Here is a 57671-nt window from a genome sequence, read left to right as displayed (position 1 = left end):
TATGTTTCACGTTCCGTATTTGTTCTGATTGTCGGCATTGTTCTTGGAACTCTTCTGGCGAACACGCTCGGAGAAATGCTTGCGGGTGCGGTTATCTCTTCGTTTGGAGCGTCGGCGTTTCATTTTGCGGTCAATCCGCTTTCGGCGTATCTGTATAGCCCGCTTATGATGATAGCTTCCGTACTTATCGCAACCATGATCGGCACATCGGGGGCAGGACAAATAAAAATATCCGAAAATATAAAGGAGTAGGCAGATGAAAAAGTTGATTATCGGAGATGATATCGTAAAATCTTTCGGCGAAGGCGGCGAACAGCGTAATGTTCTGGATGGGGTGTCCACCTATATACACGAGGGTGAGTTCGTGGCTGTTATGGGACCATCAGGCTCGGGAAAATCAACACTAATGTTTGCACTGAGCGGGACGGATGGCGTGAATGGCGGAAAAGTCGTTTTTGAGGATAAGGATTTATCGACGCTTGGGGAGAATGAGCTTGCAGATATGCGCAGAACCAAAATGGGCTTTGTGTTCCAACAGCCGACGATGCTGAAGAACCTGAATATCCTCGACAATATCATTCTCCCATCTATGCGGGATAACCGTAAAAACGCCGCGAACATTACGTCGAAGGCGAGGGAACTTATGAAAAGGGTTGGCATCGCAGAGCTCGAAAAACGCAACATCACCCAGGTTTCGGGTGGTCAGCTTCAGCGTGCGGGAATATGCCGGGCGCTGATGAACAACCCGAGCATTATCTTCGGCGACGAGCCTACGGGAGCACTCAACTCCATATCCGCTCAGGAAATGATGGACATATTCTCTGAAATTAATGCAGACGGTACCGCGGTCATGCTTGTCACTCACGATGCACAAGTTGCGGCACGGACGGAGCGCATTATGTTTATGCGCGATGGGAAAATGGTAGGCGAACTCAAGCTTCCAAAGTTTGCAGGAACGGATATGGATGGCAGGGTCAAGAAAGTTATGGTGAAAATGCAGGAGATCGGAATATAAATTAATAATGGATCTCTGTTTAACAAAAATATAAATACATTTCGTGATGTCATAAGACCAAAGATTAATGGTACGGTAGTATTGGACGCTCTGACGAGAGGAGAGACGCTTGATTGCTTTATCCTGTTTTCTTCGATGACGAATAAAATTCTAGAAAGGCAATGATAGATCGTTTTATTGTGAATTAATCTTCATTTATCTTAATTGGAAAAGAGGTTTTGAATCAATGAATAGCAATATTATTTGGGGGATAGTATTATTAGCGCTGAGTTTGTTTCTTAAGCCATTATTGGCGATTGTGGGGCTGAATGAAAGGTTGTTCGAATTGCATTGGCAAGGTGAAACTGTGTTTTCAATGAGTCCATTCTTAGTTCGGATTATTCTAGCAGTAATTGGGATTCTCATGCTTATCATCGGCGGTATGCAAGTTGCAAAGCAGAAGAATAAATAGTTGAAAGGATAGAGAGCCATTATGAGAAGATTCGTTCCAAACAAGAACTATCTCTCGGAAGTTTACTTAAGTGCAAAGGAACTATATCATACATAATTAAGGTTTTATGCAGATGTTCTCTGCCTCTTTTCAAATCAATCGTTGAAGCTTTGGAGGGTGAATGATATGCGGATCGAAGACATCTTTTCGGATCTCCCCACGCTAGAAACAGCCAGAACGATATTAAGAAAACTGAGGAGCGAAGACGAACAGGATATATTTCATTACGGATCCGATGATGACGTATCGAGATATACGGCCTGGCCGACGCATCAAACGATGGAAGATACCCGTATTTATCTAAACAAAGTGCTGCAAAAATACGCCCATCATGCTGTTGCCCCTTGGGGAATCGTGGACAAAGAAACCGGAAAAATCATTGGAACCTCAGGATTTATGGCTTGGGATGTCCGACATGCTAAAGCCGAATTGGGTTATGCCCTGTCCAAGGATTATTGGAATCGTGGTTACATGACCGAAGTGATCAGGACTATCATCTCTTTTGGATTTGAAAGAATGAAGCTGGTTAGAATCGAGGCAAGCTGTCTGCCGTCAAACCTAGGATCAGCCAGAGTGATGGAAAAGGCCGGCATGTCCTATGAAGGTTTATTAAGACAGACGATATTCGTAAAAGGGAACCATGAAGATCTGAAATTTTACTCTATTGTTGTGGATGACTACCGGAATCAGAGCAACTCCCGTTAACGGGCTGGTTGAATAACGGCCATCGTAAGAACCCCTCGTTCATGAACGAAGGGGTTTTACTTGGAATGATCGGTAGGTAAACCGATCACTTAGCTGATAGCCCGGCATACATGTTCCGGTACACGGCCGGGGTGAGGTGCTCGAACTTTTTGAACGTTTTAATGAAATAGCCCGTATCGCAGAACCCTAAATCATCGCTCACTTGATGGATCGGCGAATCGGTGGACTCCAGCAGCTGCTTGGCCCATTCAATCTTAAGCCTGGCGATGAAGACGGAGAAATTCTCTCCTGTTTCCTTCGTAAAGATGCGGCTGAAATAGCTGGGACTAATATGGCAAAGCTTGGCCATCTCCTTCAGGCTGAAATTCTCATGCTTATGCGCAAAAATATAGTCAAATGCGGGCTGAAGCACGGCATTCGATGAGACGAACCGCCCAGCGCCATTCTTCAATTTGGTATCGATCAGTGCTCCTGACAGCTCCTGCTGCATGGATTGGATGTTGCGGACCGCACGATCCGACTCGTTATAAGCTTCCATGGAAGCTGGCGCATCCATGTTGGAAGTGAGCACTTTTTTGTATAAATCGATCGTGGTATGCTTCTGAATCGCTTCCTCCACGATATAGGTGCTTAATTGCAGCAGCAGATCCACGCACTTGATCACCTCATCATAGGATAAGATGGGCAGTGCATCATAATCCCCTTCGAGTTCCTTAAACTTTCGGTTTGACTCCACATTGGGCGGCCGAGATACGATCTGCTCCAGCATCGGAGCATCAGATTCTCGGAGCTTGAGCTGTCCCGCCATGATCGCACCAAGATATTGGTTATCAATAATGATCGGGATGGCGATATCGATAATGTTGAAATGGCATAAATAGATGTATGGCTTGTTTTGGCGAACCGCTTCAATGCCAGCACGCGCGTCGCATTTTTGACAGTATGGAGAGAGATGGGAATCCTGGCGCACGCCTTGGCAGAAAGGCTGACAGTAGCTGTGCTTGGTGACGGGAACGCCCTTGTAATCGACCGTAAGGATCGCCATTTGGGTCACGAGCGATAAGGAATCCTGCAGCTTCTCCCATTTCTCCAAATCAATGATTTCTTCTAAATCATATCGGGATTTGGACATGACAACATTCTCCTATGAAAAGTTATAGAAACTCTACTGAATATTATAGCGAATGCTTCTACTGAAGAACAAGATAATACAATTTTCCATAAAGATGACAAAAAAACACGATAAGAAAACGCTTTATTCCGATCTCATTGTTTCATGCTTCCCGATTAAGTACAACCTATAATAATAAGTATAGTTTACTTAGGAGGAATGAACATGAGAAGAGCGTTTATCAGTCCCACAAAATATGTGCAAGGTGAGAACGAACTGTTGAATTTGGGTTATTTTGTAAAGACATTCGGAGAATCCGCTCTGCTGATTGCCCATCCCGATGATGTTGCACGGGTAAAAGACAAGCTGGAGTCAACGAAACTGAAATTTAATATAACGCTAGTTGAAAGCGGCTTCCGTGGGGAATGCTCCCGGCAGGAGGTTGCCAGATTGCAAGCTTTGGCGAAGGAGCATCAATGTTCTTGCACGATTGGCCTCGGCGGAGGCAAAGCGATTGATACGGCAAAATGCGTAGCCGAAGGTGAGGCCCTGATTGTTGTCCCTACAATTGCGGCGACCGATGCACCGACAAGCCATTCGGCGGTACTCTATACTCCGGAAGGCGAATTCGATGATTATGCTTATTTCAAACAAAGTCCTAGTGTCGTCATGATTGATACGACGGTTATTGCTAAAGCACCGACTAGATTCCTAGTTGCTGGAATGGGGGATGCGCTCTCTACCTATTTCGAAGCAAGAGCGACGGCTCAATCTTACTCCAATGTCAATGCCGGTCTGCCGTGCGGTGTTCGCGAAGGCGTATGCGGTGACGCCAAAGGGACGATTACAGCGCTGGGACTTGCCAAGCTATGTTATGAAACACTGCTCGAGAACGGGTACAGAGCGAAACTGGCCTGTGATCAAAATATTGTGACGCCAGCCTTGGAGAATATCATCGAGACGAATATTCTGTTATCGGGACTAGGCTTCGAGAGCGGCGGTTTGGCAGCGATTCACGCGATTCACAATGGCTTGACGGCTCTTGAAGGAACGCATCATTATTATCACGGCGAGAAGGTAGCCTTTAGTACGATTGCTCAATTGGTGCTTGAGAATGCCGACCGGGACGAAATGAAGGAAGTGCTGGACTTCTGTCTGTCGATCGGTCTTCCTGTATGCCTGGAGGATATCGGCGTAGAGCGTGTGACCTACGAGGAGCTGCTTGAAGTGGCCAAGAAGGCATGTATTGCCGAGGAATCCATCCATTCGATGCCATTCCCGATTTCGGAGGAGGCGGTAGCATCCGCGATTATGGCCGCTGACCAGTTGGGTCGTCAATACAAATTAAGTAAGGAGATATAAGATGAAGAAAATCATGAATAAGCCGGAAACCTTGGTTCGGGAAATGTGCAATGGGCTTGTGCTGGCGCATCCTGAGTTATCGTTCAACCCTAAATTCAAAGTGATTTCCAAAAAAGAGATCAACCAAGATAAAGTTACGCTGATCAGCGGCGGCGGAAGCGGCCACGAACCGGCTCATGCCGGATTCGTTGGAAGCGGCATGCTGGATGCGGCCGTGTGCGGCGATGTGTTTGCTTCCCCATCCCAAATCCAGGTGTATCAAGCGATCCGCAGCTCCGCGAGCAATCAGGGAACGCTGCTTATTATCAAAAATTACAGCGGCGACATCATGAACTTCAAAAATGCGGCCCACCTTGCAAGCGAGGACGGTATCCAAGTGGATTATGTGAAGGTCGACGATGACATCGCCGTTGAAGACAGTCTCTATACGGTAGGGAGAAGAGGGGTTGCCGGAACGGTGCTCGTTCATAAGGTAGCCGGAGCAGCCGCAGAAGCGGGACTGTCCCTGCCGGAAGTAAAAGAAGCGGCGCAGCATGCGATTAACCATGTTCGCAGCATCGGCTTCGCGTTTACCTCCTGCACCGTGCCCGCCAAGGGAACTCCGACGTTTCATATCGAAGATAACGAGATGGAATACGGCGTCGGCATTCACGGCGAACCGGGAATCCGCAGGGAGAAAGTTGTTCCTGCAGATGAGCTGGCCCAGCGGATGGTCACGTCTTTGCTGGACAACTTGCAGATGAATGATTCTGCGGAGCATGAAGTTGCCGTATTAATCAATGGGTTTGGCGGCACGCCGCTGCAGGAGCTGTACTTGCTGAACAATTCCGTGATGCGTGAATTGGCGTCCCGAAACAAGCGGGTATTCAAAGTATTCGTAGGCAACTATATGACTAGCATCGACATGGCAGGTGCATCGGTGACGATCATGAAGCTGGACGAGACGCTCAAGAAGTGGCTGTCTGCGCCATGCGATACGCCGGCACTGTCGGTTAAGGGATCTTTTGAGCCCGTGAACTATACCGAGGTTATTCAAGAAGAGAAGTCAGAGAGGGCAGTTTCGTATAAAAACAATACGGAAGCTGATGCTGCAGTGATTAAGAACAACCGCTTATCCTTGCAAAATATCGTATATCTGATCGATCAAATGAGCGAGGTCATCATCGAGAACGAGGTGCCGTTCTGCGAGCTCGACGCCCATGCCGGAGACGGCGATTTCGGCATGAGTGTCGCCAAGGGCTTCAAGCAGCTCAAGGCGGAGTGGGACGATATTCTGACCCACCATCTTAGCGATATCGGCAATTTCCTCGACGCCTGCTCGATGATCATCATGGAGTATTGCGGCGGGGCTTCCGGACCGATCTGGGGATCCGCATTCCGAGCGGCCAGTAAATCTGCCGGTCAGAAGCAGGAATTGTCCGTTCAAGAGGTCGCAGATATGATGCAGGCCGTTGTGAAAGGAATCCAGGATACGGGCGAAAGATCGTTCGGAAGAGGAGCTGTCGTCGGCGACAAGACATTGATCGATGCACTCGTCCCGTTCGCGGATTCCTGGACGCAGAGTGCTGCGCAGGGCGTGGACATAAAGCCGGCGGCGATCAAGGCGGCCGAGGCGGCGGTTCTCGGAGCGGAGAAGACGGCAGATATCGTTGCCCGAATGGGAAGAGCGGGCACGGTAGGCGAACGCAGTATCGGATACCCGGATGCGGGTGCTTACGCGCTCGGGGTTATTTTCACGGAGCTTGCTAAAGTGATGAGGTAATTGTGTGGTGTCATAATTAATGAGGAAATTTTTGGAATTAATGAGAGAAATTTTGCATAATTTAGCAGTTATTCAACCAACCAGCTCGAATACTGAACCCGACGAACTACCGATTATGAACTTCAAGGATGTAATGGGATCGTCTGTTCAAATCGAAAAACGTCTGTCCTCCATACTAACACTTTTGGAAATGGAGGGGGAGGAAGCTAGGTTTCGGCTCAATATTCAGGCATATAAAGCATAAAGGGCAGTGGAGAAATCTCCCTGCCTTTTTCATTGACAAATACCCCCAAACGAAAGAGGTTCTCGAAGCAAGGAATCGTATGCTAGGTGTGCAATGGAGTGAAGCTACTTTTAAAGACTTGGAGCATGATAATGAACTCCTAACCACTGTAAGCTCCTTATTTGAACGCTTCTTGGAGACCGCTCCGGATAATATGAAACAGATTAGCACGTATATTAGATCCAATCCACAAGACTTTGTAAAAATGGAAAGCTAAAATCAGCCTGCAGCCACCCTGCAGAAATTGAACAAGATGTGCCGGATGCCTGCTCCTTGCATGTGAATGTCGGAAATGCAGTACGGCTGAAGCAGGATTTTGCTTATTACATGGCAGTAGCTTCAACAGAACTCTGTCCAGAAAACCTCTCGCCATTCATTGTGCCAGCTATGACATGGATAGTATTTGAAGTGAAGGTTCCCTGGGAGAAGGAAAAATGGCATCGCATTTATGGAGAATGGTTTCCTTCCTCTGGATACGAGCAAGTTGAGGGCCCTGTGATACAAGTTGGTCCTAAAATCGAAGCAGGTCTAGAAAAACAGTTGCTTACTGAAGAAAAAGAGAAAGGGCCATCCCACAAAGATCGGCCCTTTAACCTGCCGTTACGACCGCAACCGGCGAGAACGAATGAGAGATGACTAACGGGATATACGTTCTTGTCGGTGGCCAGATGTTAAGGATGGTCCTATTTTTCAGCAACGATCGCAAACATAGGTCTGTGACGGTTCAGGATTTTTTCTCCTGGACTATAAGATTTAGTATCGAATCCTTTATGGATTGTAATTTTAGTAAAACCAATAAATCTAAGCATTTCGCTATCCCATCCCGGTCTTCTTACGTAGGTCAATGGCAAGGTAAGCGCCAGTTGATCACCTTCTTCAATGTCTTTCACTTCGCGGTAGGGCAAGTAACCTTGCTCAATTGCTTCCTCCTGAGCTTTACGATAAAGCTCTGCCTCCTGTGGATTACTCAAAAACAAATTCCAATTTGCATCGAAAATAATAACTTGACCGCCGTCATTAAGCATCCCATACCAATTTTGATAGGCAGTGACAGGATTATATAGGAACCAAGTAACATTTCTGGAAATGATGATATCAAATGTTTCTTCCGGCTTGTATTCTATAATATCTGTCTCAATAATTTTGATGCTGCAGTTATATTTTTGCGCATTTTTACTAGCTTTAGCCACCATTTCAGGTGAAGAATCTATGGCTGTAACCTGATGACCCATACGACTAAGCAAAATCCCGAAAAATCCAGGACCAGTTCCAACATCTAAAACTTTTAAATCCTTTTTTCCGGATAAAAGATTACTCAGGATCGCTTGCCATTGATCATATGTATCGGTTGCAAATTCCGTATCTACGATTTCATCATAGACGTCTGCTCCTTTGTCCCAATAATCACGATATTGCTGTACGAGTTTATGCTCAGTCATTAATCGGTTCTCCTTTATAAAAAAAATCTTGCAAATCGTAACAATTACGATTAATAATATACAAAGATTACTCAGTATGCAAGTGATCATGATATTGACAGCTGTTTAATCAAAAACATCATAGAAGAGAAATAGGAGGAGCAGGGATGTTTGGGAGATTTAGATTCGGGGTTGTAGTACTTGTCGCATTGTTGGTACTTATGGGGTGCTCGCAAGAAAAACGGCCGATTTCTGGCAAAGGAGAGGACAAGCACATCGTTGTTGCAGTAACACAGGATGCTGAAGGAGATAAGCTTGATGCCTCGACTTACAATGGATCACGGCATACACATGCCGCTGTATATGACGCGCTTGTGGAATATGAAGGAGAAGGTAAACTTGCTCCTAGTTTGGCTGAATCCTGGGAAGTCTCCGATGACGGAAAGACCTACAGTTTTCATCTGAAAAATCAGGTGAAATTTTCTGACGGCAGTCCATTGAATTCAGCTGCGGTTAAGTTTTCGTTGGAGAGAGCGATTAGTAGAGAAGAGAATGCGACGCTTGAAATTTCCCGTTTACTAAAAAAAATAGAATCTCCTGATGATCATACCGTCGTACTTACTTTTGAAGAAACGGCAACTCAAGTGCTGTATGAGCTTAGTCAAGCAAGGCCATTTCGGATTATGAGTCCAAATGCGGTAACTCCTGCTGGAGATGTGAAGGGTACCTTCCAAAAAGCCATCGGAACGGGCCCCTGGAAAATAGGCAGTTATCAACAAGGGGTTGAGACGGTTCTGGTAGCAAATGAGCATTATTGGTTAGAGGAACCATCAGAGTATTCACTTGTTTTTAGAGTGATTACAGATCCTCAGGCAAGGGTATTGGCTCTACAGTCTGGAGAGGTAGATCTTGCAGGTGGGGAACTTGGCAATGTTCCGGTGGAAAGTCTAAGTGTTTTTCAAAATAACGATAAGTACGTTGTGGAAACTGGAACCAGCACCATGTCCTATTTTTTGGTCATCAACCAAAACAAAACATCTCTATCAGACAAGAATATTCGCCAAGCCATGAATTACGGAAATGATACGAGTAAATATGCAGATGGAACCGGTGATACAGTCAGAGGGTTGTTTCAAGAAAAAGTTGCGTTTGTAACCGTCGATAATCAGCCTTTCTATCCTTATAATCCCGAGAAGGCAAAACAATTGATTGAAGCCTCGGGTTACGAATGGAATGAGAAAACGCATCTTTATGAGAAAGATGGACAAGTCTTACAACTGCGATTGGTTATTCAAACGGAAGAATATCCAGAGTGGAAAGAGATGGCTGAAATTTTTCAAGACAACATGAAGCAGATAGGTATTCAAATTAACATTGTAAATCAGGAACGGGCAGCTTACTACGATACGCTATGGGGCAGCAAGGATTATGACCTGCTTATGTATCGAACGTATACAGATGCTCAATTGCCATATCGATTCCTGTCCTCATTATTCTACAATTCGTCATCTACACCGGGAGTTGCTTACCAAGACCCTCAATTGTCAGACTTGTTAGATCAGATTGCAGCTACGGTCTCAGTCGAGAAGCAGCAGGAGCTGTTCGACCAAGTGTTTCTTCGAATGCATGAGGAGGCTATGTCTGTGCCGATATATTATACCAAGCAAACCTTTGTTCATACACGTGATGTTGTTGACTTTTCTTTCAATGCCATTGAAGATGATCCGTTGAAATGGCATCACTTGAAGAAAGAAGCACAGTGATGCTGCGTTCCATAATGAATCGATTATTGATGTTAATGATTACCCTAGTCCTATTTTCATTGTTCGTTTTCACATTAATGCGTTTGGCGCCGGGCGATCCGGCGTCCATGATGTTGTTAGAAATCGGAGCCGTGCCGGAGCAATCGTTGGTAGCTGACTTACAGAAGCAATGGGGACTTGATCAATCGTTCATTCAGCAATACATTGCCTGGGTACTTCAGATATTTCAAGGTGAACTAGGAAATTCCTTTATGTCCGGAGAACCGGTGTTACATGAAATCACAAGCCGTTTAGAGCCGACGTCCAGACTCATTACAGGCTCCTTTTTAATAACGTTGTTCATTTCAATACCGGTTGGGATTTGGTTAGGATTGAATGAAGGCTCGTTTTCTGATCGAGTTGTTTATTCGGTAACCATTTTGGGGTTGTCAGTACCCTTATATTGGCTCGCTATTCTACTAATGTATGCTTTTGGAGTTATATGGACTATTCTTCCAGTTGTAGGCAGCTCTTCCGTATTACATTATGTACTTCCGATAACAGCTATTTCGCTGGTACAAAGTGTTTACTTCGTTCGGATGGTACGATCCTATACCATTCAGTACAGTAAATTCTCCTATATTGAGGCGGCAAGAGCTAGAGGTTTGCGCCCCTCGATCTTTTATCCATCTTATTTATTTCGCTCCATGTTCATCCCAATACTGACGCTAGTTACGACTAGTTTGCCTGGCTTTTTTGGAGCTTCCATCATAACGGAAACTATTTTTAGTTTTCCAGGGTTCAGTAAATATATGCTAGAGGCTATTTATCGCCGTGATTTTCCAGTCATTCAAGGGAGCGCGATCTTAGTGGCTGTATTTATATTTGTGTTTAATTTTGCTGCTGATATTCTATATTTCTTTGCCGATCCACGTATTCATCTAGACAAACAGAGGTGGGAATTATGATGAATCTCATCCGAGCGAATAAGCTTCCAACAACAGCGTTGTTGTTTATTGTGATTCTCATGATTACAGGACTCACCGCATCATGGATTTCACCTTATGACCCATTCCTTACCAATCACGATCAAAAGCTTCTTCCCCCAAGCCTCTCACATCCGTTTGGAACGGATTATTTAGGAAGAGATTTATTAAGCCGCGTGATACACGGTATCAGGGACTCCGTGTTTCCTGTTTTTGCAGTTCTCAGCGTGGTCATGCTGATCGGACTCTTCGTTGGCACCCTGAGTGCTTATTGGGGAAATAAACTTGACATGTTGATGATGAGTATAACGGATATATTTACGGCATTGCCGAGTATCCTGCTTACCATTGTGGTTGTTGGTTTTCTTGGTTTTGGCATGGAGAATGTTTATTTCGCGGTTATTCTTTCTTGGTGGGCCAAGTACGTGAGATTAATCCGAGGTTTGATCCATGATGTTAAAAAGGAACCGTATATTATCGCTAGCCGGGTAAGCGGATCATTTGGAATGAGAACCGTGATAAGACATATGATACCGAATATCTCCCCACAGATTGGTACCATGTTGATCCTGGATGTAAGTAAGGCGATTTTGACTTTGTCCGGTTTATCCTTTTTAGGAATTGGTGCACAGCCTCCCTCACCTGAATGGGGGGTTATGTTATTGGATGGGAAAAATTATTTACAGGTTGCACCATGGATGGGATTTTTCCCGGGCTTTATGATTTTTCTAACAGCCTGTTCGTTTCAGATTGTAGGCGAGCGACTCAGGAGGGAGAAATAAATGGAGGCAGTCGTAGAAATAAAAAATCTGAATATTAGAAGTGCAAATGGTCAGACGCTTGTACATAACAGCAGCTTTACTCTGGAATCAGGGAAAACTTACTGTTTATTAGGAGAGAGCGGAAGCGGTAAAACGTTAACAAGTAAAGCTATTTTAGGAATGCTTCCCGCTGATTTGCAAATGTCAGGTGATATCATGTTCCGGGGCAAAAAACTGAATCTTTTATCCAAAGGGAGCTGGCGTAAAATCAGAGGGAAACACATTAGTGCCATTTTTCAGCATCCTGAACAAGCACTGCATCCATCGATTCCTATTGGCAGGCAATTCAGTGATCTTATGCGAAGTCACTTGCCTGTTTCAAGATATGAGGCAGAGAAACAAGCGGAGAAGATGCTATCTCATGTGCTCTTAAAAGATACGGCGCATGTAATGAAAAGTTATTCTCATGAGCTAAGTGGTGGAATGAATCAACGTGTCATGATCGCCATGGCGCTTCTGCTAAAGCCTGATGTCGTCATCGCGGATGAGCCAACGAGTGCACTTGATATCACAACACAAGCTGAAATCATATCCCTTCTGCATCATCTGATTTTGGATCTAAACATGAGTATGTTGTTTATTACTCATGACTTACTCCTTTCAAGTTATCTTGCGGATACGATTGGTGTTATGCGTTATGGAGAAATCATAGAGCAGGGAAGCACTGAGAGAATTCTAGGGCAACCTGTGCATGAATATACCAAACAATTATGCACGTATCGATCTCAGAGGTTTCTTAGCAAAGGAGGTGTATGACCCAGTGCTTCAAGTTCAACAGGTGTTCAAAGAAATCAATGGAAGGCAAATTCTGAAGGACATCAATTTTAGTATAGAAGATGGTGGATCTCTAGCCATCGTAGGTGAGAGTGGCAGCGGCAAATCAACGCTTGCCCAGCTGATTATGGCCTTAAAACAACCCACATCCGGTCAAATTATATTTAACGGACGGAACTTACCCAGCAAAGGAATAAAATCGTATAAAGCATGGTATCGCGATATTCAGATTATTTTTCAAAATACAGCCTCAACATTGAATCCTTCAATGAGCTTGTTTCAGTGCCTGGAAGAACCATTAATTAACTTTACAAACCTGAATAGAACGGAACGTAAAAACAGAATTTTAGAGTATTTAGGCAAGGTGGGGCTTCGCGAGGACCTTCTTAGAAATCGGCCAGGTAAATTAAGCGGGGGCCAGTATCAAAGAGCTTGCCTGGCTAAAGCGCTGATGATGAATCCCAAACTGTTGATTTGTGATGAAGTGGTTTCCAATCTTGATATCGTATTACAGCAGCAGATGATAGAACTGCTAATGTCAATCCAGAAGGAACAAGGGTTGTCTCTTCTGTTCATTACCCATGACCTCTCACTTGTACCCGGACTGTGCACAGATATTTTAGTTATGAAAGACGGGAAAAAGGTCGAGCAATTTAATACTACTGACCTCCATCATGAAAGAGAGCGAGATGCCTATACCATTACATTGCTTAAATCAACCGAAATGCTTGAAACTGCATGGAAGAAATATTTATAAAGTATCAAAACGGATATCTACCAGTTGCTAAATGTCTTTCTCAATAATTATGGAACTTAACCTTGAAAATATTAGCTTTTTTCTGTTGTTTTCTCAAAAATTACGACAACACACATTCAAAAAAAGAGGCGCGGCAGCCGGCAACGATCGGCTGCCGTTTGGTTTGTATAAATTCTGTAGTGAAATCTAATGGATAAGGGTGATATAACAGGGGGGAGAGGTAATAATGCTAGAAGTGATGTTATGTAAAGATTGCTGGGTTTGTTGCAATCGATGAATGGCCAAGATATGATTTTTGAGATTCATTTTGAACGATTTTACAAATTCTTTACAACTTGATCTAACTTCCAATACATCCAAGTAATATTCTAACAATGGTCGAATGCATGTCAATATGATCGGTTTTATTTAAAGGAACATTTAAGGAGATTGAAGGATGAAAATATCGCGTTATGTATGTAAGGAGAAATCTTGATTGCGGTCTGTATTCCATTTTGTCAAAGTATACTGTATTCCTTCCGATGCCGAGTACCTCCAAAAATTGACACCGGGACCTCCTTCGACAATAAGTCCTGATTTTGTTAAGCTATTTCATAGGAAGTAATATCTAACCTAAAATGTTTGACACTTGGACAGAGAACTGGATTTAATATCGAAAATCAATATGCCATGTTTGCTAAGTGAAATTTTAGAAGCAGTCCCTATAAAAAACTGGGGTGCTTCTTTTTCTCGCTGGATTATGCGGATATCCCGTGTAACTGCGTTGAATTGCGGAGAATTCTTTTCAGTCTAGAAGTGTATCGTGCATACTCAGTAACAGAGTATAGAATTTTAAGTCAGGAGATTTATGAAAGATGGGAAAGAGAATATTGATCGTCGAAGATGATCTTCACATATCCAATATCGTTAAAATGAATCTAAACCTCGTAAACTATGTAACGACTGAGGTATATGACGGAATGGCGGCGTTGGAAGCGATAGAGCGAGAGAAGTTTGATCTTATCCTGCTGGACATCATGATTCCGAAGCTGGACGGCTTTGCGCTGATGGAAAAAATACAGCCCTACCGCATACCAGTTATATTCCTAACTGCGAAAAACTCCGTGTACGATAAGGTGACCGGACTTAAACTGGGGGCGGATGATTACATGGTCAAGCCCTTTGAAGCAATCGAGCTCTTGGCACGGATTGAAACGGTGTTACGTAGATACGGCAAAGAACAGACCGTGATGGAGTTTCATAACGTTCAAGTCACCCTAGACAAACGAGAGGTGACCATCTTTGGCGAGCCGGTTGAACTGACACCGAAAGAATACGATTTGCTGGTTGTATTACTGAAAAACAAGAACATCGCTCTATCGCGGGAGCAGATTATCGATAAAGTATGGGGCATTGACTATTACGGTGAAACAAGAACGGTCGATATGCATATCAAATCGCTGCGCAAAAAGCTTCAGCTTCAGCTTCAGGACCATATAAAAACGATCTATAAAATCGGTTACCGGCTGGAGGATTGATTGATGAAGTTTTGGCAGAAAATCTATTTGTTTTCAATTCTGTCCTTTGTTCTTATTTTTAATGCGGCTTCCATAATAGTCATTGAGCAAAATCATAGCAAGATGCTGCGGCAGGAAATCAACGGCACATTGAGCGAGAACATGAACATTCATTCTAGCGTCGATGCGATCGTTCCGATTTTCCGCATCTATGATTCCATTGATTACGAGAAAGCCGTGTTAACGAACATCGCCAAAGAATTTGTCGAGAAGAATGGTGACCAACGCACATATTTGCAAATTTTGAACGTAAGCAATATGGAGATTTTCAACAATACCGACTTCAAAATACCGGTGCATCGTGAGGAATTGGACAAGTTGGCTGCTGATGAAATCAAATATATTATAAGGGATATCGACAGGCGTACGATATTATTTACAATCAATATAACGGATATTAATCGTAAAAGTTACGTGTTCACCTATATGAAAGACATTACTTCCTTGTACCGGGAGCGCGCGGAGCAGTACCGTTTTTTCGTTAAAGTGGATATCGCCATATGTTTTATTTATATGCTTGTTATGTTTTTCGTAAGTAGAGGGCTGACGAAGCCAATCAATCACCTCAATCGCACGGCTCAAGTTATTGCAAAGGGAGGTTATTCGGAACGTGTTCATCTGAAATCGAAGGATGAAATAGGCGTTCTTGCACGTAGTTTCAACAATATGGCTTCGGTTGTTGAGAGAAAAATCAATGACCTGGAGCGGCATAATCAAGAGAAACAAAGGTTCATCAACAATTTTACCCATGAATTAAAAACGCCGCTAACGTCGATTATCGGATATGCGAATTTCCTGAGGACGACCAAATACAACGAAGAGCAGTTTCTAGACGGGTTGGATGTTATTTACTCCGAGGGGAAGCGACTGGAGTCGCTTTCATTGAAGCTGATGGACTTGATTTTGCTTCAGGAGGAACATTATCAGATGGAGGAATATGATCTGGGGGCTATCATCACAGAGATCCAACCCGCGCTAGAGATGAAAGCCAAGGAGAAACAAGTTGCGATTGTCACTGATTACGAAAAGGGCAGATTGCTGCTGGAGAAAGATTTGATAAAAATCATGATCTTCAATTTAGTAAACAATGCCCTCAAGGCATCTGACGCAGGGCAAAGCATTACGATCCGAACTCAATGGCACGGCAGCCGTTACGTTCTCGAAGTAATCGACCAAGGCATCGGTATTGCCAAAGAGCATCAAGACAAAATTTTCGAACCGTTCTACATGGTAGATAAAGCTAGAACGAGAGCCAACAATGGAGCTGGCTTAGGCCTTTCGATTTGTCAGGGCGTGGCGAGCATACACCATGCCGTCATTGAAGTGAGTAGTGAAGAGAATCAGGGCACGACGATCGGAGTCATCTTCGATCAGAGCGGTCGAAAGGCAGGGTGAAGCAATGAAAAAGCTCAGCGTCCTTATCGTATCTGTGGTGTTCATGATCTTGACGACGGGGTGTGGGGCATTCTATAAAACCATCGAAAAAGATACCGTTATGGTTAAAAAAATAAACAATGAGGACAAAAGGAGTGAAGTGCAGTACGAAGGTGCACTCTCTCAAGATACTGCGAAGACGCTAAGCGTCAAAGCGGTCAACAAATATTTTAATGAGAATTTCACGGTAGACGAATTCAAGTTTGAGTTGATGGTGGTAGATCAGAATAAGCTGAAAGACTCAGTTGAAAACAGTGTCAGTTCACAGCAGAATCAGAAAGATAAGAAGGATTTCGAAACGGAGCTCAACAAAGTTCCTAATGGCCTATTTTATTTGACACTAACCGGTTCTTCCAGTCGCGATGGAGTATATGATGTCGTCTTGAATGCAAGAAACGGCGATGTGCTTAAAATCTTTAAATACCCGACTGATGACGGTAGTAAGAGTATAGATGGAAGTATGTTTATTGAACAAATAAAAAAAACTGCCGATCGGTTTATTCAAGGAGAGGGAAGTTATGCCTTCTCTGATCTAACTATGGATTTTCGAACGATTCGCTCATATTGGGCGGAAGTGTATTATAGGAGCAACAATGGCAAATCATTGAAATATCATGTCATTGTTCAATTAAAAGATATGAAAGTGTTAGGATTCAACAAGGATTTAATGGCGATGCTCAATTATTCTACAGGGATAACATACTATCAATACTACAGGTACTACTAACATTAACCAGACAGGAACTAGTTGCTAAAGCAACTAGTTTTTTTACGCTGTTCCGACTAAAAACGTTAACATTAAAAGTTCACTTCTATCATGCTAATTGACTGGTGAAAAAAGGTATTGGGCAATTTACAACTTCATTACAACTCCATCTTACTTATCATATATTGGATTATTATGCTGAATGTATACCTAAATACACAAAAATTTTCGGGAATGGAACCCCGATTCACAGAGTATTGTGGGCTATTTTCAGAGGAAAGATTAGGAGGAGTAACATGGTTGGGATTGGAAGAGAAAATCAAAATAAACGAGCAAAAAAAAAGAAAGCATGGATATACGCTTCTATCAGCATTGGCGTTTTATTATTGGGCATCTTCAGCCTCTTTAGCTATCAGGCCATTGGGGCCATTAATACTCTGGATAGTTTGGATAAACCGAAAGACACGATACCGATCGGACAGTATAAGGAAGATGAATCAATGAAACCCGTCAAATGGGAAGGTACTGAACGAGTCAACATCCTGCTGATGGGTGGTGACAATCGAGGGTTAAAGGAGAACGATAAGGCTCGTTCGGACTCTATCTTACTTGCAACTTTTGATCCTGTCACAAAAAAAGCTCATCTGCTGTCCATTCTGCGTGATACCTACGTCAGGATTGAAGGTCATGGCGAGGAACGAGTCAACACGGCGCTTGCTCTAGGCGGACCGAACCTTGCAATGAAAACGATTGGCGATTTGCTAGGCCTTGACATTCAATATTACGTCTATACGGATTTCGAAGGATTTAAATCACTTATTGATGCGCTTGGCGGCATCGATTTCTATGTTGAGAAAGACATGACCTATACCGATAAAGCCGACGGCAACCGGTACGATATTCACCTGAAAAAGGGGCAGCAAAAGTTGGATGGTGATAAAGCGTTGCAATACGTGCGATTTCGTCACGATGCAATGAGCGACTTTACCCGTACCGAACGACAGCGCAACCTGCTGTCGGCCGTAGCCGATAAGTTGAAGTCTGGTTGGAATCTTATGAGGATGAAGCAAATATTGGAAAGCGTGGCGCCTTACATCCAGACGAACCTGGACATCTCCGACATGTTGAAACTGGCTACGCTCGGTGTGGAGAGCCACATTGCCGGTTCCGCGCAAGTTCCGCCGATGGACCTGATCGAAGGCAAGTCAGTGAGGGGCGCCTCTGTGCTAAGTGTGAAAAACAACGAGAAGCTTCGTGCTTATGTGCAGGAAGTACTGTTGAAAGACGCCGAGGGATATATGGACTAGATTTCGAGCGCGCATACTCACTAGTTCCATTTGTCTTTTTTACGAAGTACCAGTTGGGTTCAATAATTTACAACTTCGTTACAAGTCCATCTCACTTATCATATTTTCGCGTACTATACTATTTCATACCCTACGATATTTGACAATATATCTTTGGAATTTACATCCCATCGGCCACGTTAAAACTACTTTATAAAGGGGAGGGTAAGTAGATTGAATAAGATTCATCCAAACAAGACTCTTGATGTAATGAAATACAAACGACGCTATATGCCGGGACTGGATGGACTCAGGGCTCTAGCCGTTCTCGCTGTCATTGCTTATCATTTTAACTGGGGCGTGGCCTCGGGGGGATTATTAGGAGTAGGCGTCTTCTTTGTACTCTCTGGCTACCTCATAACGGATTTGCTGGTGGAAGAGCGTAAAAAGAAGGGTCGAATCAACATGAAACAGTTCTGGTTGAGGCGTATACGCAGACTGTTGCCGGCCATGCTGCTTATGCTGTGCATTCTAACCGTTTATCTTACGATTGTTGATCCAGGAAGGCTGTCTTCAATTCGCGGGGATATTTGGTCTTCGTTAACATATACGAACAATTGGTATTTAATTTACCATAATGTATCCTACTTCGAAAGCTTTGGTCCCCCTTCACCTATCGGACATCTTTGGTCGCTCGCTGTGGAGGAACAATTTTACTTGATATGGCCGATTCTTCTCATGATATTGATTTCTACTTTTGCCCCAACGCGCGGCAAACTTTTTTTGCTAATACTTGCTGGAGCAGGAGTTTCGTTTGCATTGATGGTATTTTTGTATGTGCCAGGCACAGACCCGAGCCGAGTTTATTACGGAACGGATACGAGGGCTTTTGGACTGTTGATTGGAGCAGCACTTGCAATCGTATGTCCAAGCCACAAAATTGCTGAGCCATTTTCGCGAAAGGGAACCGCTAGGGTTAACTTTTGGGGAGTTGTCGGTCTTTGTATCGTGATGTATATGTTGACAAATACTGGGAAATACGACGAATCATTATACCGTGGCGGTATGGTCATCCTCTCTGTAGCATCTGCATTGGTCATTGCGGCTGCGGCGAGTCCGTTCAGTGCAGTAGGCAAACTGCTTGCCTGGAAGCCCCTTCGCTGGCTCGGAAAACGATCTTATGGCATATATTTGTTTCATTATCCGCTTATTGTCTTAACCGGTCCAGCAGATCCGAACGCAAGCCCGAATCTGATTCTCCAGCTAGCCCAACTGACGACAACTGTTATACTAGCCGACTTGTCTTATAGATTTGTGGAGGAGCCCATTCGGGACGGCAAGACAAACCATTTTAGGAAAGAGGTTAGATTTATGGAGAATTCAAAACCGATCAAACGTTTATTTATGCTGTTTCCCGTCGTTATAACTATCTTCATTTGTGTAGCTTGTGCACGAGCAGGAAATGAAAATAATAGATCATCTGAACCGAGAGAATCTGAATTAAGCAAGACTTCCATCGAAAATACGTCGAGCAATAATGTATCGCAAGGCCCAAAGTCAACACCCGAGGATGAGAAATCCTCTAAGTCATCCGTAGAAATTACAGCAATTGGTGACTCCGTGTTAGTCGGAGTAGCGTCTTATGTGAAAGAACTAGTACCCGAGATCAACATAGATGGTAAAGTAAGTCGGCAAATGTCTGAAGCGAATGATGTCGCTGCACAACTCGATTCGGAAGAAAAGCTGGGGAATATTGTCATCGTTGAGCTTGGCACGAATGGGCCATTTTCTTCCGAAAAACTCGAAGAACTATTCAATACCTTCGGCAAGAATCGGCAAATCTATCTGATTAACACCCGTGTGCCACGAGACTGGCAAGACTCAGTAAACAGAACATTGGCTGATGCTGTCAAGGGGCGTTCCAACGTCACATTGATCGATTGGTACTCGTTTAGTGCCGACAAACCTGAATGGTTCACAAAGGACGGTGTTCACCTGCAACCGGAAGGAGCTAAGGCGTACGCTTCACTCATTGCTAAGTCAATACAGACTAGATAGCATTAAATTGTTTTGCGAAATCTGCCAGCTATAGTGGAATAAGGGAAACAACCGTTACTTGCAAGGAAATGAATAACACGAAAAGAAATAACTGTTTTGAGGAGGAATGCTAATTGTCAGTAAATGTCAAGTTGCCGGGCGAGTCCCGCAGTGAAAATAAAACAGGAGCAACCATCCATGATGTAGCGGATTCCAAAAACAATGGACTGAAAAACAATGCGGTTTTAGGCGAATCAAACGGTGAGCAAGTTGGCATCGCCAACCGGAAGTCTGCCGAAGTAAGGAACGCACGAGCTAATCCGCGGGGGTCGGGGCGTCTCGTGGCGCTTGATGCAGCGCGGGGATTAGCGGTCCTAGGGATGTATTTGCAGCACTTCGGATCGAATGAAACGATTTCTGCGATCGTTTCCGGGAACACGACGTTGCTGTTCGTACTCTGTGGCGGCATTTCTTACTCGATCATGGCGCAACGCATGAAGGATCGAGAAACGGAGACGACCACGTTCCGGGCACGGATGCTCGCGCGCGCGGTGTTCATTGATGTGATTGGGTATCTGCTCATCCTGCTGAATACCCCGTACGGGGTAATCTTGCCCGCCTATGCGGCAATGTTCGTGCTGGCATTGGTGCTGGTTCGTCGTTCGACGCGCGTGCTCGTTACGACAGCAGCCGTTTTGACCGTGCTTGCCCCGCCGCTGATGATTCTTGGTATGAGCGTCCTATCGGGAGCGTACCTCCTTGACGATATTGCGGGCGGTCCGATGTCCGCGTTCGCACTCGCCCCCGCTTTCGTCTCCGGTATGGCGATCGGTCGCATTGACCTCACCAACATACGTACCGCACTCTCGCTCGCAATCGGTGGTGGTATCATGCTCGCCGTCGGTAAGATGCTGGGCATTTTCGTTATTCCCGGGCTGAGCCGTTCCTTCGACGCGTGGCTCATTGGCCTTCAAGGCACCGGCAGTACCATGCCGACCCTGCCGGATCCAAATGCAATCTGGCCGCTCAACAGTGAACCTCCGCTGTGGAACATGCTTCTCTGGACATCTCCGCACAGTGCGTCGACGTTCCAGACGCTGATTGGGCTGGGGATCGCAATACTCGTGCTGGGACTGGTCTGTCTCGTTCCGAAGAATACCACTGTAGTGTTAATGCCTTTCGCGGCTGTCGGACGCGTGGCATTGACAATGTATGCGGCTCAATTCGTCGTGATATGGTCTCTCAAACTGGCGGGGATAGAATTTAGTGTTGGAGGGATTCCATTCGGTGACCTTCTCGTCGCGGCCTCAACGCTGTTGACAGGGTGGTTGATCTCGCGGCTTCCTATCGGTCCTCTCGAGTCATTGATGAGATACTTCGATCGCGCGTTCAGCGACTCCCGAACAGCACCAGCAGTATCTAGAATTTGAAATTTGAAATCTGTTGTTAACCTGATCTGAGATGAATACTGCGTTGAACCGAAGAAGCGTAGACCCTGTCAGAACAGCTCACCCTTGAGAGAGCACTGCAAAAGCCTGCTTAATATCTGTAAAACAAACCCAGTGCCGCATAGGTACTGGGTTTGCTGCATAATTGAAGAAAACGAAAAAGTTGGATCCCTTGCTCGGTCCGCTAAACAATTGACCGCTTCTTTCCATGCTGAATTATATTAAGCTCATGCCCGAATACCATCATCTACGTAAAATTCATGAAGTCATCATCTTCTCGTTCATCCTTGAACTGGTTCGTTCTTCTTACTTTGAATATTATGGGAGACCGACTAGATTGGATCCGAATTTTGGCGCTTTTTCCGCTCGTCTTCCAATCTTTATCGGGACTTGCATTTCTGATACAATACGTAGCTTTGTTGATTTCTAGATTTTACAAGAGAATCGACTTAAGTACTTGTACGGTATGCTGACACAGACAAGCTCATACAAGAATAGTCTAAGCACGGAAAGCCAGCGGGCACATAACGCTGCGCCAGGCTGGCTTCCGATTTACGAAGGAACATATTTTATTTTGAGCAAAATCGAAGCCAGGGCAAGGATCGCAAACACGATTCCGCTCCAGATTAACTGATGGATACCCGCAACGGCTATCAACCAGCCCCCTACCGTGGTGCCCAGTGTAATGCCCAGGTTGGAAAACGATACAAACAAGCTGTTGCCAAACTCCGGTGCATCTTCAGTCACCGTTGTCAGCCATGTTTGGCTGACGATTAATCCTCCGGAATGGACCATCCCCCATAAAACCACAACGATCATGGCCGGAATCCAGTATGGCGCCAGGCTATACAGCAGTACATAAACCGCAATATACAGGATAGGGAACAGCATCACGGTCACCCGTATGTTTTTTTGCAGCATGGCCCCAAAAACGAAATTGCCGAAAATCATGATGATTCCAAAACCCATTAACATCACACTGATCGCCGATCCGTTCATAGGTGTAACCTGGCCGAGGTATTCCGCAAAATAACTGTACACCGAAAACATCGCCGCAAAAATAAAAATGACCGACATTATATTTAACCACAATGCGGGTTTCCGCAATATCCCGAGCTGTTTGCCGAATGACATTTTGTTCTTAACCGGCATGGACGGGAGCCAGGCCAATATACCTGCAAAGGCAATCGCACTAACAGCCGCGCCAAACAAAAATGCGGTTTCCAGTGAAACCTTTTCCCCGAGGTAAGATGTCAAAGGCACACCAAATGCAAATCCGACCGTAATCCCGGCAAATACCTTCGTGACCGCTTTACTGCTCTTCTCGGGTGGAACCAGCTGGGCCGCAGTGACCAAAGCCACGGAAAAAAAGACCGGATGAAAGCAGGCCGGAATGATCCGGAACGCCAGCATCACTTCGAATTTCGATGTCATGGCGTACACGATATTGGACACCGCAAACATGAATACTGCGATAAGAAGAATCACTTTCCGATTGATACCGGATGCCAATAATGTCAGAAAGGGGCCCGAGATGGCGACCACAAGGGCAAACACACTGACGAGCGTACCCGCCTGCGATGCCGTGATATTAAATTTCCGGGCCACTTGGGGCAGAACGCCAACGATACCCATTTCCGTCGTAATAATGCCAAAAACACCTAAAGCCAACATGATAATAAGTAAAGGGTTCACTTGTTTCTGTCTCAAAGAAATGATGCTCCTATTCTGTCACTTGTATTTTCATATCTGTATATGTAGATATGTTATTCCGCAGTTTCACCGTCTATATTCAATTATATATCTATATATCTAGATGGATATAAACAAAAAAACACCTCCTTATAGTTTGTTTTGAATATACTCGGAAAATTCCTTGATGGTCTGTTCATTCCGGCGATAATAGGTCCACTTTCCGATACGCTCGGACTCAAGCAGTCCCGCTCTTTGAAGTGTCAGCAGATAATTGGAAATGACGGATTGCGCCAGCCCGCTCTTCTTTTGAATATCGGCTACACAAATTCCGGTCCGGAAGCTGATGCCGTATTCCATATATTTTTTCTCCTCAAAATGATGCTCCGGGTTTTTCAGCCAATCCATGATTTGACAACGGGTCTCATTGGATAACGCTTTGTAAATTAAAATAGGTTCCATACAGATCATTATATCTATTTATATAGATTTGTAAATGTTTTTTTGAATGCTGGTCGCTGGATTTTCTTCGAGTGCGCCGATTTTTGACAGCTCCGGCAAGTATCAAGGCATGATTGGAGGCACGATCTATTTGGAAGAAAACAATATATTGGTCGGAAAGACTTTCTAGATAAAGGATTGCCAAGTTCCCAGACCTCCCATAATGGATTGCAGCGGGAAGATACACTTTTTTTTGTTACCATATTTGCACGCAGGGCTTACACGCCTCGGCTATCAGATGTATAATCATGGAAGTAGCAGACAGATCATGCCCCAGCCTAAGATAACAGCTATCTAGGGTTGGGGCATTTTGTATTGACTATTTTAGAAATGAAGATCGTCAACAATCCGGAAAAGCAATGGCATCTTAAAAAACCAATGGAAAGGAGTGTTTACCCTGGAACTTCAAGAAATCAATCAGAGATTAAAAGAAACAAGGGATGTATTGCTTACAATCCTCCATGGATTGAATGGAGATCAGCTGAACAGGCGGCACGACTCAAACAGTTGGAGTATCAGCCAGGTATGTCAACACCTATATAAGACAGAAGAATTGTATGTGGTTGCTATTAAAAGAGGATTGCAGGGCAAGGAAGATTCAATTATTGAGAATAAACCTTTGGAATTTCTGCTGGACAGAAGTAGAAAGTTAGAAGCTCCTGACATTGCTAAACCAACGGATGAAATTATAGAATATCAAGAAATTGTCGAGAAACTGCATCATTCAAGAGAGAAGCTAATGAAACTGCTCCATTCATTAGAAGACCCGTCCGTGCTAAGCAGAAGACATTTGACCCACCCCGTATTTAAAGAGATGTTATTAATTGAATGGGTTAAATCACTATACTTGCATGAACAAAGACATATTAAACAAATAAATGAAATTATTGAAGGATTTAAATAAATCTTTTTGCTTATTTGGATATGATAGGAGCAAGAAAAAAATGGGGACGCCTCCATCGACAGCCTGCTCGCCTTTATGGACCGTGTGCTTCGATTCAAACAGGAAGCGGAGTGCATGAGAACCCGACCGGACGCCGCAGGCTCAGTGCGAGTGGAAGAGCATTTTCGAGCAAATGAAACGGGAACTGAAAGACATGGATCTTACTGCAATCCGTTCCTCTACATGGTGGGGAATTGTGCTGGAGGAAATGAAGGATCGCTTGCGGTAGCCCAATGGCGCATCTAGGCTGCACTGTATGATCAGTTATTGACCATGCCCTTGGGGATTGGTTTACAATACTAGCCAAGAGGTGATAGGGATGCTGATCAATGAAGCGGCCAAGAGATGCGGCATAACGAAGAAGGCGATTGGATACTATGAGCAGCAGGGACTCCTTGACGTGAAATATAACGGCAGCAGGTACCGGTATTACACGGAGCAAGATTTGATTCGATTGAAAGAAATTACGATTCTGAGAAAGCTCGGTATGAATGTTGCGGAGATTCGCCAGGTCTTAGAGAGCGAGGATAAACACCGGGCTTTAACCGAATACAGCTTGAGGAAACATCTGCATATCATGCAATTGCAGGCGCAGGACCGTTATTTGGCATATCTGCTCGAACATCGTCCCGCGATCGAGCAAGCCTTTGAAGAGCTGAACCATCTCCTGGATACCGGCATGACTATCAAGGAGAAGCTGCTGCTGGCATTTCCGGGTAGCTATGGCATGTACTTGGCGATGCATTTCGGAAAATACTTGAATGAGCCTCTCGACAGCACGGAGAAAATCGAAGCCTACCATGCCATCGTCGATTTTTTGGATCATTTGACCGAACTTGATTTCCCGGAGGACGTGGAAACATGGATAGCCGGAGCTTTTGAATTCTGGACTGAAAGCGACATTGAGAAGATGGAGCAAGCCATTGATACAGCACTGAATGACATGGAGCATTTCATGGAGTCTAAACAGAAAGAGCTGGCGAAGTATGCTGCCTATCAGCAATCGGAATCGTATAAATCCAGTCCTGCCTACCAGCTGAAGTCTTTGCTGGTTGAGTTTCAGCAGAACAGCGGCTACTATGACATTTTCATTCCGAATTTGATGCGTTTGAGCACCTCATACCGCAAGTACCAGGAAAAGCTGAAGGCAGCGAATGAGGTATGGTTGGCCAGTAACCCGCAAGTGCGCAGCTGTCCTGACGATAAAATTACATGAGATGCGGAGCGCTCGAACCCCTTGTCGTCAAGAGATGGGGTGAGCCACCGAGCGGCCTGAGATGTTACTGAAACCAGCTCATCGCAGGAAAGACTGAATGAAGTTGCCGATGAAATATCGATGGAGGAGCATCTTTGAAGATATGTCTCTAACGAGTTTATGAATCCATGAAACGATATCAAAAAAGCTAACCGCGCTACGGTTAGCTTTTTTTGCTTCAATTTAGTTTGTATATTCTCCGATTAGTTTGTATATTTTTCGATTCCATGCCTCACGAAGGCAAACAAGACGCGCAACGCCTACTCCTTCAAAGAGCCAATCAACAGCCCTTTAATAAAATATCGCTGCAGGAACGGATAGAACAGCACCACCGGGCCGATCGTGAGAATGGCGGTGGCCATCTTCACCGATTCCTGAGGAAGCGTCTGGGTGCCGAGAATGGCTCCGCTGCTCTGCATTTGTTGGATCATGCTGATCTCGGAGTTCAGCTTAAACAGCAGATACTGAAGGGGATACAGCTTCTCGTTGTCCACCAGCATGATGGCGTTAAACCAGTTGTTCCAGTAGGCAATGCCGTAGAACAGCGTGATCGTGGCAAGGACGGGCATGCACAGCGGGAAGTAGATCCGGAACGCGATATAGAAATCGCTCGCGCCGTCGATCTTGGCCGCCTCCGTAAGAGATGGCGGAATTTGGGACATATAGTTGCGTACGAGAAACAGGTTAAACGGGTTGAATACCAAGGACGGAATGATCAGGGCCCAGATCGTGTTGTTCATGCCGAGATTGAGGTTGATCAGGTACCAGGGCACCAAACCCGTGTTAAATACCATCGTAATGAAAAAGAATAGTCCCAGCCCGTTGCGGTAACGGATATGCTTGGCGGCCAGCGTATATCCTGCCATGGACGTAATGGTGACCGCAAGGATCGTGCCGACCACCGTCACGAGGATCGAGATCATGTAACTTCGGTACAGTGGCGTGCTGCCGAACAGGAGCAGCTTGTAGGCATCCAGCGATAGCTCGCTCGGAAACAGCTGGTAGCCGAATTGTTTAATGCTGGCTTCGTCGGTAAAGGACACCATAAGCACAAGCAGCATGGGCAGGATGCAGAGGATGGAGATGATGCCAATCAGGGCGGTGTTTACGGTGTCGAAAAATTTGGGTCTGGACGTCATCTAAGTTAGGCTCCTTTCCGAGTGGTTCCGGCACGCTTTAGAACAATGCATGGTCCGGATTCACCTTTTTCACGATTTTGTTGCTGCCCCATACGAGAATAAAGCCGACCACGGATTGATACAGTCCGACGGCCATCGCCTGAGCCGGATTCCCGATGGTGCGAAGGGAACGGAACACATACGTGTCAATAACGTCGACGGTCGGATACAGCAGTCCGTTGTCCTTCACGATGGCGTAGATCATGTCGAAGCTACCGTACATGATTTTGCCCAAGGCTAGCAGGGTCAGGATGGATATGGTCGGCAGCATGAGTGGAATCGTAATGTGACGAATGAGCTGCCAGCGGGTTGCACCGTCGATCCGGCCGGCTTCGTAATAACTGTCATCGATTCCCGTAATGGCAGCCAGGTAGATGACGAGGTTCATCCCGAGGTCCTTCCAGACCGCCGCGGTCGTAAGAATCCACGTCCAGTACTGTGGCGAGGCGTACCAGTTGACGGGATCAATATGGAAGAACGCCAGGATCCGGTTCAGGATGCCGTAATCGGTCGACAGCAAGCTATAGATGATGTAGCTGACGATGACCCAGGACAAGAAATGCGGGAAAAGAATGGTGGATTGCGTCACCCTCGAGAACCAGCGGCTGCGCAGTTCATTGAACAGAATGGCCAGCGCCATGGCTCCGAGCGTGCCGACGATGATGAATAGAAAATTGAGCTTCAAGGTGTTGAAGGTGACCTCCCACGCCCTGGGCGACGAGAAGAAGAACTTGAAATTGTCGAAGCCGACCCAGGCAGAATTGAAAAGTCCCGTCTTGAAGTTGAATTTTTGGAACGCAATAAGCATGTAGGGAAGCGTGAAATAACCGAAGACCAGCGTATAGATGGCAGCCGGTACGACGAGCAGGTAGGCGGATCCGTTCGAGCGGATTTCGCGCAGGAAGCCGAAGCGGCTTTTTTTCATAAGTAGGCACGTCCTTTCGTAAGTGATGGGTGCTGCAAGCGTAGCAGTTCTGATTCGAGTGTAAAGAGAGTTGCCGCGTGCAGTAAACTATGAAAATGGAGTTTGAGCGGATTGAAGGGGGGAACGCCTGCTTTAAAAAACGGCAAAAACTTCGAATTTGAGTATTTCGCACAGTGTCGCCAGGATTGAATAATGACTGGAAAGGCTTTGTTTTATAAGGGGTTTAGCCGATGAAGTCTATGAAGGGAAGTTTGGGGAGGGAAATAAAGAATGCGTTTTCATATTGATGTATGCCATGAGCAAATGTAAGATGAGAGTAAAATATCTATCCGTTCCAAGTGATCAGATTGCTAGGCAACTCCAATAAATTAACATGTATATTACATATAATGTTAGTAATATTCATGAACGATGAAGATCTCAGTTTACTATACAGACCGAATGATAAGGAGGGAGAATATGATCCGGCAGCGATTATTCCGTTATGCAGTGTACCGAAATATGTTTCTCAGCTTTGTTTTGCTCACGGCAGCCATGATTGCCCTCGTAACCGTCGTCCTGTACATGATGTTCTCCTGGAGCACCGCGAAGGAGGTAGGGAAAATATCCGAGTCGATGCTGAAGCAGAACAGCGCCGTATCCAGCGTCATCCGCGACCAAGTGTATAACGTGGGCAACCTCTTGCTCAGCGACAAGGAGATCGTGAACGCCCTATTGGACAAAGAGGCCGATCCGGTGAAACAGTATGGAGTGTTCGGCACCCTTAACCGAGTCCAGTCCACCTATCCGTTCATCCATTCGATCGGGATCTATAACGGCTCGAATAACACGTATTTGAATACGAAGGGGATTACCAAGGAGCAGGAGAAGGCGCTGCTGGAGGAGATCAACAGCAAGAATACATCTTATTTTCACCTGTTCCCACGCAAGATTTCTTCCGCCACTTCGGCGAACCGGAGCGAAGACGTCCTTACGTTCGTTCTCCTTCCGAGCTATTATTCGCCGTTAAGCTCCAAGGGCGCGATCGTGATCAATATGAGCACCGACACCATCCAGGATCTGATCGGAGGCTACCGCAACGAAGCTGTGGATTCGCTGCACGTCATTGACGACAAGGGAACCATTATCACCCATTCGGATCGGTCCCGGTTCATGGAGGATGTATCGCAGGAATCCTATGTCCAGTCCATCCTGGGAACGGACGCGGAAAGCGGTTACTTCACCCGCTCCATCGACGGCCGCAAGAGCCTCGTTACCTACGTCAAATCCAAGGATATGAACTGGACGTTTATCAGCGTAAGCCAATATCAAAATCTGTTGTTCAACATGCAGGCCCTCCGAACGTCGGCGCTGGTTCTCGCTTTGGCCTGCTTCGTCGTCAGCATGTTCTTGTCGATCTGGCTGACGCATCATGCGTACAACCCGATCCGCCACCTGCTGGAGAAAATGAGCGCCATACCGAAAATGAAGGAAAGCCGGCGGCAAATCAACGAATTTGCCATATTGGATACAACCTATGCCGAAATGACGGAGAAAATGAAGTCGATGGAGTCCGAGGCTTCCGTCGCCAGGCAGGCGCACGTGCTGCAGCTGCTGAAAGGCGGCGACGAGACGGCATTCCGCCGTTTGGCCCGGGAAGGCAAGGGGCCCTATTTCTTGGCGGCTGTCCTTCTGCTCGACAGCTTAGACGGCTCGCCCGGGGGCGAGGACGAGGAGCTGCAGTCCTATACCTGCGCAGCCGTCGCCCAGGCGGCCCAGCAGATGCTGGAACCGGAGGGAGTGAGCGTGGCAACGGTGGGGGATGGGACCATTGCGATCATTCTCCCCATGAAGCAGAGCCGGCTTCCGCTCCATGTATTGGGCATGCTGGAGGAGCTGCAGGGCGAGATGCTCCGCACGCTCCGCGTGTCCGTCACCGTCGGCATCGGAACGGCCGCCCAGACGTACGAGGAGCTGCGCGAATCGTTCGATTGCGCCCAGTCCTGCTTCCAGCAACGCTTCTTCGCAGGCAAGGGCAGGATGTTCCATGGCGATCCGGTCATCGCCGCGGAGTCGGAGCATACCGAGGCACAGTATCCGGACAAGCGGGAGAAGCGCATCATCGAGGCCATCAAGCTGCAGCAGCGGGATAAATTGGAGAAGGAAATCGATCAGTGGATCAAGGAAATTCGCGATTACAACTATCATGAAGTCATGTTTTTCATCAACCAGTTCATCGGCGGCCTGTACAAGCAGCTCAATGTCCATACGGTGAAAAATCGGGAAAGCGCGGATCTCTTCCTCGACTTTACGCGGCGGATTACCCGCTTTCAGACGCTGCAGGAAACCGCGGATGCCCTGAAGGATCTTGCCCTTAGGCTCTGCAGCCTGTCCGAGGAATCGGGAGCGGTCCGGCATGCGGAGGTGGTTGATTTTATCCAGATGTACGTACGCAAGCATTATGCAAGGCCGGATATGTCGCTCGAGCAGGTCGCGGGCGAGGTGAAGCTGTCACGCAGCTATGTCGGCAAGCTCTTTAAGGCGCATTGCGAGCTGTCGTTCAACGATTACCTGAATGCCGTTCGACTGGAAAAGGCCCGGGAGCTCCTCGCAAGCACCGAGGAGTCGGTTCAATCGATCAGCGAGCAGGTGGGCATATTGAATACAACTTATTTCTATACGCTGTTTAAAAAGCACTACCAGATCTCGCCGGCACAGTTCCGCAGCCAGCATGCGATCGAGACGAAAAAGGCGCAGTGACGGGCATTTTCAGTGTTTTAAAATGGCGAAAACCATCATTTTGAAGTATACGTCATCCCTAATGTCTCCTTAAGATAGGATTCGTACCGCATGACCAAACCAAATGAAGACAGGGGGAGACACACATGAAAAAAAGGAAAGCGCTAGCACTATGGTTAGCCGCGATATTTATGGTATCCGTGATCGCAGGCTGCTCCGGCGGGGGCGATGCCGGCGGCGAGAACGGATCAGCGAGCGGCGAGAACGGCGGAGGGGACAAGCTGCCGGTCCGGTATCTGCTTCCGGGCTCCGCGCCGCAGGATTTGGAAACGGCGGTTAAAGCGATCAACGAAAAGCTGGAGGCCGACGGTTTGAACCTCACGTATGAACCGACTTACATCGCGTGGGACGTATGGGATCAGAAGACCAACCTCATGATGTCGACGGGCGAGGAGTTCGAGCTGATTGCCATCATGCACGATACAAAAGGACCGACGGTGCTTGCCGGCAGCGGCGGAATCATTCCGATCGACGATCTGCTGGATCAGTATGGCAGCGAGCTGAAAGCTTCTATGCCGGACTGGATCTGGGAGTCGTCGAAAATCAACGGCAAGATCACGTACGTGCCGAATTTCTGGGCGGATACCGCTTATAACGATGGCATGTTCACGATCCGCACCGATCTGCTCGAGAAAAACGGTCTGAAGCCACCGACATCGCCGGAAGAGCTGCTCGATGCGGCCGAGACGCTGCAGAAGAACTGGCCGCAGGACAACAAGAACGTGTATATCAAGATGCTGGAGGAGCCTGCCTACTTCCTGCATACGACCTACGACACCTATCCGTTTACCGTGGCCGATAACATGATTTACATCGACCAGAAGGGGAACGTGAAGTCCTGGTTCGAAACCGAGGAGTTCAAAAAAGACGTGTTGTTCATGAACGAGGCTTACAAGCGCGGGCTGATCATGAGCGATCTGCTTACGACGCCGACGGAGGTCATTAACCAGGAGGAGCTGGCCGGTCGCTATCTGTACCGCCCGGGCGACGTCGGCTTGAGCGACGCCATTCTTCAGACGTTCCCGGATGCGAAGCTGGATATTTATTATTTGGCGGACCAGCCGAAATTCAGGTCCTACGCGATCCGCAATTCCAACGGGATCTCGGCCACGTCTCCGCACCCGGAGGCCGGCATTCAATTTTTGAACTGGGTCTACAGCAGCCAGGAGAACATGGATCTCGTTCAAAGCGGCGTGAAGGACGTGCATTGGAAGGATACTGGTAAGAATACCAAGGACTATTTGGCCAAGAACGAGAACGGTTCTCCGGCTTATGAGCTTCCGTACTGGCTGCTCGGCCACGTCGAGATGAACCGTTATCCGACGAATACGGACCCGGCGCGTCTGGAGCGCCGCACGACGGTATCGGACGATGCCGTGAACAGCATCACGATCGGCTTCACCTTCGATCCGACCAACGTCGCTTCTCAATACGCTAATTGCATCGCCGAGCTGAAGACCAGCGTTTATCCGGTCATGCACGGGGTCGTGAAATACGAGGACGCCTACGATAAAATGCTGGCCGCGATGAAGTCCGCTGGTCTCGATGAGGTCGTGACGGAATATAAACGGCAATTCGATGAGTGGAGAGCCGCTCAATCATAAGTGCATCACGATCGGCGGCAATGAACATGATTTTTAAACAGGGCAATTCCTCCCGGCTAGTGCCGGGGAGGGATTGCTTTTTTTCGTGCATGAACCATGAAGCAGGCCGTAAGGAATTTTGAGCTGAGCCTAAGGGGATTCGGGAGTGATCTGGGCGCCGCCTTACGGTTTCAATTCTCCGATATTGGCTAAATTCAAAGTTTTCTCTCAAAAGTAAAGTGTTCAAGACAGGGATTCCCGGGCTAGAGTAAAGGTCATACGAAGCCTTAGGTTTCTCATAGAGCTAGAAACGACAATTACGATTAAGACTGACCGCACAACAAGAGCGGAGCAGCATAAGGAGGACGTTGTTCAATGAACAAGCAAGCACAAGCCATCCGAGAAGGCTGGCAATGGTTTACGGAAAGCCGGTACGGCATGTTTATTCATTTCGGGCCTTATGCCCAATACGGGCGCGGTGAGCAGGTTCTGTTCCGGGAGCATTTGGACCAGGCCGAATACGCGCGGAAAGCCTGCGAGTGGAATCCGACGTTCTTTGACGCCGAGCTTTGGGCGTACACGGCGCGCAAAGCGGGGATGAGATATGCCTGTTTAACGACGCGGCATCATGACGGATATTGCTTGTGGGATACGGCCACGACGGATTATTCCAGCGCAAAGCAGGCGCCCGGCAGGGATCTGGTGCGCGAATTTACCGATGCGTTCCGGGCCCAGGGGCTTCGGGTCGGCTTATATTATTCCTGGATCGATTGGCGGATCCCGGCTTACTTCGACGGACCGGAGAAGGATCCCGAGGGCTGGGAGACGATGAAGCAGTATTTGCATGCCCAGGTGGAAGAGCTGGTCACGAAATACGGGCGCATCGATCACTTCTTTTTTGACGGGGTCTGGCCGCGGACTGCGGAGGACCTGGACAGCATTAAGCTTGTGGAACGGATGAAGTCGATTCAGTCGGATATTCTGGTCAACAACCGCCTTGGGCTGTCCGAGGAGGAGAAGCTGCATGTGGATGGCGGCGGCGGCTCGGGCGATTCCGAGGTGCTGGGCGATTTCGGCTCGCCGGAGCATGTCATCGTCCCGGACCAGAAGCGGCTCTGGGAATCCAGCCAGGTCACCACGTGGAGGCTGTGGGGGTACACGAACGGCGAACGATGGCGTCCGGCCGACGTCCTGCTCGACATGCTGTGCGAGTGCGCGGAGAAAGGGGGCACTGTGGGCGGCAATCTGCTGCTTAACGTCGGACCGCAGCCCGACGGGCAGCTTCCGCCGGCTTTCGTGGAGCGGGCGCTGCAGATCGGGGAGTGGCTGGACGTTCACGGCGAGGCCATCTACGGCTCCGACGGCGGGAACCTCACGGAGTTCATCACCTACGGTCGGCAGACGATGAAAGACAACCGGCTATACCTCATCATCCGCTTCTGGGATGGGAGGCCGGTACTGAGGCTGGCGGATCTGGTGACGCCGGTATCACGGGTGACGCTGCTGACAACGGGACAGGAGTTGTCGTTCCGGCAGGAGGGCGACGTGCTGTGGATCGAAGGGCTGCCGCGGGAACGACCGACCGAGTTGTTCCCGGTCATCCGCATCGAATGTGAGGAGCGGCCGCAGACCAATCAATGGGGAGTGGACCGCCTCTGGACCGGCGACCCTTCCCGGATCGCCGACTGGGCCCGAACGCGCGGAACATCCGTATACGTCGACGGCCAGCCGCGGACGAGAAAGGAGTAAGCAATGAGAACGCTGGTATTTTACGACGAGCATTTTCCTTACGAAGGCGGACGCCCGTCTGCAGAGGCACTGGAGCAATTGCGGGGCTGGGCGGAGATCGCCGGTGCTGCGGACGTGGCAGAGCGGCTGATGGAAGGCGGCTGGGACACGCTGATTCATTTGCACGGGCCGTACTTTCCGAAAGCGGCTTGGGCGGCCATCGAAGGCCACCTGAAGGCCGGCGGCGGTCTGGTTCATGCCGGGGGCGTGCCTTTCCGCAGGCCGGTTCGAGAGCTGGATGGTAGCTGGCATGCCGAACGCGAGCAGCTGGCTTATCATCAGCGAATGGATATCCATGATGCGCTGGCGGTCGACGTGTCGCGCGTCCGGGAGCTGAAGGCCTCCGCCGAATACCCGATCCTGCAGGGACGCGAGGAGCTGTTCGGTATCGAGCCGACCTGGGGCTTGACGCTGCATCCGACCAAAGCAAGCGACATCCCGTCCGAGATGGGTGCGTGCGGTCCGATGGATGCCGTCATCTCGCCGCTGCTGATCGGTGTGGACCGTGATCAACGCGAGCGCTCCGCTCCGGTCGTCATGCTGGAACAGAATAAGGGCGATTACGCCGGGGGCCGCTGGATTCTGATCAACCAGCAGCTGAGGGCATCGTTCTGGGAGACGAAAGGGATGGATGTCCTGAAAGATCTGGCTGAATACGCGGGCACGGGCGTGACGGAGCTGTGGCTGAAGCCGAATTATGCCTCCTACGAGCCGGGCGAGCAGATGCGGTTGACGATCCAGCTGCAGATGCTGTCCCGGACTTCCGCACCGGCGCAGACATGGCATTTTGCAGTGAGCGTTATCAAGGAAGACGACGGTGAGACCGTCTGGACCGGACACGAGAAGTCGGAAGCCGGCACGGAACAGCGGGATCTGCAGCAGCTTCGCTTGTCCGTACCCGTACGGCTGGAAGCGGGCTTGTACCGGATTGTTTGCGAAGCCGAGTCAGAGTCCGGGGAGCGCCGCACCCTGACCCAGGCGGTGTGGGGCATCGACCGTCCGCTGCTGCAGGCGGGAGAGCGGCTGGAATGCGGGCGCGATTACTTCTGCCGTGGCGGGCGGACGGTTCCGATCGTTGGCATGACGTACATGACCTCCGACGTCGCGCGCAAATTTCTCCATCTGCCGAACGTGCAGCGTTGGGATGCGGATATGGCGGAGATGAAGCGGGCAGGGATCAACCTGATCCGGACGGGCATATGGACGGGATACCGGATGATCATGTTTGCCGACGGCCATGCGGCCGAGGACGTCATGCGGGCGATTGATGCCTTTATCCTGACGGCCAAGCGGCATGAGCTGGAAGTGACGTTTACGTTCTTCTCGTTTGCGCCCGAAGCCTGGGAAGGCGTGAACCCTTATCTGGATCCACGATCGGTGGAGGCGCAAAAGCGCTTCGTCGCCTCCATCGTGGGACGTCACAGGGGCACAACCAACGTGCATTGGGACCTGATCAACGAGCCATCGCTGTTCGATCCGAAGCGAATCTTCGAGGGGCCGGTATCGATAGGGGACCGGTTCGAGCGGCAGGCCTGGTCCGAGTGGCTCCGGCAGCGCCACGGGGATGATCTGGCACTGCTTCAGGAGCGCTGGAACATGACCCCGGGCGAGCTTCCTTCATTCGAGTCGGCGCCTGCGCCGAGTCCGGACGACAAGCTGTTCAACAGCGTGCTGCAGCCGAAGAAGTGGGGGCCGTGGCTTGATTTCACGTTGTTCACCATGGACATGCACAATCGGTGGGCGTCCGAGCTTATCGGCACCATCCGCCGTTCCGATCCACGCCAGCTGGTGACGGTCGGACAGGATGAGGGCATCTGCTCCCAGCGTCCGTCGCCTTCGTTCTACGGCCCCGCGGTCGATTATACGACGGTCCACTCCTGGTGGCAGAACGATCACCTGGCTTGGGACGGCATATTTACGAAAACGCCGGACAAGCCGAATCTGATCCAGGAGACCGGCATCATGCACGTGCAGCGTCCGGACGGCATCGCCAAGCGGACGGAGGAAGAGCTGCGCAGCATCCTGGAGCGGAAGTATGCGTATTCGTTTTCGACCGGGGGCGCGGGTGCCGTGCAGTGGATTTGGAATATTAACTACTTCATGGATAATGCCAACGAATCCAACATCGGGGCGCTTCGGGCGGACGGAACGCAGAAGCCCGAAGCTGATGTGTCCTATGACTTCGGCTGCTTCATGAAGGAAGCAGCCAGCCTGTTCGATGATGAACGTCAGCTTGAGGACATCGCCGTCGTTTACCCGTATTCGAATGATTTTTCCAGCCGGAAGCTGGCCTACGAAGCGACGACGAGGGCCATGCGCACCCTGACGTTCGGCATGAACGTCCATCCGCGGGGCATCGGTGAATACCAGCTGGAAGACCTGAAGCGCTATCCGGCCAAGCTGATCATCGTGCCGAGCGCGCACAATTTTGATGATGCGGCGTTTGCGCAGCTCCTCGAGCTGGCCAGGGAAGGGGGCACCGTCCTGTGGACAGGCCCTCTGCGCACCGATGCGTATTGGGGTCCGGCATCACATCGCCTGAAGCAGGAGATCGGCGAGACCGTCCATGCCAACGTTCTTCGGGAAGAAACGCTGGAGCTGGGGGGAGAGCATTTCGCCGTTTCCTTCGGCGAACGGAAGATCAACGCGTTGGCGTTGGATCGCCCGCTGGATCGGTTGGATGGAGCACTACAGCCCGTCACGGTGACTTTGGGCTCGGGACGGTTCATCTGGTGCCCGCTCCCGGTCGAGATGAACGAGCGCTGGGAGCCGATCCAGGCAATGTACGCGGAAGCTATCCGCTCCGCAGCCGTTTCGCCTGAGCTGGAATGGTTGAAGGGAGGCGAGCTGCCCGGGATCTATGGCCGCAAGCTGGCGTTCGGGCAAGGAAGCTTGTACGTCTTCGTCTCCGAACATGGGGCAAGCGCAGATGTCGAGGTAAAGGACACGGCAACCGGAAAGGTCTACGCCTTCGAATTGGAACGGGAACGGACCGTGATGTTTACGACCGATGCCGGGGGACAAGTGCGGACCATATACCGGCCGGAGGAAGTTCGCATCCGGCAGAGCCAACATTACAAGGCTTGAGGCTCGCTTGCGTCATTAGAGGCGGGAAGGCGTTAACTTGAGGGTAACCTGAACAGTCACAACGTGACGCTATCCTCCTGCAGGATACACATCTTAGAGGAGGTTCTCCGGCCGTTTGGCTTGTGCTGGAGAGCCTCTTTCTTCAATCGGGACCATAGGAAAAGCGGCTGCGGTTCCAGTGGCAATAGGCATTCAATCGGATGGGATTTAACGCAGAGTTGAATCGACATGTTATCGAAGAATACATGACGAACATGCGCAATGGATCATAAGAACAATCTAAACGGGAAAAAGAAAGGGTGTGCGCCATGGACTACAAGGACGCTGCATGGCCGGTTTCGCGGCGGGTCGAGGACTTGCTGGAGCGGATGTCGGCGGAGGAGAAAATCGGACAGCTGATCCAGCCGTTCGGCTGGAAAGCTTACATAAGGAACGACGATGGTACGATCAAGCTAACCGAGGAGTTCAAGTCGCAGCTTGCGGAGGGAGGAATCGGTTCTTTGTACGGTACGCTGCGGGCCGATCCCTGGACCGGGGTGACGCTGGCGAACGGACTGTCCCCGCGGGAAGGGGCGGAAGCGGTTAATGCGATTCAGCGTTATGCGATGGAGCACTCGCGGCTGGGAATTCCGATTCTGTTCGGGGAAGAATGCTCCCACGGACATATGGCGATCGGGGCGACGGTGTTTCCCGTACCGCTCACGATCGGAAGCACCTGGAACACGGAGCTGTTCCGCAGCATAAGCCGCGCCGTTGCCGTCGAGACAAGAGCTCAGGGGGGAGCGGCCACCTATTCGCCGGTGCTGGATGTGGTACGGGATCCCCGCTGGGGCCGGACCGAAGAAACCTTCGGCGAGGACCCCCATTTGGTGGCCGAATTCGCGGTTGCCGCCGTGCAGGGACTGCAAGGCGAGCGCCTTGATTCACATACCAGCCTTCTGGCTACGCTGAAACATTTCGCAGGCTACGGCGCTTCCGAAGGGGGGCGTAACGGAGCCCCCGTTCATATGGGTCTTCGGGAGCTTCACGAAATCGATCTGCTGCCGTTCCGCAAGGCCGTTGAAGCGGGTGCCTTGTCGGTCATGACGGCCTATAACGAAATCGACGGAGTACCTTGCACGTCCAGCCGGTACCTGCTGCAAGACGTTCTTCGCGAGGCGTGGAACTTCGACGGCTTCGTCATTACCGATTGCGGCGCTATCCATATGTTGGCATGCGGTCACAATACGGCCGGAACGGGCGTGGAAGCGGCAGCCCAGTCGCTAAAGGCTGGTGTCGACATGGAGATGTCCGGGACCATGTTCCGGGCACATCTTCACCAAGCGCTGGAGCAAGGGCTGATCACCGAAGACGATCTGAATAAGGCAGCCGGCCGCGTGTTGGAACTGAAATTTCGTCTGGGTCTCTTTGATCGGCCTTATATGGATCCAGCCTGGGCAGAGCAGGTCATAGGCTGCAAAGAGCATATCGCACTGGCCTACCAGGCTGCGGCTGAAGGCATCGTGCTCCTGAAGAACGAGGGGGACCTGCTGCCTCTGGATTCGAGCAACGGAACCATTGCCGTCATTGGCCCCAACGCCCATGCGCCGTACCATCAGCTTGGCGATTATACCTCCCCTCAGCCGCCGGGGCAGATCGTAACGGTGCTGGACGGCATCCGCCGACGGCTGGGAGACAACCGCGTTCTGTATGCCCCGGGCTGCCGCATTCAAGGCGATTCAAGGGAAGGGTTTCCTCGGGCGCTGGCGTGCGCCGAGCAAGCCGATGTCATCGTGATGGTGCTTGGCGGCTCCAGCGCACGGGATTTCGGGGAGGGCACCATCGATCTGAGAACCGGCGCCTCGGTCGTGACCGGGCATGCAAAGAGCGATATGGAATGCGGGGAAGGAATTGACCGCTCGACCCTGACGCTGATGGGCGTGCAGCTGGAGCTGCTGCAGGAGCTCCATAAGCTCGGCAAGCCGGTGGTCGTCGTTTATATCAACGGACGGCCGATTACGGAGCCGTGGATCGACGAGTTTATTCCGGCGATCGCAGAAGCTTGGTATCCCGGCCAGGAGGGAGGCAACGCGATCGCCGACGTACTGTTCGGCGACGTCAATCCGTCCGGTCGGCTGCCGCTGTCCATTCCGAAGGAGGTCGGTCAGCTGCCGATTCCTTATAATGCCAGACGGACCCGTGGCAAGCGTTACCTGGAGACGGATCTGGAGCCCCGATATCCGTTTGGCTACGGGTTAAGTTATACGGAATTCCGTTACGGCCACCTGACGGTCGAGCCGGAGGTTATGCCAATAGGCGGCGAAGCCACGGTCCGGATCGACGTGACCAACGCGGGAGCTCGGGACGGCGCGGAAGTCGTTCAGCTGTACGTTTCGGATCTGGCCGCCTCCGTTACCCGTCCGGAGAAGGGGCTGAAAGGATTCAGAAAAGTATTCTTGAAGGCCGGGGAGACGCAGGAAGTAACGTTCACCATCGGCAGCGAGCCGCTGGAATTGATCGGCCTTGACCTGAAGCCGGTGGTGGAGACCGGCGAGTTCCGCATTCAGGTCGGCCCCGACTCGACGAGAGGAGAGATCGCAAGCTTGATGGTGGAAGGCTAAGGATCATACGGTCCAAGGGGGGGCAAATAGCTTCTAGCCCAGCTCCTCCCACCGGATCGCTTTGGTTGCGTCGGATGACAAGCCGAAAGCATCACCAACCCGGTGAAAGATGGTGGGGTCGGCCGAGTGCCGAACGCGTTGAAAAAAGGATAACCGAATCCAATGGAGAATACCCTTATATAAAGCCAATTGCTGTGCTCATATCGGGTGTAGAATCCGGGGGCTTTTTCGACGGGATCAATGTTGTATTAGGATATCGTGCATTCCGATCGACCGATAAAGCGATCAAGTGAGGAGAGAGCAGAATGAACGAAGCGTTTCTTCAATTGTACGACTATCACATGTGGGCGAACGAAAGAATATTGAAACATTTGCAATCCTTGCCGGAAGGCGTGTTTGTCCAGGAAGTGAATCTAGGCTTTAAGTCTATTGCCGAAGTCCTCGGTCACCTTGCGGCTGCGGAGGAAGTGTGGTTTGCCCGGATCAAGGAAGAACATCCCCCTTCCCTGGCTGCGAGATCATTCGCGAATTTGGAAGCAGCTCGTCAATACATGAGCCAGCTTCAAACCCGGCATAACGAATATTTAACGTCGGCTCACGATATGGGGAAGGTAGTGACTTATCACAACACTGCGGGTGAGGCATTTCAGAATTCGATTTCGGAGATTCTCCAGCAGGTCGTAAATCATGGAACCTATCATAGAGGCAATATCACTACAATGCTCCGGCATTTGGGACATAAGGGGATCATAACGGATTACATTGCCTTTTTAAGAGCGTAGCTTAAACGCACCACACATAGGGGACTTCCTGTTGTCATGATCTTCATGAGCCGGGGGAGTCCTTTTGCTATTTTTACCAAACGGAAATTAGGATGTAAAATAGAATGAGATTGCTAGGAACAAGAAGGATGGTGTTATGAAAATATACAGGCTGGATGAGCTGGAAGGTTCATGTTACATAGAGGTATTGCCGGGGCCTTACCGGAATCGGTGCTGGCACGAGGATTCGATCTATATGGATGAAGAGACTTTCGGTTACCTGGAAAGCGCTGTTGAAAAAGAATATGAACCGTACGACCACTATGCATTCAATGAATTGGATGCAGAAAGATGGAGGCGGATCGTGAACAGACTTGAAGAAACCCTGATTTTTTTGAAAGGCCGTCCCCAAGCGGAGGAGTTGAAGGAGCATATTGGCTTCATATTTACTTCGTCTGAAACGGATTTTATCGAGGCCCTGGAAGAGAATATGGATCAATTAATCCGGCTCATGCAGGAATTCGTGGACTGGATCGCGCTTCAACTGCAGAATCACAAGGTCATTAGCATATTAGGCATATAAATCAATCCAAGCGAAGAAGAACACCAGGTTCTTGAATGTGCCTTGGGAATCGTTTTAAGTAGAGATTATTTATAAATATAAATGGTATAGTTCTTCCTATGACTCTCTTATATGATGTAAGGAAGCCTTTAAAGAAATAGATTCTAATAGGAACGATTCACTCGCTTCACCTAACATGGGGATTACAGGTTCAAACTTTACGATCCTGTTTAGCCGCCAAGCTCGCAATAGACGGAAGCATCGTTAACTATAATTGAAAAGGTGATTGCTATGAAAAAAATAAGAAGATCCAAAATCGTTGAAGGTACAACCATACCGGGGGTGATTTGCAACGGAGGGCATTATTTTTATATTGATGTAGATATCTATGATGATGGCATGACAAATTGCTGGGAGCTTGTTGACCTTGAGGGCTTAAAAAACAAGATCGACTCCAACTGGCTGACGCCGGTCGTACCGATTGGCCAAAATCTGTCTATTCATGGGCTGGGTGAGTTCCGAGTTAAAGAAGCTAGCTGGAGATTTAATCAAGAAAGCTATTATGAGCACATTGAGCAGACCATTCGGCACTTGAATCCGGAATTCGTGAACATATATGAAATTTCAGAGCGGGAGCAGAAGCAACGGGAGGCGAGAAGAGTGGCCCACTCCCCCCGTCCCACTGATTTTTATGTAAAAAGCGAACTGTTCTACCAGACGGTGGAAGGTGACGGCTTCAACATTTTCATGAAATACGAAGGTGTGAACTATTTAGTTCATTTGAATGTTTACCAGGACGGTCAAGTCATGATCTACAACTTGCCTCAAGACGTCCAGTGCCATCTTGACGAAGCAAGCGCATGGTTTCAGGACGGGACTTTGTTTACTACCTTTGATAGGGAATTGCCTATTCGCATGGAGGGACTTGGCGAGGTTACATTGTCTGAGCCGCTGTATGCGGCAGAGATCGAGGAGAAACATAAGGAATTCATGGATCTTCACAAGAAACTGAATGGAGAGAAAACAGCGCTAGAAGAATGCAGGGATGCTTATTATTTATATTTAGAAAATCCCATCGAGTTTTACAGAGAAAAACTTAGAGAGAAATATGAACGAGTACCTGAGCATGAGAGAATGTACCTAGGCGATATGGATACTAAAGATTGGGATTACCAAAGAATCCTCTATCGACCGGATGAGAAAAGAGAAGTGTAATGATACTGCTATAGAGGGCCATAATAAGATAATACATAATGAATGGAGAGTTTTATCCTATGTATAGTTTGTACGGAGAGCTGTGTACGGAAGTGTATGATCTGAGTAAACCATTAGGTTTTTCGTTTGGTGACGTGGAGTATTATTTAGAACGTCTGAAGGACGTAAAAGGAAAGGTGCTGGAAGTCGGCTGTGGATCAGGCAGGGTGTTAATTCCGCTGCTTCAAGCGGGGGTCGATATAGAGGGCGTGGATAATTCAGCAGCCATGCTGGATTCTTGCAGAAGACGAGTCGAGGATTTGGGCCTAGCAACTAAACTGTATGAAGACGAGATGCATAACTTTGCATTGACCGATTCGTATGAGGCCATTATCATTCCCGCCGGATCTTTCCAATTAGTGGAGGGTCGGGAGCAGGCAGTCGCGGCACTGCAACATTTTTATTCTCATTTGATACCTGGTGGCAGACTGATTTTGGATTTGTTTATTCCTACTGATATAGAAGCCAATCATGCCTCTACTAGGAGCTGGGAAACTTCTGATAATGAAGTGATCATTCTGGAAGAAAGAAACACGGAAATTAATCTGCTGGAGCAGAAAATCGTGTCAATTATGAAATATGAAAAGTGGAAGGAAGGCAATCTGATTCAGACCGAGCTGCAACGGTTTCCTCTAAGTTGGTATGGATATCACGAATTTGAACTCATGCTAGAGAAGCAGGGATATGAGGAGATCACGAAGTCGGCTGACTATGCATGGTTGAATAAACCTGTTAAAGCAGATCAGATGATTACATTCGAGGCTAGAAAAGCTTCGATAGGGCGCTAGTAGAACTAGTGCCCTTAGGGGGTTTATCCATAGGTGTGGCGGGAACCCTGTGCAGGGATTAAATAGAATCAGTGAGGTGATTGCATGCCGTATGACGCAGACTTAACCTCCGAGGATGTGGATCGATTACTCCAATACCTCGAATATTTCCAAGATCCCGGGTCCGTTTTTTACTATGAAGTTAATGGATACATGCGCGAGAGTCAGGAAATCGGAAGTTTTCGTAAAGCGTTAGATGATGTCGGCTTCTTAATGGTATTTAACTGGAGCGACTGGTTAATGGAGAACGAGATCTATAGGAACTTAGATAACAATATGGATAGCAGCATCATGAACGCCGATCTGGAAACCCTTAGAAAATTAATGACCAGTTATATTCGCGGGGATCGATTTAACGAAGGGTTATTTATCAGCGTATGTATGAAAGGGCATGCAGCTCATATTTTGTTAAGACTGAGAGAATTAAAGGGTACGTTATCATGATCATTCGCCTACTTGTCATCGTCGTCCGGATGAAGATGCGCTCTCATTCTTTGAGTCGTGTGAATGGCCTATATATATCATTTCCAATATTGATACATCGGATGTGATGGCAGCCATAAGGTTTCACGAATTAAAGGTTACTGGCGTGATCAACCGTATGCAAGAAAGTTTTCATCTTGTAACATCGCTCTTTCGCTGTCGATAAAAATGGATCGGAGCATATAGAATCTGGTTAAGGAAAGGTAACAAAATGACCAAGAAATCCACTGTTTTTATATTGCTTCTTATTGTACTTATTTTAATTCTAATGACTTTCATTTTACTCCCAAAATCGAATGAAGCTACCACTCCTAATAACTCCGTTACTTTAACATTAGATGAACATACAGACTCTGTTATTTGGAAAGATCTTATTAAGCTCACGGTTGCACAACAAGATGGTCCCGACGGACATGTAAGCATTCGAAATCATTCGGAAATTACGAACAAAGAAAGTATACACCTGCCAATTGGTAAGGCTACATTGATTAGATTTCTACATGGTGGTTCGGCAGTTTATCCAGTTCCGGATAAAGTATTTTATTTGATATACATTCAGAAACCTGTTAGTGAAAAGTCGGAGGAATTAATAAGAACTTATTATATTGAAGGAGAAGTTATAGGCGACAGTGAAATAGAAGCCAAAGAAGAACTCATAAAATTAGCGCATTCTTGGAAGGTTGAGTAGGGAAATATGGTTATTTGTGTATGAATCGATACTATGGAAGAGATGAAAGGTACCCTTATGGAGATCTATGGAGAAAACGTAATCTTATCTAGAATCACTAGCCATGATCTGGATTTAATCTGCAGAATTGAATGCGATCGAGATCTATGGCATTTTGAAGAATCGGTTGAATCAGATGAACAAGTCGTTCGCAGCAAATATCTGGATAGAATCAATGAAGGAAACGAAACAACAACGTATGATTTTATAGTCAGTTTAGTTGATGACAAGATGCGAACTCCAATCGGACTTGCCCAAGTGTGGAGTTATATTGACTACAGGAAGAGTTGGGAATTGGGATTCGCGATTCTTCCGGATTATAGCGGTCAAGGGTACGGAAGTGAGGCAGCGAAGCTATTATTGAAGTTTGCATTCGAACAGTTGAAGGCCCATAAAGTGGTAGGCATGTGCAATTCCCAAAATACTCGTTCAGCAGCACTTATGGAGCATATCGGGATGACCAAAGAAGCTGTTTTTAAAGAAGAACTATTCTGGAATGGGAAATGGGCGGATCAGTTCTATTACTCCATTCTTGAAAAAGAGTTCTTTGAGGGAAAACAGTGTAGGTAAGAGTAGTTAAGCTGAGTCTAATATCATCCATGCGTTCCGCTCTTGATGCCAGATTAATGATTCGTTAATGCCATTGCAGCTTTATAATTTAATCATTACTTATGATGAGTCTGACCAGATATACAGTCAACCATCCATTGCCAGAGGGAAGACAAGCCACGCTCTGGATCATGGCATTCAAGGATATTATGAGGAAGATGATGTTGGTCAATCATTATGGTGGAGAAATAAAGGCTTAACGTATAGATTTGTATATTTTCTTAATGGAGGACAGCCTTAGTTAGATAAGCAAGAATTAATTCAGTCCGCTAACTCGGTTGAGCCGCCGCAACCTAATTGAACCCGTTAATAACACTGGGAATCCGAGCCATTTGGGTCAAACACATGAACAAAATGATGCCGGATTCATATACAACCCGGTTACATCATAAAGAATCTGACGGAATTAGAAATAATCATGTAATTATTATCGGAGAGGCAGGGCGATATCTGAGATATATGTCTTTCAGTTTATCGGACTTGGTCAAGTGAGGATCTATTTTTGACATATAGGAACACTTGTACGCCGAGCAAAAGAAAGGTAAAATATAACTACAATTGAATCTTGGGTGGGCATGGTTTCCCTTCGAAAGGAGGTGAAGCCATGGAGGTAAAGGATGCATTAACGATTATGTTTCTATTTGGATGGTTCATTCTTGCTCTTTTAACATACATTAATAATAATAACAAGAAAAAGTAAAAACCCACCCAAAGGTTACGCGCCGAAGGTGGGTTTTTGTTCCTGAATGACTTAGGAGGGAATAAACCATCCAAGCCAATTGTACTGACCAAGTGTTCACAGCACTTGGTCTTTATTACATATATAATATCATAAATCAAAATATGCATCAAAGGTTAGGACAAGAGAATGCATATAAAAATCGAAATTACGATATGGCTGTTAACGAGAAGGGATATATCGCATCGGAGAAGAAAAAGTATAAAACCGATCTGATGATATTCGATCACTTGTATACCTAGTTGATTCATGGGGCAGATCAAGACTCGGTGGAAATCTGGTCAAGCGATAACATCATTAAAAATCGGTAGAAGGCTTGCTTCCGGACCTTTCGGATTCGGTCCTTATGGGAGATGTACAGCTCCCGGACGGGAACTTCATGATGATCGTACAAGAATTGAACAATCATATCGGAGGGAGAGAGAACATGATACAATCCATTGTCCATATCGCCTTAGTCGTGAAGGACTATGATGAGGCCATCGCATTTTATACCGAGAAGCTGAATTTCACCTTGATTGAAGATACATACCAGCCTGAACAAGATAAGCGTTGGGTGGTCGTAGCACCTCCCGGCTCGGTTGGCACGACGATATTGCTTGCCAAGGCGTCCAAGCCGGAGCAAGAACCATTTATAGGCAACCAGTCGGGCGGCAGGGTGTTCCTATTCTTGAATACGGATGATTTCTGGAGAGATTATCGTGAAATGGTATCGCGGGGGATCGAGTTTGTAAGAGAGCCCAAAGAAGCGGATTACGGTATGGTGGCGGTATTCAAGGATTTATACGGCAATCTGTGGGATTTGCTGGAGTTGAAGGAAGATCATCCATTGATGAAACGAACGAAGTAATCGGTATATCATATCGATCGTATATTCAAGTAACTACAAGGAGGAAGCAGCAGATGTCTAAAATTCTCAATGTGATTGTCATTGCAGCGCATCCGGATGAACCTGAAATCTATGCTGGCGCGATCTCGGCAGCTTACGCAGAGATGGGTCATCGGGTGAAGTTCGTAACGTTAACCGATGGATGCTGTGGTCATTATGAAATGAGTGGGCAGCAGCTGGTCGAACGTCGGATTCAAGAAGCGCATGAGGCAGCAAAACGTCTTGGGGTACTGGAATACGTCGTCCTGCCCATTCCCGATGGCGAATTGATGCCAACGCCCGAAGTACGCAAGGAAGTGATCCGTCAAATTCGTGGCTGGGAGGCTGATATCGTCATTACGTTCCATCCGGACGGTCCCGGTCATGTGGATAACCGCAATGTCGGGAAGGTAGTGCGGGATGCGGCAGATTTTGTTGCGAACGTACCGAATGCCGTCCCTGAAGTGCCGTCATTGAAGAAATCGCCGATATTTCTGCTGATGCCGGATTATGCGGCACGGGCGACGTATCAATCGGATATTGTCTTCGATGCAGGAAGCGTCATCGAGAAGAAATTGCTGGCCTGTGATGCCCACGCTTCCCAATTCTATGAGTTTGCACCTTGGCAGGGCGGTTTCTTGGATGCGGTACCGAATACCTGGGAAGAGAAGCGGGACTTTATTCTGAAGTATTGGGATCGGTTCTTGAGCGTCTCGGACGAAATGCTGCCTTCACTTGCGAAGCAATATGGCCAAGGCCATGCAGCCAGCGTACAATATGCAGAGCCTTTCGAAATTGCTGATTATGGCAGAAGACCGAATGAAGCTGAAATGAAGATTTTGTTCCCGATGTTAACGGGTACTCATGTGTAATCTTTTCGTGATTAGATCAGAAATAAACAGAGCGGATTCCTTTCTCAGGGAAATCCGCTTTCTTTTATGATCCGAAAAATATGCTTACACCTTCTCCAATGGTGATTCTACAACCGGACAGAACTCGGGATTCGTCGAACTTAAGCGTTCGGCAAATTGCGGCTGGAGCTTGGCAAGCTCCGTATAATAACTTCCGATCACATGATTGCCGCTCACCGACCCATTCTGGAAGGTCAAGGGCCATTGGGTATGCACATGGCTATAATAGTATTTCTTCTCTCGTTTTGGCATCTTGTAGATATGAGGCGGGGCGTGCGTTACGACGTCGAACAGGTTCGCGATGCGGCAGCTGCTTCGAACATATTTGGCAAAGGCCTTGGCAAAATCGGGATCGCCCACACGAGGGGACCCATAGGTAAATACATAAGGGGATTGGTGGTCCGTGTTGGCGGCTGCATCGACTGCGCATAAGGTTGCGAGCGCTCCTCCAAGGCTGTGGCCGGTAATGAACAGTGTCTTGTGGGTAGGAAGTTGGTTAAGTGCCGACATAATCTGGCCGCGAGCAGAGGCGTAGATGTTAGTGAAACCGCGGTGTGTGAGAGAAGAGTCCTTAATATATTTGAAGTTTTTTTGGGAGGCGATGGCATCTGAGATCCAGTTTGTCGTTGAACTGGTGCCCCGAAAGGCGATAATAATTTCATCCGGTGATTCTAGAATAAACCCAAAGCGCTCGGACACGCTGATTAAGGAGTTCGCCTCAATGGTGTCATAAAGCGAATAATTTAGCGGAAGGACAAATGAGCCGTCCGTATTGGTGAATTGTGTATAGGTCTGTCCGCAGATCGCTGCCAAGAAAATGGCCCATTGTTCTCGTTCTATGCTCGTACCCATGCACATCCCGCCCTTCTGTTCTCCTACACTATATTAGGGTGTGGAAGGAAAGGTGCCTATACGCCTAAGAATGGCGAATCTGCCATCAAGCTCAAGCTTATACACGGGATTTTATCATCAGAAGGTTTGGGTAGAACCAAGTTATATGGTACGATTCAATAGACGTTCTTGGTCGACCGGTGCATATGAGCATGCACATCATCAGAGTGTACTTTAATGATACAGAGAGCAGGGTTATATAGAATGACGGACAATATTCAACAACGCTTCCGTTACAGTGAAGCACCCATTTGGGAACTACAGCGGAATTATTACGAAGAACTGGGGATGAAAGCCTGGAATAATGATCAGGTTCCGCAGTATATTACGAGCAACCCTATGATTGCTACAGCTTACGCCGAAATTATATTCGGATTCCTTCGGGACCGCGCCGATCAAGGTGATCTCACCGAAACTGTAACAATTCTGGAATTGGGAGCCGGAGCCGGGCGCCTCGGTTATCATGTGCTGCACAAGCTGTGCGAGCTGAGAGATTTTGCGGGTATAGCACTGCCCCCTTTCCGCTATGTCATGACCGATCTGCCGATTAAAAATGTTACAGCATGGAATCAACATCCTGCCATGCAATCCTATATTGAGCAGGGACTGCTGGACTTCGCGAGGTTCGATGCCGTGCATGACACAGAATTGAACCTGGTAGTATCGAAGACAACGATACGTCCTGGAGATCTGAAGCAGCCGCTGCTGGTTGTCGCTAACTACTTTTTTGACGGCATTCCGCAAGAACTTATCTATGTGGGGGAAGGCAAGATTTATGAGAGCGATGTTGTCATCGAATTTCCGGAGCAGCACAACAAGCTCAAGCCAGCTGAAGTACTGGAACGAATGAAACTGGCATACGAGCACCGCCGTGCACCCAGATTCGAGGAGGACACCTACCCGTACCGCGATGTGATTGCCCACTACCAGCAAGAGCTGGAGGATTCGCATATCCTGTTTCCAGAGGTGGGTTTGACCTGCATGGAGCGTCTGAATCAGTTATCAACGTCGGGTTTCATGCTTCTCACAGCGGATAAAGGAGATCATCATATCGATAATTGGAAGTTCGCCGAACCGCCGCAATTAATTTTCCATGGCAGCTTCTCTTTAACAGCAAATTATCATGCGTTTCAGCATGTGTTTGAGCAAAGGGGCGCAGAGGCGATTTTCCCCACGCAGCATTATAAAAATATTAACGTTGGCTGTATCCTCATGCTGGAAGCACCGACGAGTTATGCCAATACTCGGATCGCTTACCGCCAATTTATCGAACGCTTCGGACCGGATGAATTCTTCAGTATGAAGGAATGGATCGACCGGAATATTGAGAGCATGGGTATGCAGCAAATTTTGTCTTTTTGGCGTTTGGGCGGATATGACGCCGAGTTCTTCATTCAAAGCGCGAAGCGCATCTCGAATCTGCTGCCGGATGCCAATGACGAAGAAATGCTGGATATCCGAACAGGCATATATAAGATGTGGTCATCGTACTATGTGATGGAACAGCGTTATGATCTGGCATTGGACGCGGGGCTGGTGCTGTTCGAGATGGATATGTACGAGGATGCGAGGTTCTTCCTGAAGGAATCCGTGGAGACGGATGAAGACGAGCCGGTGCCAACGGTTTTATATTGCTTGGCGATCTGCTGCTATGAGCTTGGTCTTGACGAGGAGGCTTTGGAATACACGCGTGAGGCGCTTGTTCTGGAACCCGATCATGAAGAGGCCTTGGCACTGTTGAAATGTTTTGAGTAAAACACGCATTTCTTAATGTTCGAAGGAAGTTACGTGTTTTTCTCAGAATTGCATAGAAACGACGCACGCGACCCGGCCTCTGAGATTACAATAAGGCTGGGTCGTTCTGTATTTTAAACCTGATCCACTTACGATTCCAATCGTACAGATGGCCCTGCGAAGATCGTAGTAGTGGAGTATAATGTATAAGGATATTTACGTAAGGATGCTGACAGAAAAACATACAATAATAGGTGAAAAACATGAGAATAGCTTTTTTTGATTCAGGTTTAGGCGGTTTAACGGTGTTATCGGCGGCTATGAAGGAGCTGCCACATGAAGACTTTTTGTTTTATGCGGACACCCTCCATGTGCCATATGGTACCAAAGCCAAGGAAGACGTGAAATCTTACATCCATCATGCGATGGAAACGATCATGAAGGAAGAAGTCAAAGCCATTGTCGTTGCATGCAACACGGCTACAAGCATGGCGATCTCCGATCTGAGAAAGGCTTATCCGATCCCGGTTATCGGGATGGAGCCGGCCGTAAAACCGGCCGTCGAAATCAATCGTTCCAGCGGGAAGCGAATCCTGGTGCTTGCCACGCCGCTGACCTTAAAGGAATCGAAGTACAGGGATCTGGTTCGACGAGTCGATAGCATGCATATCGTGGACTCCCTGCCTCTGCCCGAGTTGGTAGAGCACTGTGAAGCATTGAATTTCGATCAAAAGGTCATGAATGCTTACTTTACCAAGCAATTCGAATCCTTCGATATGAATGAGTATGGAACCATCGTCTTGGGCTGTACCCACTATCCATTTTACAAAAGAATCTTATCCGATCTGCTGCCGGATCACATTCGCATGATAGATGGCAGTAAAGGAACCGTGAACAGGCTCATTCAGGTATTAAGTGACAAGGATCTGCTCAGCTCCAGCGGGCGTCAGGATGTTAAGCTATTAAATTCGTGCCACTCCATGGAGTACACAGAGAAGATGAAGAAGGCACTGAGCATTTATAGAGAAAGAGAAATAGAGAAGTAGGGTAACTGGAGTCTGCATGGATTTATGCGGCATTTCGATTGCTGCACAATAATTGGAGGGGGATAACCGGTGGAGATTCGCTTTCTATCCAATTTGGAATATGCCGTTTCCGGCTTGGCAGTCAACGATATTTTGAAACAAAGGTACTGCGTATTTGATTTGGAATCGACGGGAATCAACCATGAAACGGAACACATTACGCAGATGGGTTCCGTTATCATTGAGAGTGGTATCGTTCAGGAATCCCAAACTTTCAACTCGTATGTTCAGCCTCTAAAACCCATCCCTGAAGCTGTTGAGCGTTTTACCGGAATTTATAACCTATATGTAGAGCGTGCTCCGAGATTTAACGAGGTTTATAGCGGCTTTATCGACTTTATCAAGGACAGCATATTGGTGACACAGGCAGGCTATGAATTTGACTTGCCTTTATTGCGGAATGAATGCAAGAGATTCAACCTTCCCATGATGAATATATGCTGTTTGGATACAAAAGCTCTATTCACTTACTTACATCCAGATATCGATTGCATCATATCAACTGATTATTTGATTAAGTACTATAAGATAGATGATCGGGATCTTAAGCGACATGATGCGCTCGGTGACAGTATATTGATCGGGCGAATTTTTTTAAGCATATTGGAAGAGTTCCAGGCAAGGAATCTGCATGATATTCATTTCAAGGACGAGGTCGTGGTCAAAAGGTTCCAGATATAAGGAGCGTCATGAGAGGAAGTGAGTGATATATATGTATATGATCTCGGCCGTCTTGTATTTCCTCACGCATCACCCGATCTGGTCATTTTTGATAATCTTATTCTTCAGCTTTGCCATGGGTATCCTCCTATCGATATGGCGTAACCATGGAAAGTGGTTTTTTATCTTGCCGATTTTAGGCTTTCTGGCAGCAATGTTCAACATCTTCTTCACGCATCACCTAAATGCATTATTTCTTAACGCCGTTGGCACGGAAGGGACTGCAGTCGTTGTTTATGCAGAGGAAACAAACTCCCTGTACAATGATCAATATGTTTGGGAGTACGAAGCAGTCCTTAAAACCTCCGAGGGGCAAGATGTGGTGACGAATTTTACTACCATGTCTGCCAGCATCTATCCACTGCGCAATGCCATTCTTATTCCGCCCAAGGGTGAAGTTTTCGTTGCCAAATATGTTCCAGGTTTCGAGGGTAATATCCTCATCATGAGCGACAAGTCAGATTATGGGAAGAAGTGGGTACTCAATAAAGACCTGAAACCAGTTGCAAAAGCCGAAGCCCAGCTTGCAACAAGCCCCACCAATCCGGCATTCATTTCAGAATACCGCTTGGCACTTCAGGCGTTCATCGAAAAGCACCGTGATGGGCCCGATCCAGATCTAATACGTCAGTACAGGCAAAAACTCGAGGCGCTTGAGGCGATGGAACGCGAGCGGCAGCCTTAGCATATGGAAGGATTCTAGCCATTTTCATCATCTTCAGTGCAGCGCTTGTGCTGCATAAATGGACGGGAAACGAGAGCAAAATAGAGTGATTCAGCAGGCTGTTGGCGATCGGAGCCTTGTAGTGACATCTATCTTGCATTCATTAGTTTACTCGTTTCCTAAATTCGTCGGTAAAGTACAATTACATATAATTTCTCCATATCCTGTCAGGCTTGGTTGTAGCATAATAGCCGATATACGTTTAATTATGAAACGCTTGTGTTTGGCAGGCAAGGAGGTTGCAAGATGAAAGAACAAGAGGATATCATTAAAAGATCCTGGGATGAATGGTCAGATTCGTGGTATGTAGGATATCGGACCGAAGAGGTCATAGCCAACATCATCAAACAACCGGAATCCGCATTTCACCCTACAGCGCTTCCTCAGTGGCTATCGATTTATGCAACGAAATAAAATAATAAGACGACGTTTGATCCGACCTAAGAAGAGCATGATCTAAAGGACGGGTTATGTCGTTTGAAGGGGACTTTTTATGAGCGATCTGTTCCAAAAACTAGTTTCGTATACTCAAGCCTCTCAGGAAAAGTATGGTGCTTCTGCCTCCGCTTTGTTCATCATTCAAGATGGTCATGTCGCAACGGAATGGTATTCTGGACAGCATCATTTTAAGAGTGGTGCATTGCCGGTAACACGGGATTCGATGTTTAATCTATATTCCATCAGAAAGTCACACGTTGGCATGGCAACGGCCATTGCGGTTACAGAAGGGAGCATCTCCATCGATACGGTTGTCTCTGATATCGTTAAGGATATGCCAACAAGCGATTTAAAAGGAGTGACCATCCGCGATTTAGCAACCAAAATCAATGCCAAATACTTTAATGAAACATTTTACGATTGTTTGGGGTTATATTTCCATGAAAAAGATTAAGCTTGGCATGATCGGCAGCGGTCATGTCAGCAATCGTTATTTTGAACAGGCGGCAATGCTTGAAGATGTGCAGATTGTAGCAACATACTCCAGACATTTGGAGAATGCGGAGAAGAAGGCAGCGGCATATGGAATTCCGGGGTGGTATGACGATTATCGACTCATGCTGGAACGAGAAGATTTAGATGGTGTAGTGGTTACGACTCCTCATTCCATGCATGCTGAGCCCGTGTTGGCTGCGCTGGAACGGGGATTGCCTGTTCTGAACGAGAAACCGATGGCGACCACATTTGAAGACTGTAAGCGTATGGTTACGCTGGCAGAGGAGAAGGGGCTGATTTTCATGAGCCTGCCTTTTGACTTGAACCCCATCTTTCTAGCTGCTGCCGATTTCATTGATGAGCGATACATTGGAAAAATCACAGGTGCGGAAGCACAACTCTCCCTTCCCGGTCCATGGCGCGATAACTGGTATTATGATAAATCTGTAGCGCATGGGGGTGCGGTACTGGATTGCCTGGCTTATCCTGTTAGCCGTCTGATCGGTTTGTTAGGCCCCGCTACAAGTGTGATGGCTGAAGTCAACACGCTGATTCCCAATCGCATCGTTGGCGATGGTAAGAAGGTGAACAGCGATGTGGATGATAATGCCACCCTTATCCTTCAGTTTGCAGGTGGGCAGCATGCCGTTATTCGCTCGTTATGGGGAATGTCCTTCAAGCAGAATAATACGCTGATCTACGGACGAAAAGGCACTATAGCTATGAATGACGGTGGATATCCTTTGGTAGTTCACACATTGGGAGACGCTGTTCTAGATGCGGAGCCAGTTAATTGGCGGGGGAATGATAACTGTTATGTGCCGTATCGTCAAATTGCGGAACAACGTGATGAGAGTGTTATTGCCCATTTTGTTCGCTGCCTACGTACGGGTGAACATCCCGTCCAGTCTGCGCAACAGCAGCTGCACGTGCACGAGATTCTGTTCGGTGCCTATCAATCCGCGGAGTCCGGTGGGCGGTACGCATTGACGACAACTTTTACGCCAGCGGTAAAATTGGACCCGCACATATGGGATACTCGTAGCCGTTTTGTGTAGAAGGAATTAAAGGCTCCTCATTCAGATACATATTCCTGTTGCAAGAAAGGACCGGAGAATTGAAATTAAAGTTATTATTCATTCTAATGTTAGTTATCCTTGTTGGTTGTAATAAAGAGGATGATGGGGTCGTCGTCATAGAAACTTATAAAGAACAGCATATTAAATATTTAGATGATTACGGATGGAGCATTGATAGATTTGGGTCCGAAACAAAATACGCTGCTCATACTTTACAATCCTTTAAGTCGCATGTGAAAGATATTAAAGAATTGGGTCATGTGGACTTGACACCATTTTTGGATAAAGAGGTTATCGAAACAGGATATATTCTGCAAGAAAAAACAATGACGTACAATCAGATTGTTGGATATATACTGGAGTCAGGCAATGAAATCATTGGAGGGTATTTGGTATTTAATCATGAGGCAGAACAAGCTGATGGAACATTGCACATCGATCAAAGTAATATGAATCCTATTCTTCATCGCAAGGAGTTGGGTAGTGATCCGCCTTCGCATAGCAAGACGATGCGATCGGGATGATTTTTTATTTTCTTTGTTAGATAAACCGGGGACGTATGCGCAGGTGCATTTAACCTGGAAACATGAAGAGTCGACGGAATGGCCGAAGACCTTGATGTTTAGTAGTTTGGAAGAATGGGTTCGCATTTCGATGTTACCTGATAACAAGTATTTTTAAATGACTTAAAGGATGGGAGGATGTAGCTTTACATGATTATTTTCATCGTTTTCATTTTGTTAGTTGGCTTGGCCGGGATTATTAGCAATCAGTATTCTGCTCTGAGAAGGATGGAGCGCATGCAGCGATCACTGGATGAGCTTAACATAAGAATACAGGAGATGAATCATCATCCTAAACCGTGATATTGTTTTTAATGAGCGAGGATAGTCTTGCTAACCAGCAGAGAAGGAGTCTGGAGGAGCGTATTGGCCTTAATTCAGATCAATGTAGGAGTATGAGATGAACCCTTTTAAACATTCAAAAAAAGAAATCAGGACAAAGTTTGAGATCGATTTGCTGTACAAGGCACAAGCCAAAGAACCTATGAAACCACCACATCCTTGGAGTGATGAGGTTATCATTCCAGCTGCAGGGTGCATTGCGTGCGGATGGGATGCCGATGAGAACCTTGTTCTGATCAGCAGCTCCGGTTACAGCATTACACAGGCCAGGTCCGGGAACCGACTGTACAGAGACAGGGATCCTAATGTAACGGATGATCATATTAGCAATAACTACTTGAGTTTTCGTATTCCGCAGAACGGACAGGACATTTCTATATTTGGATTTGAGTCTGGCGATGGGATTCACATCACGCACGATGGTTGGATGCTTGAAGTTATTCACCCTTGGTGGCCAAGGGCTTCCGTCGTATTGGATCAGATATTTGTCCCTAACTATGAATATCTTAAACAAGCCGCGATGATCGATTTGAACCGGCTGGATGGAAAAATAAAGTGTGGGTTTTCGCCGTCTGGTCGACATTTCGTTATTCTGGGGTCCGGTGGAGCGCTCTTGTATTCGAGGGAATAGTAGATATATACCTACATAAGAGAGGTCGTTATATTAAGCAAGCGGACACGTTGCAGGACGGAGGAGAAATGGAATGTCTAGGCCCCCTATAACTTATGGCATGTACACAATGTGCCTGATCCGGAAAGATGATAAAGTGTTATTAATCAATCGCCCGGACAAGCTGGGTTTTCCCGGTTTTCTTGGTCCAGGGGGGAAAGTGGAGTTTCCTGAGAGTATTTCAGAAGGTGCTGTGCGTGAGGTTTTTGAGGAGACCGGATTGATTGTAACCAACTTGAAATATAAGGGACTGGATGAATATGTCGTACCCAAGACGAACTATCGCTACATGGTGTTTAATTATATAGCTGACTCTTTTGAAGGGGAGCTGTTAGCGGATCCTCCAGAAGGAGAGCTGGTTTGGGTACCGATACGTGAAGTAATGGATCTGCCCATGCAGCCTTGGTTCAAGCGAAGATTTCCATTGTTTTTTGAAGAAGGGACTTTTGAAATATCCATTGTGTGGGATGAAGATGAGCAGAAGCCAATCGAAGAAAAGATTCGAAGCTTAACATAAGAGCAACCGATCCAGAAGGGGGAATCGTTTTAAATGATCAAATACAATATTTGTTTTGTTCGGCGCGGTGATGAGGTTTTATTGTTGAATCGTCAATCCCCGCCCTGGATGGGGTGCTGGAATGGCGTGGGAGGCAAGCTGGAGGCGAACGAAACCCCGCGAGATTCGATGTTACGTGAACTGGAGGAAGAGACACATATACAAGACTACAGTCTAACCTTTAAAGGCGTAGTGACTTGGTCTGTCGACGGTTCTGTTACGGGTGGGATGTATTTATATCTAGCAGACGTCCCTGAGGATTACACCTACCATACTCCGATCGCGACAGCTGAAGGAATATTGGATTGGAAACCCGTCAAATGGATAACGGACGATGCGAATGCTGGAATTGCAGCTAATATACCGGGCTCGCTTGAACTCATCTTATCTGATCCGAATTGCTATGATCATCGATGTACATATCAGGAGGGTAAGCTCGTCGAACAAACACCACTTCAGATCAGTGCCTCGATTGAAACAGATGAAGCGATGAGAGAGGCGTTGTTGAATCAATATCGGGGAGAGGGAGTTGCGATTTAATCTCATTAGAACAAACATACTCAAACACCGCATGATCCGACTTAGATGGAAATATCTTAGGCCGGGTCTT

General features: G+C 47.5%; 57 protein-coding genes and 1 pseudogene (1 of these 58 only partly in view). 51 read left to right on the top strand and 7 right to left on the bottom strand.

All coding sequences use genetic code 11. The features are described from left to right. From CRG97_RS22700 to CRG97_RS22680, 5 genes are all read left to right on the top strand, one after another. Window positions 1-252, top strand: partial view of an ABC transporter permease gene (locus CRG97_RS22700; RefSeq protein ID WP_098747688.1) — the end only. Its footprint begins 2067 nt before the window's first position; 252 of the gene's 2319 nt are visible here — the last part of the coding sequence; the start codon falls outside the window, past its left edge; it ends in the stop codon at window positions 250-252. A 4-nt stretch (window positions 253-256) separates the two neighbouring features. After that, a complete protein-coding gene (locus CRG97_RS22695; RefSeq protein ID WP_098747685.1) occupies window positions 257-1015 on the top strand; it encodes an ABC transporter ATP-binding protein in 759 nt (252 codons plus the stop codon). After that, window positions 1016-1180 (top strand): KR domain-containing protein, encoded by a 165-nt coding sequence (locus tag CRG97_RS34295; RefSeq protein WP_098747683.1) that lies wholly within the window; start codon window positions 1016-1018, stop codon window positions 1178-1180. A 61-nt stretch (window positions 1181-1241) separates the two neighbouring features. Then, the gene (locus tag CRG97_RS22685; protein ID WP_098747680.1) at window positions 1242-1466 is read left to right on the top strand and encodes a hypothetical protein; all 225 of its coding nucleotides are present in this window, start codon (window positions 1242-1244) and stop codon (window positions 1464-1466) included. Window positions 1467-1631: 165 nt separating this feature from the next. Then, window positions 1632-2210, top strand: coding sequence for a GNAT family N-acetyltransferase (locus CRG97_RS22680; protein WP_098747678.1), 579 nt, complete (start codon window positions 1632-1634; stop codon window positions 2208-2210). 85 nt (window positions 2211-2295) lie between these two features. Here the strand turns inward: CRG97_RS22680 and CRG97_RS22675 are convergent, their stop codons facing one another. Beyond that, window positions 2296-3342: a PocR ligand-binding domain-containing protein gene (locus tag CRG97_RS22675; protein WP_098747676.1), complete on the bottom strand. Its 1047-nt coding sequence runs from the start codon at window positions 3340-3342 to the stop codon at window positions 2296-2298. A 204-nt stretch (window positions 3343-3546) separates the two neighbouring features. Between CRG97_RS22675 and CRG97_RS22670 the strand changes: the two genes are divergently transcribed. The 3 genes from CRG97_RS22670 to CRG97_RS22655 all read left to right on the top strand — a co-directional run bounded on the left by CRG97_RS22670 (window position 3547) and on the right by CRG97_RS22655 (window position 7364). Continuing rightward, window positions 3547-4683, top strand: a complete 1137-nt coding sequence (locus tag CRG97_RS22670; RefSeq protein WP_098747674.1) for a glycerol dehydrogenase — start codon at window positions 3547-3549, stop codon at window positions 4681-4683. A gap of 1 nt (window position 4684) precedes the next feature. Continuing rightward, entirely contained in the window at window positions 4685-6445 is a 1761-nt protein-coding gene (dhaK, locus tag CRG97_RS22665; RefSeq protein WP_098747671.1) for a dihydroxyacetone kinase subunit DhaK, read from the top strand. Between the two features lie 556 nt (window positions 6446-7001). Further along, window positions 7002-7364: a GyrI-like domain-containing protein gene (locus CRG97_RS22655; protein WP_481856217.1), complete on the top strand. Its 363-nt coding sequence runs from the start codon at window positions 7002-7004 to the stop codon at window positions 7362-7364. 47 nt (window positions 7365-7411) lie between these two features. On the opposite strand, the gene CRG97_RS22650 is transcribed toward CRG97_RS22655, so the two are convergent. After that, a complete protein-coding gene (locus CRG97_RS22650) occupies window positions 7412-8167 on the bottom strand; it encodes a class I SAM-dependent methyltransferase (protein ID WP_161952965.1) in 756 nt (251 codons plus the stop codon). Window positions 8168-8313: 146 nt separating this feature from the next. On the opposite strand from CRG97_RS22650, the gene CRG97_RS22645 reads away from it, so the two are divergent. From CRG97_RS22645 to CRG97_RS34290, 12 genes and pseudogenes are all read left to right on the top strand, one after another. Beyond that, on the top strand, window positions 8314-9909 hold the full coding sequence (locus CRG97_RS22645) for an ABC transporter substrate-binding protein (protein ID WP_098747664.1): 1596 nt from the start codon (window positions 8314-8316) through the stop codon (window positions 9907-9909). Next, window positions 9879-10856, top strand: a complete 978-nt coding sequence (locus CRG97_RS22640; protein ID WP_098747662.1) for an ABC transporter permease — start codon at window positions 9879-9881, stop codon at window positions 10854-10856. Before CRG97_RS22645 ends, CRG97_RS22640 begins: the two co-directional genes overlap by 31 nt. Beyond that, on the top strand, window positions 10853-11656 hold the full coding sequence (locus CRG97_RS22635) for an ABC transporter permease (protein ID WP_098747660.1): 804 nt from the start codon (window positions 10853-10855) through the stop codon (window positions 11654-11656). Before CRG97_RS22640 ends, CRG97_RS22635 begins: the two co-directional genes overlap by 4 nt. Continuing rightward, window positions 11657-12451, top strand: a complete 795-nt coding sequence (locus CRG97_RS22630) for an ABC transporter ATP-binding protein (RefSeq protein ID WP_098747657.1) — start codon at window positions 11657-11659, stop codon at window positions 12449-12451. Between the two features lie 4 nt (window positions 12452-12455). Further along, entirely contained in the window at window positions 12456-13226 is a 771-nt protein-coding gene (locus tag CRG97_RS22625; RefSeq protein ID WP_161952964.1) for an ABC transporter ATP-binding protein, read from the top strand. An 854-nt stretch (window positions 13227-14080) separates the two neighbouring features. Continuing rightward, a complete protein-coding gene (locus CRG97_RS22620; protein ID WP_098747652.1) occupies window positions 14081-14743 on the top strand; it encodes a response regulator transcription factor in 663 nt (220 codons plus the stop codon). A 3-nt stretch (window positions 14744-14746) separates the two neighbouring features. Further along, window positions 14747-16177 carry a sensor histidine kinase gene (locus CRG97_RS22615; RefSeq protein ID WP_098747650.1) on the top strand — a complete coding sequence of 477 codons (1431 nt, stop codon included), beginning with the start codon at window positions 14747-14749 and terminating at the stop codon, window positions 16175-16177. 4 nt (window positions 16178-16181) lie between these two features. Then, window positions 16182-16943, top strand: a complete 762-nt coding sequence (locus CRG97_RS22610) for a hypothetical protein (RefSeq protein WP_098747647.1) — start codon at window positions 16182-16184, stop codon at window positions 16941-16943. A gap of 275 nt (window positions 16944-17218) precedes the next feature. Then, complete coding sequence (locus CRG97_RS22605) at window positions 17219-18229, top strand: LCP family protein (RefSeq protein WP_098747644.1); 1011 nt, start codon at window positions 17219-17221, stop codon at window positions 18227-18229. A gap of 213 nt (window positions 18230-18442) precedes the next feature. After that, complete coding sequence (locus CRG97_RS22600) at window positions 18443-20266, top strand: acyltransferase family protein (protein WP_237566547.1); 1824 nt, start codon at window positions 18443-18445, stop codon at window positions 20264-20266. Window positions 20267-20379: 113 nt separating this feature from the next. Beyond that, window positions 20380-21675: a DUF418 domain-containing protein gene (locus tag CRG97_RS22595; protein ID WP_202618987.1), complete on the top strand. Its 1296-nt coding sequence runs from the start codon at window positions 20380-20382 to the stop codon at window positions 21673-21675. A gap of 162 nt (window positions 21676-21837) precedes the next feature. Beyond that, a pseudogene (locus CRG97_RS34290) lies at window positions 21838-22024 on the top strand (hypothetical protein); the annotation flags it as partial. Window positions 22025-22245: 221 nt separating this feature from the next. On the opposite strand, the gene CRG97_RS22590 reads toward CRG97_RS34290, so the two are convergent. Both CRG97_RS22590 and CRG97_RS22585 read right to left on the bottom strand, forming a co-directional pair. After that, the gene (locus CRG97_RS22590) at window positions 22246-23367 is read right to left on the bottom strand and encodes an MFS transporter (RefSeq protein ID WP_098747847.1); all 1122 of its coding nucleotides are present in this window, start codon (window positions 23365-23367) and stop codon (window positions 22246-22248) included. Between the two features lie 168 nt (window positions 23368-23535). Further along, window positions 23536-23847: an ArsR/SmtB family transcription factor gene (locus tag CRG97_RS22585; RefSeq protein WP_076325855.1), complete on the bottom strand. Its 312-nt coding sequence runs from the start codon at window positions 23845-23847 to the stop codon at window positions 23536-23538. A 354-nt stretch (window positions 23848-24201) separates the two neighbouring features. Between CRG97_RS22585 and CRG97_RS33860 the strand changes: the two genes are divergently transcribed. The 4 genes from CRG97_RS33860 to CRG97_RS22570 all read left to right on the top strand — a co-directional run bounded on the left by CRG97_RS33860 (window position 24202) and on the right by CRG97_RS22570 (window position 26045). Then, window positions 24202-24429 carry a hypothetical protein gene (locus tag CRG97_RS33860; RefSeq protein WP_237566555.1) on the top strand — a complete coding sequence of 76 codons (228 nt, stop codon included), beginning with the start codon at window positions 24202-24204 and terminating at the stop codon, window positions 24427-24429. After that, window positions 24332-24790, top strand: coding sequence for a DinB family protein (locus CRG97_RS22580; RefSeq protein WP_237566552.1), 459 nt, complete (start codon window positions 24332-24334; stop codon window positions 24788-24790). The genes CRG97_RS33860 and CRG97_RS22580 overlap by 98 nt, the downstream gene beginning before the upstream one ends. Before the next feature lie 114 nt (window positions 24791-24904). Continuing rightward, window positions 24905-25075 (top strand): hypothetical protein, encoded by a 171-nt coding sequence (locus CRG97_RS22575; RefSeq protein WP_237566546.1) that lies wholly within the window; start codon window positions 24905-24907, stop codon window positions 25073-25075. Between the two features lie 73 nt (window positions 25076-25148). Further along, window positions 25149-26045, top strand: a complete 897-nt coding sequence (locus CRG97_RS22570; RefSeq protein ID WP_098747642.1) for a MerR family transcriptional regulator — start codon at window positions 25149-25151, stop codon at window positions 26043-26045. Window positions 26046-26344: 299 nt separating this feature from the next. Here CRG97_RS22570 and CRG97_RS22565 read toward each other — a convergent pair whose 3' ends face one another. Next, window positions 26345-27223 (bottom strand): carbohydrate ABC transporter permease, encoded by an 879-nt coding sequence (locus CRG97_RS22565; RefSeq protein WP_098747639.1) that lies wholly within the window; start codon window positions 27221-27223, stop codon window positions 26345-26347. 37 nt (window positions 27224-27260) lie between these two features. Continuing rightward, on the bottom strand, window positions 27261-28187 hold the full coding sequence (locus CRG97_RS22560; RefSeq protein ID WP_098747636.1) for an ABC transporter permease: 927 nt from the start codon (window positions 28185-28187) through the stop codon (window positions 27261-27263). 459 nt (window positions 28188-28646) lie between these two features. Here CRG97_RS22560 and CRG97_RS22555 point away from each other — a divergent pair, with 459 nt between their 5' ends. The 15 genes from CRG97_RS22555 to CRG97_RS22480 all read left to right on the top strand — a co-directional run bounded on the left by CRG97_RS22555 (window position 28647) and on the right by CRG97_RS22480 (window position 47725). After that, window positions 28647-30926 carry a helix-turn-helix domain-containing protein gene (locus CRG97_RS22555; RefSeq protein ID WP_098747633.1) on the top strand — a complete coding sequence of 760 codons (2280 nt, stop codon included), beginning with the start codon at window positions 28647-28649 and terminating at the stop codon, window positions 30924-30926. Window positions 30927-31051: 125 nt separating this feature from the next. Next, window positions 31052-32569 (top strand): extracellular solute-binding protein, encoded by a 1518-nt coding sequence (locus CRG97_RS22550; protein WP_098747631.1) that lies wholly within the window; start codon window positions 31052-31054, stop codon window positions 32567-32569. Between the two features lie 354 nt (window positions 32570-32923). Continuing rightward, window positions 32924-34297, top strand: a complete 1374-nt coding sequence (locus tag CRG97_RS22545) for an alpha-L-fucosidase (protein ID WP_098747628.1) — start codon at window positions 32924-32926, stop codon at window positions 34295-34297. A 3-nt stretch (window positions 34298-34300) separates the two neighbouring features. Next, window positions 34301-37423 carry a glycoside hydrolase 5 family protein gene (locus CRG97_RS22540; protein ID WP_098747625.1) on the top strand — a complete coding sequence of 1041 codons (3123 nt, stop codon included), beginning with the start codon at window positions 34301-34303 and terminating at the stop codon, window positions 37421-37423. Between the two features lie 308 nt (window positions 37424-37731). Further along, the gene (locus tag CRG97_RS22535; RefSeq protein ID WP_098747623.1) at window positions 37732-40023 is read left to right on the top strand and encodes a glycoside hydrolase family 3 N-terminal domain-containing protein; all 2292 of its coding nucleotides are present in this window, start codon (window positions 37732-37734) and stop codon (window positions 40021-40023) included. A gap of 305 nt (window positions 40024-40328) precedes the next feature. Further along, on the top strand, window positions 40329-40805 hold the full coding sequence (locus tag CRG97_RS22530) for a DinB family protein (RefSeq protein ID WP_098747622.1): 477 nt from the start codon (window positions 40329-40331) through the stop codon (window positions 40803-40805). Between the two features lie 136 nt (window positions 40806-40941). Next, window positions 40942-41367, top strand: coding sequence for a hypothetical protein (locus tag CRG97_RS22525; RefSeq protein WP_098747620.1), 426 nt, complete (start codon window positions 40942-40944; stop codon window positions 41365-41367). Window positions 41368-41637: 270 nt separating this feature from the next. Beyond that, window positions 41638-42561 (top strand): DUF7638 domain-containing protein, encoded by a 924-nt coding sequence (locus CRG97_RS22520; protein ID WP_098747618.1) that lies wholly within the window; start codon window positions 41638-41640, stop codon window positions 42559-42561. Between the two features lie 59 nt (window positions 42562-42620). Then, window positions 42621-43388, top strand: a complete 768-nt coding sequence (locus tag CRG97_RS22515) for a class I SAM-dependent methyltransferase (RefSeq protein WP_098747617.1) — start codon at window positions 42621-42623, stop codon at window positions 43386-43388. 84 nt (window positions 43389-43472) lie between these two features. Next, window positions 43473-43871 (top strand): DUF6508 domain-containing protein, encoded by a 399-nt coding sequence (locus tag CRG97_RS22510; RefSeq protein WP_098747614.1) that lies wholly within the window; start codon window positions 43473-43475, stop codon window positions 43869-43871. Between the two features lie 250 nt (window positions 43872-44121). Continuing rightward, window positions 44122-44598: a hypothetical protein gene (locus CRG97_RS22500; RefSeq protein ID WP_098747611.1), complete on the top strand. Its 477-nt coding sequence runs from the start codon at window positions 44122-44124 to the stop codon at window positions 44596-44598. 33 nt (window positions 44599-44631) lie between these two features. Next, entirely contained in the window at window positions 44632-45207 is a 576-nt protein-coding gene (locus tag CRG97_RS22495) for a GNAT family N-acetyltransferase (protein WP_237566545.1), read from the top strand. 643 nt (window positions 45208-45850) lie between these two features. Beyond that, the gene (gene comI, locus CRG97_RS33855) at window positions 45851-45946 is read left to right on the top strand and encodes a competence inhibitor ComI (protein WP_237566544.1); all 96 of its coding nucleotides are present in this window, start codon (window positions 45851-45853) and stop codon (window positions 45944-45946) included. Window positions 45947-46412: 466 nt separating this feature from the next. After that, window positions 46413-46835, top strand: coding sequence for a VOC family protein (locus CRG97_RS22485; RefSeq protein WP_071219842.1), 423 nt, complete (start codon window positions 46413-46415; stop codon window positions 46833-46835). 53 nt (window positions 46836-46888) lie between these two features. Continuing rightward, window positions 46889-47725 (top strand): PIG-L deacetylase family protein, encoded by an 837-nt coding sequence (locus tag CRG97_RS22480; RefSeq protein ID WP_098747604.1) that lies wholly within the window; start codon window positions 46889-46891, stop codon window positions 47723-47725. An 84-nt stretch (window positions 47726-47809) separates the two neighbouring features. Here CRG97_RS22480 and CRG97_RS22475 read toward each other — a convergent pair whose 3' ends face one another. After that, a complete protein-coding gene (locus tag CRG97_RS22475; RefSeq protein ID WP_098747602.1) occupies window positions 47810-48616 on the bottom strand; it encodes a lipase family protein in 807 nt (268 codons plus the stop codon). A gap of 243 nt (window positions 48617-48859) precedes the next feature. On the opposite strand from CRG97_RS22475, the gene CRG97_RS22470 reads away from it, so the two are divergent. The 12 genes from CRG97_RS22470 to CRG97_RS22425 all read left to right on the top strand — a co-directional run bounded on the left by CRG97_RS22470 (window position 48860) and on the right by CRG97_RS22425 (window position 57601). Then, complete coding sequence (locus CRG97_RS22470; protein ID WP_098747600.1) at window positions 48860-50410, top strand: tetratricopeptide repeat protein; 1551 nt, start codon at window positions 48860-48862, stop codon at window positions 50408-50410. Between the two features lie 242 nt (window positions 50411-50652). After that, window positions 50653-51435 (top strand): glutamate racemase, encoded by a 783-nt coding sequence (murI, locus tag CRG97_RS22465; protein WP_098747596.1) that lies wholly within the window; start codon window positions 50653-50655, stop codon window positions 51433-51435. Between the two features lie 69 nt (window positions 51436-51504). Then, window positions 51505-52155 carry a 3'-5' exonuclease gene (locus tag CRG97_RS22460; RefSeq protein ID WP_098747594.1) on the top strand — a complete coding sequence of 217 codons (651 nt, stop codon included), beginning with the start codon at window positions 51505-51507 and terminating at the stop codon, window positions 52153-52155. Between the two features lie 31 nt (window positions 52156-52186). Beyond that, the gene (locus CRG97_RS22455) at window positions 52187-52879 is read left to right on the top strand and encodes an AtpZ/AtpI family protein (protein WP_098747591.1); all 693 of its coding nucleotides are present in this window, start codon (window positions 52187-52189) and stop codon (window positions 52877-52879) included. A gap of 285 nt (window positions 52880-53164) precedes the next feature. After that, on the top strand, window positions 53165-53332 hold the full coding sequence (locus CRG97_RS33110; protein WP_161952963.1) for a hypothetical protein: 168 nt from the start codon (window positions 53165-53167) through the stop codon (window positions 53330-53332). A gap of 79 nt (window positions 53333-53411) precedes the next feature. Then, window positions 53412-53810: a serine hydrolase gene (locus tag CRG97_RS22450; protein WP_098747589.1), complete on the top strand. Its 399-nt coding sequence runs from the start codon at window positions 53412-53414 to the stop codon at window positions 53808-53810. Next, window positions 53797-54909: a Gfo/Idh/MocA family protein gene (locus CRG97_RS22445; RefSeq protein WP_161952962.1), complete on the top strand. Its 1113-nt coding sequence runs from the start codon at window positions 53797-53799 to the stop codon at window positions 54907-54909. Before CRG97_RS22450 ends, CRG97_RS22445 begins: the two co-directional genes overlap by 14 nt. Before the next feature lie 59 nt (window positions 54910-54968). After that, entirely contained in the window at window positions 54969-55454 is a 486-nt protein-coding gene (locus CRG97_RS22440) for a DUF4830 domain-containing protein (RefSeq protein WP_237566543.1), read from the top strand. A gap of 189 nt (window positions 55455-55643) precedes the next feature. Then, on the top strand, window positions 55644-55796 hold the full coding sequence (locus CRG97_RS33345) for a hypothetical protein (RefSeq protein WP_202618986.1): 153 nt from the start codon (window positions 55644-55646) through the stop codon (window positions 55794-55796). 97 nt (window positions 55797-55893) lie between these two features. Further along, window positions 55894-56466 (top strand): hypothetical protein, encoded by a 573-nt coding sequence (locus CRG97_RS22435; RefSeq protein WP_098747586.1) that lies wholly within the window; start codon window positions 55894-55896, stop codon window positions 56464-56466. Window positions 56467-56539: 73 nt separating this feature from the next. Next, window positions 56540-57022, top strand: a complete 483-nt coding sequence (locus CRG97_RS22430) for an NUDIX domain-containing protein (protein ID WP_098747584.1) — start codon at window positions 56540-56542, stop codon at window positions 57020-57022. Window positions 57023-57055: 33 nt separating this feature from the next. Continuing rightward, window positions 57056-57601, top strand: coding sequence for an NUDIX hydrolase (locus tag CRG97_RS22425; RefSeq protein WP_098747582.1), 546 nt, complete (start codon window positions 57056-57058; stop codon window positions 57599-57601). The last annotated feature ends 70 nt before the right edge of the window (window positions 57602-57671 follow it).

Origin of the sequence: Paenibacillus sp. EZ-K15, from assembly GCF_002573715.1 — a bacterium.
Lineage (GTDB): Bacteria > Bacillota > Bacilli > Paenibacillales > Paenibacillaceae > Paenibacillus_AQ.
The sequence above is the reverse complement of the archived record's forward strand: the minus strand, read 5'-3'. Positions and strand labels throughout refer to the sequence as shown.

Coding starts and splice junctions, on each gene's coding strand:
- CRG97_RS22585 (WP_076325855.1), bottom strand. CDS start 23,847: ATGGAACCTATTTTAATTTACAAAGCGTTATCCAATGAGACCCGTTGT.
- CRG97_RS22455 (WP_098747591.1), top strand. CDS start 52,187: ATGTATATGATCTCGGCCGTCTTGTATTTCCTCACGCATCACCCGATC.
- CRG97_RS22485 (WP_071219842.1), top strand. CDS start 46,413: ATGATACAATCCATTGTCCATATCGCCTTAGTCGTGAAGGACTATGAT.
- CRG97_RS22515 (WP_098747617.1), top strand. CDS start 42,621: ATGTATAGTTTGTACGGAGAGCTGTGTACGGAAGTGTATGATCTGAGT.
- CRG97_RS22450 (WP_098747589.1), top strand. CDS start 53,412: ATGAGCGATCTGTTCCAAAAACTAGTTTCGTATACTCAAGCCTCTCAG.
- CRG97_RS22480 (WP_098747604.1), top strand. CDS start 46,889: ATGTCTAAAATTCTCAATGTGATTGTCATTGCAGCGCATCCGGATGAA.
- CRG97_RS22495 (WP_237566545.1), top strand. CDS start 44,632: ATGGAAGAGATGAAAGGTACCCTTATGGAGATCTATGGAGAAAACGTA.
- CRG97_RS22430 (WP_098747584.1), top strand. CDS start 56,540: ATGTCTAGGCCCCCTATAACTTATGGCATGTACACAATGTGCCTGATC.
- CRG97_RS22610 (WP_098747647.1), top strand. CDS start 16,182: ATGAAAAAGCTCAGCGTCCTTATCGTATCTGTGGTGTTCATGATCTTG.
- CRG97_RS22670 (WP_098747674.1), top strand. CDS start 3,547: ATGAGAAGAGCGTTTATCAGTCCCACAAAATATGTGCAAGGTGAGAAC.
- CRG97_RS22525 (WP_098747620.1), top strand. CDS start 40,942: ATGAAAATATACAGGCTGGATGAGCTGGAAGGTTCATGTTACATAGAG.
- CRG97_RS22540 (WP_098747625.1), top strand. CDS start 34,301: ATGAGAACGCTGGTATTTTACGACGAGCATTTTCCTTACGAAGGCGGA.
- CRG97_RS22635 (WP_098747660.1), top strand. CDS start 10,853: ATGATGAATCTCATCCGAGCGAATAAGCTTCCAACAACAGCGTTGTTG.
- comI (WP_237566544.1), top strand. CDS start 45,851: ATGGAGGTAAAGGATGCATTAACGATTATGTTTCTATTTGGATGGTTC.
- CRG97_RS22680 (WP_098747678.1), top strand. CDS start 1,632: ATGCGGATCGAAGACATCTTTTCGGATCTCCCCACGCTAGAAACAGCC.
- CRG97_RS22605 (WP_098747644.1), top strand. CDS start 17,219: ATGGTTGGGATTGGAAGAGAAAATCAAAATAAACGAGCAAAAAAAAAG.
- CRG97_RS22445 (WP_161952962.1), top strand. CDS start 53,797: ATGAAAAAGATTAAGCTTGGCATGATCGGCAGCGGTCATGTCAGCAAT.
- CRG97_RS22470 (WP_098747600.1), top strand. CDS start 48,860: ATGACGGACAATATTCAACAACGCTTCCGTTACAGTGAAGCACCCATT.
- CRG97_RS22620 (WP_098747652.1), top strand. CDS start 14,081: ATGGGAAAGAGAATATTGATCGTCGAAGATGATCTTCACATATCCAAT.
- CRG97_RS22675 (WP_098747676.1), bottom strand. CDS start 3,342: ATGTCCAAATCCCGATATGATTTAGAAGAAATCATTGATTTGGAGAAA.
- CRG97_RS22695 (WP_098747685.1), top strand. CDS start 257: ATGAAAAAGTTGATTATCGGAGATGATATCGTAAAATCTTTCGGCGAA.
- CRG97_RS22640 (WP_098747662.1), top strand. CDS start 9,879: ATGGCATCACTTGAAGAAAGAAGCACAGTGATGCTGCGTTCCATAATG.
- CRG97_RS22425 (WP_098747582.1), top strand. CDS start 57,056: ATGATCAAATACAATATTTGTTTTGTTCGGCGCGGTGATGAGGTTTTA.
- CRG97_RS22520 (WP_098747618.1), top strand. CDS start 41,638: ATGAAAAAAATAAGAAGATCCAAAATCGTTGAAGGTACAACCATACCG.
- CRG97_RS22435 (WP_098747586.1), top strand. CDS start 55,894: ATGAACCCTTTTAAACATTCAAAAAAAGAAATCAGGACAAAGTTTGAG.
- CRG97_RS22560 (WP_098747636.1), bottom strand. CDS start 28,187: ATGAAAAAAAGCCGCTTCGGCTTCCTGCGCGAAATCCGCTCGAACGGA.
- CRG97_RS22545 (WP_098747628.1), top strand. CDS start 32,924: ATGAACAAGCAAGCACAAGCCATCCGAGAAGGCTGGCAATGGTTTACG.
- CRG97_RS33110 (WP_161952963.1), top strand. CDS start 53,165: ATGAAAGAACAAGAGGATATCATTAAAAGATCCTGGGATGAATGGTCA.
- CRG97_RS22615 (WP_098747650.1), top strand. CDS start 14,747: ATGAAGTTTTGGCAGAAAATCTATTTGTTTTCAATTCTGTCCTTTGTT.
- CRG97_RS22500 (WP_098747611.1), top strand. CDS start 44,122: ATGACCAAGAAATCCACTGTTTTTATATTGCTTCTTATTGTACTTATT.
- CRG97_RS22555 (WP_098747633.1), top strand. CDS start 28,647: ATGATCCGGCAGCGATTATTCCGTTATGCAGTGTACCGAAATATGTTT.
- CRG97_RS22645 (WP_098747664.1), top strand. CDS start 8,314: ATGTTTGGGAGATTTAGATTCGGGGTTGTAGTACTTGTCGCATTGTTG.
- CRG97_RS22630 (WP_098747657.1), top strand. CDS start 11,657: ATGGAGGCAGTCGTAGAAATAAAAAATCTGAATATTAGAAGTGCAAAT.
- CRG97_RS22685 (WP_098747680.1), top strand. CDS start 1,242: ATGAATAGCAATATTATTTGGGGGATAGTATTATTAGCGCTGAGTTTG.
- CRG97_RS22590 (WP_098747847.1), bottom strand. CDS start 23,367: ATGTTGGCTTTAGGTGTTTTTGGCATTATTACGACGGAAATGGGTATC.
- CRG97_RS22510 (WP_098747614.1), top strand. CDS start 43,473: ATGCCGTATGACGCAGACTTAACCTCCGAGGATGTGGATCGATTACTC.
- CRG97_RS22535 (WP_098747623.1), top strand. CDS start 37,732: ATGGACTACAAGGACGCTGCATGGCCGGTTTCGCGGCGGGTCGAGGAC.
- dhaK (WP_098747671.1), top strand. CDS start 4,685: ATGAAGAAAATCATGAATAAGCCGGAAACCTTGGTTCGGGAAATGTGC.
- CRG97_RS22565 (WP_098747639.1), bottom strand. CDS start 27,223: ATGACGTCCAGACCCAAATTTTTCGACACCGTAAACACCGCCCTGATT.
- CRG97_RS22570 (WP_098747642.1), top strand. CDS start 25,149: ATGCTGATCAATGAAGCGGCCAAGAGATGCGGCATAACGAAGAAGGCG.
- CRG97_RS22530 (WP_098747622.1), top strand. CDS start 40,329: ATGAACGAAGCGTTTCTTCAATTGTACGACTATCACATGTGGGCGAAC.
- CRG97_RS22475 (WP_098747602.1), bottom strand. CDS start 48,616: ATGGGTACGAGCATAGAACGAGAACAATGGGCCATTTTCTTGGCAGCG.
- CRG97_RS22575 (WP_237566546.1), top strand. CDS start 24,905: ATGAGAACCCGACCGGACGCCGCAGGCTCAGTGCGAGTGGAAGAGCAT.
- CRG97_RS33345 (WP_202618986.1), top strand. CDS start 55,644: ATGATTATTTTCATCGTTTTCATTTTGTTAGTTGGCTTGGCCGGGATT.
- murI (WP_098747596.1), top strand. CDS start 50,653: ATGAGAATAGCTTTTTTTGATTCAGGTTTAGGCGGTTTAACGGTGTTA.
- CRG97_RS22550 (WP_098747631.1), top strand. CDS start 31,052: ATGAAAAAAAGGAAAGCGCTAGCACTATGGTTAGCCGCGATATTTATG.
- CRG97_RS22650 (WP_161952965.1), bottom strand. CDS start 8,167: ATGACTGAGCATAAACTCGTACAGCAATATCGTGATTATTGGGACAAA.